Annotated in this window: 48 protein-coding genes and 1 other RNA gene; 19 read left to right on the top strand and 30 right to left on the bottom strand. The window is 63.2% G+C overall.

Annotated features, from left to right (window positions below; translation table 11 throughout):
- Positions 1 to 164 precede the first annotated feature (164 nt).
- Both O7A70_RS30950 and miaA read right to left on the bottom strand, forming a co-directional pair.
- Entirely contained in the window at positions 165 to 959 is a 795-nt protein-coding gene (locus O7A70_RS30950; protein WP_027141716.1) for a GGDEF domain-containing protein, read from the bottom strand.
- Positions 960 to 1,064: 105 nt separating this feature from the next.
- Complete coding sequence (gene miaA / locus O7A70_RS30945; protein WP_337143730.1) at positions 1,065 to 2,054, bottom strand: tRNA (adenosine(37)-N6)-dimethylallyltransferase MiaA; 990 nt, start codon at positions 2,052 to 2,054, stop codon at positions 1,065 to 1,067.
- On the opposite strand from miaA, the gene serB reads away from it, so the two are divergent.
- Entirely contained in the window at positions 2,044 to 2,931 is an 888-nt protein-coding gene (gene serB, locus O7A70_RS30940; RefSeq protein WP_337143729.1) for a phosphoserine phosphatase SerB, read from the top strand. The two genes, miaA and serB, sit on opposite strands and share 11 nt — an antisense overlap.
- Entirely contained in the window at positions 2,928 to 3,500 is a 573-nt protein-coding gene (locus O7A70_RS30935; RefSeq protein WP_337143728.1) for a GNAT family N-acetyltransferase, read from the top strand. The genes serB and O7A70_RS30935 overlap by 4 nt, the downstream gene beginning before the upstream one ends.
- A 44-nt stretch (positions 3,501 to 3,544) precedes the next feature.
- Here O7A70_RS30935 and O7A70_RS30930 read toward each other — a convergent pair whose 3' ends face one another.
- Positions 3,545 to 5,062: a DegQ family serine endoprotease gene (locus O7A70_RS30930; protein ID WP_337104916.1), complete on the bottom strand. Its 1,518-nt coding sequence runs from the start codon at positions 5,060 to 5,062 to the stop codon at positions 3,545 to 3,547.
- Here O7A70_RS30930 and O7A70_RS30925 point away from each other — a divergent pair.
- Positions 5,052 to 5,177 carry a hypothetical protein gene (locus O7A70_RS30925; protein WP_281405555.1) on the top strand — a complete coding sequence of 42 codons (126 nt, stop codon included), beginning with the start codon at positions 5,052 to 5,054 and terminating at the stop codon, positions 5,175 to 5,177. The two genes, O7A70_RS30930 and O7A70_RS30925, sit on opposite strands and share 11 nt — an antisense overlap.
- A 30-nt stretch (positions 5,178 to 5,207) precedes the next feature.
- Here O7A70_RS30925 and O7A70_RS30920 read toward each other — a convergent pair whose 3' ends face one another.
- The 5 genes from O7A70_RS30920 to O7A70_RS30900 all read right to left on the bottom strand — a co-directional run bounded on the left by O7A70_RS30920 (position 5,208) and on the right by O7A70_RS30900 (position 9,187).
- A complete protein-coding gene (locus O7A70_RS30920; RefSeq protein ID WP_027141711.1) occupies positions 5,208 to 5,396 on the bottom strand; it encodes a DUF2065 domain-containing protein in 189 nt (62 codons plus the stop codon).
- Positions 5,397 to 5,402: 6 nt separating this feature from the next.
- On the bottom strand, positions 5,403 to 6,371 hold the full coding sequence (gene hflC / locus O7A70_RS30915) for a protease modulator HflC (RefSeq protein WP_337105194.1): 969 nt from the start codon (positions 6,369 to 6,371) through the stop codon (positions 5,403 to 5,405).
- Positions 6,372 to 6,373: 2 nt separating this feature from the next.
- Positions 6,374 to 7,489, bottom strand: coding sequence for an FtsH protease activity modulator HflK (gene hflK / locus O7A70_RS30910; protein WP_337143727.1), 1,116 nt, complete (start codon positions 7,487 to 7,489; stop codon positions 6,374 to 6,376).
- A gap of 166 nt (positions 7,490 to 7,655) precedes the next feature.
- Positions 7,656 to 8,174: a dihydrofolate reductase gene (locus O7A70_RS30905; RefSeq protein ID WP_337143726.1), complete on the bottom strand. Its 519-nt coding sequence runs from the start codon at positions 8,172 to 8,174 to the stop codon at positions 7,656 to 7,658.
- Positions 8,174 to 9,187 (bottom strand): DUF4424 domain-containing protein, encoded by a 1,014-nt coding sequence (locus O7A70_RS30900; RefSeq protein ID WP_337143725.1) that lies wholly within the window; start codon positions 9,185 to 9,187, stop codon positions 8,174 to 8,176. Before O7A70_RS30900 ends, O7A70_RS30905 begins: the two co-directional genes overlap by 1 nt.
- Positions 9,188 to 9,367: 180 nt before the next feature.
- Here O7A70_RS30900 and cobF point away from each other — a divergent pair, with 180 nt between their 5' ends.
- Entirely contained in the window at positions 9,368 to 10,129 is a 762-nt protein-coding gene (gene cobF / locus O7A70_RS30895; RefSeq protein ID WP_337143724.1) for a precorrin-6A synthase (deacetylating), read from the top strand.
- Between the two features lie 99 nt (positions 10,130 to 10,228).
- Here cobF and O7A70_RS30890 read toward each other — a convergent pair whose 3' ends face one another.
- The 6 genes from O7A70_RS30890 to O7A70_RS30865 all read right to left on the bottom strand — a co-directional run bounded on the left by O7A70_RS30890 (position 10,229) and on the right by O7A70_RS30865 (position 14,799).
- Positions 10,229 to 10,570: a winged helix-turn-helix domain-containing protein gene (locus tag O7A70_RS30890; protein ID WP_127279684.1), complete on the bottom strand. Its 342-nt coding sequence runs from the start codon at positions 10,568 to 10,570 to the stop codon at positions 10,229 to 10,231.
- Between the two features lie 74 nt (positions 10,571 to 10,644).
- Positions 10,645 to 11,757 (bottom strand): molybdenum ABC transporter ATP-binding protein, encoded by a 1,113-nt coding sequence (modC, locus tag O7A70_RS30885; protein ID WP_337143723.1) that lies wholly within the window; start codon positions 11,755 to 11,757, stop codon positions 10,645 to 10,647.
- A complete protein-coding gene (gene modB / locus O7A70_RS30880; protein WP_337143722.1) occupies positions 11,754 to 12,458 on the bottom strand; it encodes a molybdate ABC transporter permease subunit in 705 nt (234 codons plus the stop codon). The genes modC and modB overlap by 4 nt, the downstream gene beginning before the upstream one ends.
- Before the next feature lie 26 nt (positions 12,459 to 12,484).
- Positions 12,485 to 13,279, bottom strand: a complete 795-nt coding sequence (gene modA / locus O7A70_RS30875) for a molybdate ABC transporter substrate-binding protein (RefSeq protein ID WP_337143721.1) — start codon at positions 13,277 to 13,279, stop codon at positions 12,485 to 12,487.
- A gap of 241 nt (positions 13,280 to 13,520) precedes the next feature.
- Positions 13,521 to 14,315, bottom strand: coding sequence for a thymidylate synthase (locus O7A70_RS30870; protein WP_337143720.1), 795 nt, complete (start codon positions 14,313 to 14,315; stop codon positions 13,521 to 13,523).
- 172 nt (positions 14,316 to 14,487) lie between these two features.
- A complete protein-coding gene (locus O7A70_RS30865) occupies positions 14,488 to 14,799 on the bottom strand; it encodes a DUF2853 family protein (RefSeq protein WP_140502480.1) in 312 nt (103 codons plus the stop codon).
- Between the two features lie 167 nt (positions 14,800 to 14,966).
- On the opposite strand from O7A70_RS30865, the gene ssrA reads away from it, so the two are divergent.
- Positions 14,967 to 15,327, top strand: a transfer-messenger RNA (tmRNA) gene (gene ssrA, locus O7A70_RS30860).
- Between the two features lie 54 nt (positions 15,328 to 15,381).
- Here ssrA and O7A70_RS30855 read toward each other — a convergent pair.
- Positions 15,382 to 16,332 (bottom strand): tyrosine-type recombinase/integrase, encoded by a 951-nt coding sequence (locus tag O7A70_RS30855; protein ID WP_337143719.1) that lies wholly within the window; start codon positions 16,330 to 16,332, stop codon positions 15,382 to 15,384.
- 479 nt (positions 16,333 to 16,811) lie between these two features.
- The gene (locus O7A70_RS30850) at positions 16,812 to 17,390 is read right to left on the bottom strand and encodes a MerR family transcriptional regulator (protein WP_337143718.1); all 579 of its coding nucleotides are present in this window, start codon (positions 17,388 to 17,390) and stop codon (positions 16,812 to 16,814) included.
- 190 nt (positions 17,391 to 17,580) lie between these two features.
- Here O7A70_RS30850 and O7A70_RS30845 point away from each other — a divergent pair, with 190 nt between their 5' ends.
- Positions 17,581 to 17,778: a DUF2158 domain-containing protein gene (locus O7A70_RS30845; RefSeq protein WP_337143717.1), complete on the top strand. Its 198-nt coding sequence runs from the start codon at positions 17,581 to 17,583 to the stop codon at positions 17,776 to 17,778.
- On the opposite strand, the gene O7A70_RS30840 is transcribed toward O7A70_RS30845, so the two are convergent.
- The 8 genes from O7A70_RS30840 to O7A70_RS30805 form a co-directional block, all read right to left on the bottom strand.
- Complete coding sequence (locus tag O7A70_RS30840; RefSeq protein WP_337143716.1) at positions 17,775 to 18,278, bottom strand: hypothetical protein; 504 nt, start codon at positions 18,276 to 18,278, stop codon at positions 17,775 to 17,777. The two genes, O7A70_RS30845 and O7A70_RS30840, sit on opposite strands and share 4 nt — an antisense overlap.
- A gap of 447 nt (positions 18,279 to 18,725) precedes the next feature.
- Positions 18,726 to 19,787 (bottom strand): phage portal protein, encoded by a 1,062-nt coding sequence (locus O7A70_RS30835; protein ID WP_337143715.1) that lies wholly within the window; start codon positions 19,785 to 19,787, stop codon positions 18,726 to 18,728.
- Complete coding sequence (locus O7A70_RS30830) at positions 19,787 to 20,341, bottom strand: hypothetical protein (RefSeq protein WP_337143714.1); 555 nt, start codon at positions 20,339 to 20,341, stop codon at positions 19,787 to 19,789. Before O7A70_RS30830 ends, O7A70_RS30835 begins: the two co-directional genes overlap by 1 nt.
- Positions 20,341 to 20,862, bottom strand: coding sequence for an HK97 family phage prohead protease (locus tag O7A70_RS30825; RefSeq protein WP_337143713.1), 522 nt, complete (start codon positions 20,860 to 20,862; stop codon positions 20,341 to 20,343). The genes O7A70_RS30830 and O7A70_RS30825 overlap by 1 nt, the downstream gene beginning before the upstream one ends.
- The gene (locus O7A70_RS30820; protein ID WP_337143712.1) at positions 20,863 to 22,122 is read right to left on the bottom strand and encodes a phage major capsid protein; all 1,260 of its coding nucleotides are present in this window, start codon (positions 22,120 to 22,122) and stop codon (positions 20,863 to 20,865) included.
- The gene (locus O7A70_RS30815) at positions 22,116 to 22,424 is read right to left on the bottom strand and encodes an HNH endonuclease (protein ID WP_337143711.1); all 309 of its coding nucleotides are present in this window, start codon (positions 22,422 to 22,424) and stop codon (positions 22,116 to 22,118) included. Before O7A70_RS30815 ends, O7A70_RS30820 begins: the two co-directional genes overlap by 7 nt.
- Positions 22,415 to 23,962 carry a terminase large subunit domain-containing protein gene (locus O7A70_RS30810; RefSeq protein ID WP_337143710.1) on the bottom strand — a complete coding sequence of 516 codons (1,548 nt, stop codon included), beginning with the start codon at positions 23,960 to 23,962 and terminating at the stop codon, positions 22,415 to 22,417. Before O7A70_RS30810 ends, O7A70_RS30815 begins: the two co-directional genes overlap by 10 nt.
- Positions 23,963 to 24,018: 56 nt before the next feature.
- Positions 24,019 to 24,387 (bottom strand): hypothetical protein, encoded by a 369-nt coding sequence (locus O7A70_RS30805; RefSeq protein WP_337143709.1) that lies wholly within the window; start codon positions 24,385 to 24,387, stop codon positions 24,019 to 24,021.
- A 1,095-nt stretch (positions 24,388 to 25,482) separates the two neighbouring features.
- Between O7A70_RS30805 and O7A70_RS30800 the strand changes: the two genes are divergently transcribed.
- Positions 25,483 to 25,746 carry a hypothetical protein gene (locus O7A70_RS30800; RefSeq protein ID WP_337143708.1) on the top strand — a complete coding sequence of 88 codons (264 nt, stop codon included), beginning with the start codon at positions 25,483 to 25,485 and terminating at the stop codon, positions 25,744 to 25,746.
- 91 nt (positions 25,747 to 25,837) lie between these two features.
- Positions 25,838 to 26,275: a VOC family protein gene (locus O7A70_RS30795; RefSeq protein WP_337143707.1), complete on the top strand. Its 438-nt coding sequence runs from the start codon at positions 25,838 to 25,840 to the stop codon at positions 26,273 to 26,275.
- Positions 26,276 to 26,415: 140 nt separating this feature from the next.
- On the opposite strand, the gene O7A70_RS30790 is transcribed toward O7A70_RS30795, so the two are convergent.
- Entirely contained in the window at positions 26,416 to 27,621 is a 1,206-nt protein-coding gene (locus O7A70_RS30790; protein WP_337143706.1) for a multidrug effflux MFS transporter, read from the bottom strand.
- A 185-nt stretch (positions 27,622 to 27,806) separates the two neighbouring features.
- Between O7A70_RS30790 and O7A70_RS30785 the strand changes: the two genes are divergently transcribed.
- The 4 genes from O7A70_RS30785 to O7A70_RS30770 all read left to right on the top strand — a co-directional run bounded on the left by O7A70_RS30785 (position 27,807) and on the right by O7A70_RS30770 (position 29,645).
- Positions 27,807 to 28,496: a TetR/AcrR family transcriptional regulator gene (locus O7A70_RS30785; protein ID WP_337143705.1), complete on the top strand. Its 690-nt coding sequence runs from the start codon at positions 27,807 to 27,809 to the stop codon at positions 28,494 to 28,496.
- A 146-nt stretch (positions 28,497 to 28,642) separates the two neighbouring features.
- Entirely contained in the window at positions 28,643 to 29,179 is a 537-nt protein-coding gene (locus tag O7A70_RS30780; RefSeq protein WP_337143704.1) for an SspB family protein, read from the top strand.
- Positions 29,180 to 29,190: 11 nt separating this feature from the next.
- Positions 29,191 to 29,424, top strand: coding sequence for a DUF4169 family protein (locus tag O7A70_RS30775; RefSeq protein WP_337143703.1), 234 nt, complete (start codon positions 29,191 to 29,193; stop codon positions 29,422 to 29,424).
- Positions 29,421 to 29,645 carry a ribbon-helix-helix domain-containing protein gene (locus O7A70_RS30770; RefSeq protein WP_337143702.1) on the top strand — a complete coding sequence of 75 codons (225 nt, stop codon included), beginning with the start codon at positions 29,421 to 29,423 and terminating at the stop codon, positions 29,643 to 29,645. Before O7A70_RS30775 ends, O7A70_RS30770 begins: the two co-directional genes overlap by 4 nt.
- Position 29,646: 1 nt before the next feature.
- On the opposite strand, the gene O7A70_RS30765 is transcribed toward O7A70_RS30770, so the two are convergent.
- Complete coding sequence (locus tag O7A70_RS30765; protein WP_337143701.1) at positions 29,647 to 31,443, bottom strand: chloride channel protein; 1,797 nt, start codon at positions 31,441 to 31,443, stop codon at positions 29,647 to 29,649.
- Positions 31,444 to 31,606: 163 nt separating this feature from the next.
- On the opposite strand from O7A70_RS30765, the gene O7A70_RS30760 reads away from it, so the two are divergent.
- From O7A70_RS30760 to O7A70_RS30750, 3 genes are all read left to right on the top strand, one after another.
- Complete coding sequence (locus tag O7A70_RS30760; RefSeq protein WP_337104933.1) at positions 31,607 to 32,038, top strand: MarR family winged helix-turn-helix transcriptional regulator; 432 nt, start codon at positions 31,607 to 31,609, stop codon at positions 32,036 to 32,038.
- A gap of 103 nt (positions 32,039 to 32,141) precedes the next feature.
- Positions 32,142 to 32,456: a hypothetical protein gene (locus O7A70_RS30755; RefSeq protein WP_337143700.1), complete on the top strand. Its 315-nt coding sequence runs from the start codon at positions 32,142 to 32,144 to the stop codon at positions 32,454 to 32,456.
- Between the two features lie 24 nt (positions 32,457 to 32,480).
- Positions 32,481 to 33,362, top strand: coding sequence for a sigma-70 family RNA polymerase sigma factor (locus O7A70_RS30750; protein ID WP_337143699.1), 882 nt, complete (start codon positions 32,481 to 32,483; stop codon positions 33,360 to 33,362).
- Between the two features lie 45 nt (positions 33,363 to 33,407).
- On the opposite strand, the gene O7A70_RS30745 is transcribed toward O7A70_RS30750, so the two are convergent.
- Positions 33,408 to 37,421, bottom strand: a complete 4,014-nt coding sequence (locus tag O7A70_RS30745; RefSeq protein ID WP_337143698.1) for an AsmA family protein — start codon at positions 37,419 to 37,421, stop codon at positions 33,408 to 33,410.
- Between the two features lie 133 nt (positions 37,422 to 37,554).
- Here O7A70_RS30745 and O7A70_RS30740 point away from each other — a divergent pair, with 133 nt between their 5' ends.
- Positions 37,555 to 38,541, top strand: coding sequence for a Dyp-type peroxidase (locus tag O7A70_RS30740; protein WP_337143697.1), 987 nt, complete (start codon positions 37,555 to 37,557; stop codon positions 38,539 to 38,541).
- A gap of 32 nt (positions 38,542 to 38,573) precedes the next feature.
- On the opposite strand, the gene O7A70_RS30735 is transcribed toward O7A70_RS30740, so the two are convergent.
- Positions 38,574 to 39,092: a hypothetical protein gene (locus O7A70_RS30735; protein WP_337143696.1), complete on the bottom strand. Its 519-nt coding sequence runs from the start codon at positions 39,090 to 39,092 to the stop codon at positions 38,574 to 38,576.
- A gap of 135 nt (positions 39,093 to 39,227) precedes the next feature.
- Positions 39,228 to 39,824: a TetR/AcrR family transcriptional regulator gene (locus O7A70_RS30730; RefSeq protein WP_337143695.1), complete on the bottom strand. Its 597-nt coding sequence runs from the start codon at positions 39,822 to 39,824 to the stop codon at positions 39,228 to 39,230.
- Positions 39,825 to 39,938: 114 nt separating this feature from the next.
- On the opposite strand from O7A70_RS30730, the gene O7A70_RS30725 reads away from it, so the two are divergent.
- The 3 genes from O7A70_RS30725 to O7A70_RS30715 all read left to right on the top strand — a co-directional run bounded on the left by O7A70_RS30725 (position 39,939) and on the right by O7A70_RS30715 (position 41,020).
- The gene (locus O7A70_RS30725; RefSeq protein ID WP_337143694.1) at positions 39,939 to 40,448 is read left to right on the top strand and encodes a DinB family protein; all 510 of its coding nucleotides are present in this window, start codon (positions 39,939 to 39,941) and stop codon (positions 40,446 to 40,448) included.
- A 76-nt stretch (positions 40,449 to 40,524) separates the two neighbouring features.
- Entirely contained in the window at positions 40,525 to 40,806 is a 282-nt protein-coding gene (locus O7A70_RS30720; RefSeq protein WP_337143693.1) for a hypothetical protein, read from the top strand.
- Complete coding sequence (locus O7A70_RS30715; RefSeq protein WP_337143692.1) at positions 40,790 to 41,020, top strand: RNA-binding protein; 231 nt, start codon at positions 40,790 to 40,792, stop codon at positions 41,018 to 41,020. Before O7A70_RS30720 ends, O7A70_RS30715 begins: the two co-directional genes overlap by 17 nt.
- A 2-nt stretch (positions 41,021 to 41,022) precedes the next feature.
- On the opposite strand, the gene O7A70_RS30710 is transcribed toward O7A70_RS30715, so the two are convergent.
- Entirely contained in the window at positions 41,023 to 41,286 is a 264-nt protein-coding gene (locus O7A70_RS30710) for a hypothetical protein (RefSeq protein WP_337143691.1), read from the bottom strand.
- Positions 41,287 to 41,538: the final 252 nt, after the last annotated feature.

Here is a 41,538-nt window from a genome sequence, read left to right as displayed (position 1 = left end):
GCGCTCACATATCCGCGCGCAAAAGGCCGGACATATGAGCGCAAGCGATCCGATCAAATCATCTTCAGCCAAAACCTTGCAAGCAGGGGGCCGTCCACATATGAGCACCGGAAGCGCAGAAAACGGCAGCAGCCGACCGGCCTCACGAATTCAGTGACGGGATTTTAGGCGCAGACGCGATTGCGGCCTTGCCTCTTGGCTTCGTAGAGCTGGCGGTCGGCGCGGCGGTAGAATTCCTCGGCGGTTTCCTTGCGGTCCCAGACGGCGAGGCCGACGCTGGTCGTGATCTTGAGCCGGACATTGTTGCCGGAGAGGATCGACATGTTGGCGATCGCCTTGCGGATGCGCTCGGCGAATTTGGCCAGAAGGTCCGCCTCCATGTTGGGCGTGACCACGGCGAATTCCTCACCGCCCAGGCGCGCCACCACATCGTGGAAACGTGTCATGTCCTTGAGGCATCTGGCGACAGCCTTGAGCACCTCGTCGCCGACGTCGTGGCCGTGGGTATCGTTGACTTGCTTGAAATGGTCGAGATCGAGGATCATCAGCCCGACCGGCTTTTCGATGCGCCGGAACTCCTCGAGATATTCCTTCAGCGCGTCGTCGAAATAGCGGCGATTCTGCATGCCCGTCAGACCGTCCGTCAGGGCGGCATGCTCGAACGTCTCGGAGCGGGCACTGAGCGAAACCGTCATGGCGCGCAGCTTGCCTTCTTCCGTCGCCTGTTTGCGGATCAGCGGGTAGATGAAGAAGATGCCGAAAAACAGCGCGGTCGCGAGCAGAACGCCTGTCGCGAACAACAGCTTGTTGAGGTAGATGACCTTGTCCAGGCCCGAAGGCGTATGGAGCTCGGTGGCGAAGGATTGCAAGAGCCCATAGGCGTGCAGCGTCACCAGGCCAGCAGCGAGGATCACGAAAATAAAGACGAAAAAAGCGGATTCCGCCTTATGGAAACGCATCTGCTCCCCGATGGAAAAGTGCCCACCGACCTTATGGCACCGACCGCCTTACGGAGCGTTAATTCCGGCAACTTCGGCGGGAACCTTGCCCTCAAGATCAACTTTTTAAGTTGCATTAGCAGCAAGTGTTTGGATCGTGGTTTCGAGATCGTCACCGGGGCGCAGTCTCTGCCATTCCGGCCCCAGTTGATGGCGAAACCAGGTCGCCTGCCGCTTGGCATATTGCCTTGTCGCGATCTTGGCGCGCTCGATCGCCTCGGGAAAGCTCGATTGCCCTGCCATCGCAGCCTGCAGTTCGCGAACGCCGATCGCCTTCATCGCCGGCAGGTCTGGGTCCAGATGAAGGGCCGCAAGCTGCTTGACTTCCTCCAGCGCGCCCTTGTCCAGCATCCGGTCGAAACGTCTTTCGATGCGGTCGACCAATGCCGCCCGATCCGGCTCGATGACCAGGAAATGCGCGCTCTGCCTGTCGATCAGCGGCCGGCCGCGCTCGGCCTGCCATTCCAGGATCGATCGGCCGGACGCGTCGAGCACCTCGAGCGCCCGCACGATGCGCTGGCTGTCGGTTGGCTTCAGCTGCATGGCGGCCCTCGAATCCTCACGCAACAACAGGGCGTGCAGCTTGACCGCGCCTTGCTCCTTCAACTCATAGCGCCAGCGATCGCGGATCCGCTGCGGAATGTCGGGCATTTCCGAAATACCCTCGGTCAGCGCGCGAAAATAAAGGCCGGTGCCGCCGACGAAGATTGGCCGCCGCGAGAGTGTTCCGTCAGGCCGTTCGAAGAACGTGCCGTCGTCGATCAGTTTCATCACGTCGCGCAGCCAGGCGCCGGTCGAGTAGGCGGAGCCGGGATCGACATGCCCATAGAGAAAATGCGGCGCTCTTGCGAGCTCGGCCGCCTCCGGCCGGGCGGTCAGGACGTCGAGAACCGAATAGCCCTGCATGGAATCGGTGTTGACGATGACGCCACCTGTGCGTTCGGCCAGTTCGAGCGCCAGCGCCGACTTGCCGCTGGCGGTTGGCCCGGCTATCAGGATCGCGTTCTTCACGCGGCCTTCGCCCGCATCCGCGCCGGAATTCACGATGCCGCTCATTGCCACGCTTGTTTCCCATCCCGCTGACCGCGCTCTGTCGCCGTCGCTTGCGAATATGGCCTCACGGTCGGTGGGCGCAAGCACTGTCGTCTGGCTGGCCGAAGGCATTGCCTGTGATCTTGACCTGCCGCCAGAGGCGCAGGCTGATGAAACGACTGCAAGGCTTCGTGCCGCATTGGCCGTTGAGCCCATCGATGTGATCGTCCAGCAGGCTGAAACACGCCGCAAGAAAATCCTTATCGCCGATATGGATTCGACCATGATCGACCAGGAGTGCATCGACGAACTGGCCGACGAGATCGGCGTCAAGGATCACGTGGCGGCCATCACCGCGCGGTCGATGAATGGCGAGATCGCCTTCGAGCCGGCGCTGCGCGAGCGCGTGGCGCTGCTCAAGGGTCTCGATGCCGCCGTTGTCGAGCATATCGTCGCCAATCGGCTGACGCTGGCCTCGGGCGGCCGCGCGCTGGTCCAGACCATGCGCGCCAACGGCGCCTGGACTGCACTTGTCTCGGGCGGTTTCGAGGTCTTCACCACGCGCATCGCTGCGATGCTGGGCTTTCAGGAAAACCGCGCCAACAGTCTGCTCGACCAGGATGGACGCTTCACCGGGCTGGTCGGCGAGCCGATCCTCGGCCGCGCCGCCAAGGCCGAGGCGCTGCTCGAAATCTGTGCGCGCCTTGGCTTGACGCCGGCGGATGCCATCGCCGTCGGCGACGGCGCCAACGATCTCGACATGATCCGCCTGGCCGGCACCGGTGTCGCGCTCCATGCCAAGCCTAGTGTCGCGGCGCAGGCAAAAGTCCGGATCGACCATGCCGACCTGACCGCGCTGCTCTATCTGCAGGGCTACCGGCAGGAAGAATTCGTGCAATGAAATCAATCCGTACCAAACGACTGATCCTGCGCAATTGGGAGGATCGCGACCGCCAACTGTTCCATCGCATCAATTCCGATGAACGCGTGATGGAGTTCTTCCCGTTTCGCCGCGACCGTGCCGCCGCCGACGCCAAGATGGATGAGTTCCGCGCCGCCATCGATCGCGACGGCATTGGCTTCGCGGCCGCTGAGATCGTTGCCACGGGCGAATGCATCGGCTTTGTCGGCATAACCGGAACCGATCACCTGCCGTTCCTGCCGGCCAGCATGATCGAGATCGGTTGGCGGCTGGCGCCCGAATTCTGGGGCAAGGGCTATGTCACCGAGGCCGCCGAGGCATGGCTGGCCTACGGTTTCGAGACATTGGTCCTCGACGAAATCGTTTCCTTCGCCGTCGCCGACAACCGCCGCTCGACTGCCGTCATGGAACGTCTCGGCATGACAGCCGATCCCTCCGCCGATTTCGATCATCCCGGCATTCCCGACAGCCATCCCGCGCTCAAGCGAAATGTGTTCTACCGGCTGTCTCGCCAAGACTGGCAGGCAGGAAAAAGGGCGGCTCTCTAACCGCCCTTTCCGTCAAAATCAGGTTTTGCAGGTCCTGCCGGACGTCAATCCATCCGAATCGTCACGAACCTGAGCTCACCGGTCTTCGAAGCCAGCATCAGCAGCGCGTTCTTGCGCCCCTGCTCCTTCAGCGCGCCAATCCGGTCCATGACGTCCTTGGGCGTGGCAACCGACTCCTGCGCGATCTCGGTGATCACTTCGCCCGGCTGGATACCGCGTTCGGCGGCGGCAGAGTCCTTTGCCACATCGGTGATGACGACGCCGGAGACATCGCCGGCGATGCTGAACTTCTTGCGCGTCTCGTCATTGAGTTCGCCGACCGTCATGCCAAGCACCGCGGCGGTCGAGACAGCCGGAGCCTTGTCGCCGCCCTTGTTCTGGTCGGTGTTGCCATTCTCGCCGCTGGCGAGCTTCTCGCCATCCTCGAGCCGGCCGAGCGTCACCTTCACCGTCTGCTCGACGCCCTTGCGCACGATCAGCACATCGACGGCCTTGCCCACGGGGCTTTCGGCGACGACGCGCGGCAGGTCACGCATTTCATGGATGTCCTTGCCGTCGAACTTGATGACGACGTCGCCGGCCTGGATGGTGCCGTTGTCGACTGGTCCGCCCTTGATGACGCCGGCCACCAGCGCGCCCTTGGCGGTCGCCATGCCCAGGCTTTCCGCGATGTCGTCCGTCACCGGCTGGATACGCACGCCGAGCCAGCCGCGCCGCGTCTCGCCATATTGGCGCAACTGCTCGACGACGCCCGATGCGAGCTGCGAGGGAATGGAGAAGCCGATGCCGATCGAGCCGCCGGACGGCGAAATGATCGCGGTGTTCATGCCGATGACCTCGCCGGCGCTGTTGAACAGCGGCCCGCCCGAATTGCCGCGGTTGATCGCCGCATCGGTCTGGATGAAATCGTCATAGGGGCCCGAATTGATGTCTCGGTTGCGTGCCGAGACGATGCCGACGGTGACGGTGCCGCCGAGGCCGAACGGATTGCCGACCGCCATCACCCAGTCGCCGACGCGCATCTTTGTGGAATCGCCGAATTTCACCGCCGTCAGCTTGTGACCTTTCGGATCGACCTTCAGCACCGCAACGTCGGTCTTGGTGTCGGTGCCGACCAGCGTCGCCTTCAAGGTCACGCCATCGGAAAAATTGACCTCGATGTCGTCGGCATCGGCGATCACGTGGTTGTTGGTGACGACGATGCCTTGCTCGGCGTCGATGACGAAACCCGAACCGAGCGATTGCACCTTCTGGGACCCATTGTCCTTGTCGCCACCGCGGTTCTTGAAGAAGTCGTCGAAGAAATCCTGGAAGGGCGAGCCTTCGGGCAGCTGCGGCATCGGCACGGCGCCCGGCCCTTCGGTGCCCTTCACCGTCTGCGAGGTCGAGATGTTGACCACCGCGCCGAGCACGCCTTGCGCCAGGTCGGCGACCGAGGCAGGCCCGTCGGCGGCGAATGTCGGCGTCACGAAGGACGGGATGGCGGCAGTGCCCAGGACAAGCGCTGCCGTACCGGCGACCAACGTCCGTCGAGCGGCGCGCAAAAGGGTGTTGGATGTCATCGAGAAGCCTCCCGGCATTTCTGAAAGAGAAAAGCGCTTCGACGAAAACGCCGTGTCGCGCCATGATGGCAAGAAATACGGCACGTTTGCGGCTATGGCTATCGGCGGAGTGTAAATCGAGTGTTATTCCGCAAACCGGACGCCTTTACCCGCCCCGCACCAGCCAGACGATGCCGACACCGATGGCGATGGCGGCCAGCCCGCCAATCCGCAATGCATTCTCCGGCATCGACAGCACTTCGCCCGCGAGCTTCCTCGCAAAGCGGGGGAAGCCGCCATAGACCAGGCCCTCTATGACAAGGACCAGGCCTATCGCCGCGAAGAAATCCTGCACCGGCCGTTACTGGCCGGTGCTGGGCTGTGTCGTCGGCGCGGCAGGTGCCGCCGCCGGCGCGGCGGGTGCCGGCGATGTCGGCTTCGCCGGCCCTTCCTTGCCGTCGGGATCGCGGAAGTAGCGGAAGAACTCCGAGCTTGGCGACAGCACCATGGTGGTCCCGGTGCTGTCCAGCGCGGTGCCATAGGCATTCATCGACCGGTAGAAGTCGAAGAAGGCCGGATCACGCTGATAGGCTCCCGCGAAGGTGGCGCTGCGCTGGGCTTCGCCCTCGCCGCGCAGGATTTCGGACTCCTTCCGCGCTTCGGCGACGATCTCGACCACTTCACGATCGGCGCGTGCCGTAATGCGCTGTGCCGCTTCGTTGCCGCGTGCCCTCAGCCGCGCGGCCTCCGCCAGGCGTTCCGCCTTCATGCGGTCGTAGGTCTGCTGTGAAACTTCGGCGGTCAGATCGGTGCGGCGGATGCGGACGTCCTCGATCTGCAAGCCGAGCGAAGTGGCGTCGGGCCTGAGCTGATCGCGAACTTCGCGCATCATCACGGCACGCTCTTCGGAGAGCGCGGCCTCGAAATCGCGCAGGCCGTAGACGCGGCGCAAGGCAGCGTCGAGACGCGTCCTGAGCCGCGCTTCGGCCAGTTCGATCTGACCCGACACTGCCGCACGGAAGACGCGCGGATCCGAGATGCGGTAGGCGATGAAGGCATCGACCTCATAGAACTTGCCGCCCGACACCTGGACGCGAATGTTGTCGAGATCGAAGCGCAGCACCCTGTTCTCGATCAGCTGCACCGTGTCGGCGTCGAAGAACGAGAACGGCGCCTTGAAGTAGATGCCTGGCTCGCTCTTGACGTCAACGATCTCGCCGAAGCGGAGCACCAGCGCCTGTTGGCGCGCATTGACCACGAAGACCGAGGAATAGATCAGGAACAGGATGACCGCCGCTACGACGACGAAGATGGGAAGACGGTTGGCCATCATCACTGGGTACCTCCCGTGTTCGCGGCGGGGGCAGCCGGCGCTGGCGGTTTCGGCTGCAACGCGGGCAGCGGCAGATAGGGCAGGACACCTTGTCCGTTGCCCTGCTCGACGATGACCTTGCTCGAGTCCTTCAGAACCCTCTCCATGGTTTCCAGATAAAGGCGTTTGCGCGTGACATCGGGGGCCTTGGCATATTCGTCGTAGACCGAGATGAAGCGCTGGGCCTCACCTTCGGCTTCCTGCACCACACGGTTCTTGTAGGCGGCCGCGTCTTCGCGGACCTGGGCTGCCTCGCCGCGTGCCTGGCCGAGCTTCTGATTGGAATACTGATTGGCCTGCTCGACGAACTTGTCCTCGTCCTGCTCGGCACGCTGCACCTCGTCGAACGCATCTGCCACCTCGCGTGGCGGTGCTGCATCCTCGATGGAGACGGCGTTGACGTTGAGACCGGCCTTGTAGCCGTCCAGTGTCGTCTGGATGATCTCGCGCACCGAGGCGGCAATGCCCTGGCGGTCGTCGCGGAAAATGTCCTGTGCCGGCCGGCGGCCGACGGCTTCGCGCATGGCGCTCTCGGCAACCTGCCGCAGCATGCCGTCCGGGTCGGAAACGTCGAACAGGTAAGCGCGGGGGTCGGAGACCTGGTAGGCCACCGAAAACTGTACATTGACGATGTTCTGGTCGCCCGAGAGCATCAGGCCGTTGCCGCTGGTGTTGCCACCGCCAATGTCGACGAGCTGCTCTGAAATCTTGGCCGTCTCGACGGTTTCAAGCGGCCACCAATGGAAGTGCAGGCCAGGCTGGGAAAGCTCGGCCTTCGGCTTGCCGAAGCGCAGTTCGACCGCGACCTCGTCGGGCTGCACGGTATAGACCGCCTGGAAGGCCCACAGAACGACCAGCACCGCGGCGATCAGCCCGAACACGGCCGGACTGGCGCCACCGCCGCCGGGCAGCGCGCGCCTCAGCCGATCCTGGCCACGGCGAATGATGTCTTCGAGATCGGGAGGCGACCCCTGCGGGCCGCTCGGCCCCTTGGGTCCCTGCCCCCAGGGTCCCTGATTGTTGCCGCCGCCGCCCCACGGGCCGCCGCCTCCGCCACCTTTGTCGTTCCAGGGCATGAATGTCCTTTCGCTTGGAATTCCCTCAAGCGCCGCGGGTACGGCGCAAATCCAGTGTCGTTCTTCTATAGGGACGCCACGGCACGCTTTCAACGCGATGCCCGTCGACTTCATCCGTTTTGGGCCGGTAGCGACCCTTTGTCGTCCTTAAATACCGTTTTTGTCTTCAAACCATCCCGCGGCGGCGCTCGTAAACCGTATAGCGCGTCGCATGGCTGTCCTTTTCTCCTGACGGAACCTCCTGCGAACTGACCACGTGCCATGTATCTGGGTCGATCGGCGGGAAATACGCGTCGCCGTCGACGGCGGCCAGCACATGGGTAACGTGCAGGCGGTCCGCCAGTGGCAGCGCCTGGGCATAGATCTCGCCGCCGCCGATGATGCAGACCTCGTCGACGCCTGTCATGCAGCGTCCGCGCACCGTTGCCAGCTGGATCGCGGCTTCCAGCGTATGCGCCACCTCGACGCCCTCGGCGCGCCACGCCTTGTCGCGGGTGACGACGATGTTCAGCCTGCCCGGCAGCGGCCGGCCGATGCCTTCATAGGTCTTGCGGCCCATGATGATGGGCTTGCCCATCGTGTCGGCCTTGAAGCGCTTGAGGTCGGTGGAGAGCCGCCAGGGCAACCCACCATCCCGCCCGATCACGCCGTTCGCGGCAATGGCGACGTAGATCGCGACATGCATCAATTTGCGTCCCCGCCATTGCTGTCCGATGGTTCGAGCAGGAGGATATCGATATCGTGCTCGGGATAGAAATCGTGCGCCGTCATCTCGAAACTCGTCGGCCCGACCTTTTTGACGTTGTCGCCGCAGAAGGAGACCAGGGCTTTCGGGTTGCCCTTGTCGACGGTCAGCTTGAACTTGCCGATGGTGCCCGCCGCCCAGTTGCCGCCGGTGGTCAGGATATAGGCGATGCGGCTTTCGTAGAATTTGGGATAACCGTCCGCATTGTCCTTCGCCGCCTTGCGCACCGCATTCTCGAATGTGTCGTCCATGCAGTAGCGGGTCTTGTAGGCTGCGTATGAACCCTGGAACTGGCCCTCATTGAAAAAACTGACAGACGACGTGCCGCCGACGCTCGGCTTGTAGCGGTGCGAGACGTGAACGTCCTTGTTGGCTGGGAAGGCCGAGCGCCACCAATAGGTCGAGCGCAATTGCCAGAACGGCGAATAGCCGGGTTTTTGGCCACTGTCGGCCTCCGCATCCTCGATGATGATGCCGCGGTTGACCCAGTCGTCGGCCACCGCTTGCGGCAGCTTCGCCAGCGCCGCCTTGGCGGCATCGCCGAACGGATTGAAGGGCACGTTTTGCGCCTGCAAATCGGCGCTGATGTCGATGCCGAGCGCGAGCACCTTCTGCTCGAGTTGCGGCTTTGCCGGCGCGCCGTCGATCGTCACCTCGAAGCCGAGGAAGTTGTCGCTTTGATTTTCAGGGATCGCCGGCATCTCTTCGGGATCGCCCGAAATGTCGGGCATCGGGAAGGCCACGATCGCGTCGACATCCTTGTTGGTGTTGTTGTGGAAGACGTAATCCACCGTCACCTTTTCGGGCGAGATGAAAAGATCCTCACTTTGCATCGCCACGGCATCGTTGCGCGACAGGATCAGGCCGCCGGTGCCAAGCTCGGCAACCGAATCATTGGCCAATGCAGGCGCCGCCGACAGGGCCAGTACGGTGGTCAAAACATATCGCAGCATGAAAGCCCCTTCGCCGAGAATGCCCGCGGGACCCTAGCCCTTTCAATGCCGCGTTTCAAAGCCCTTCCGCGTCAGTGGACACGCACGCGGCCTGGACAACCATGCGGTCTGGACAACCATGCGGTCTGGACACGCATGCGGTCTGGACTAACAGGTTACGATCGGGCAGGAGTTCGCCGCATGCGCAAGCTTCTCGTCATCGGCATCGGCGCCGGCAATCCCGACCACATGACGGTTCAGGCCATATTGGGCCTGAACCGGGCGGACGTCCTGTTTATTCCCGACAAGGGCGCCGACAAGACAGACCTTGCCGACCTGCGGCGCGGGATCTGCGACCGCTTCGTCACCAACCCGACCTCACGCCGGGTCGAGTTCGACGTGCCGGTGCGCGCCGAACCAACGTCTTCCTATCGCTCGACGGTCGACGAATGGCATGAAGCCATCGCCGCCATCTACGAGGGGCTGATCCGCGACGAGATCGCCGGGGACGGTTGCGGCGCCTTCCTGATCTGGGGTGACCCCTCGCTCTACGACAGCGCCCTGCGCATCCTGGAGCGCGTGCGTGTGAGGGGCAGTGTCGCCTTCGAGCTGGAAGTCATCCCTGGCATATCAGCCATCCAGGCGCTGGCCGCCAGCCACAAAACGGCGCTGAACCGCATCGGCGATCCCGTGCTGATCACCACCGGCCGCCGCCTGGCCGAGGAAGGCATGCCGGACAATGCCGGCAGCGCCGTCGTCATGCTCGACGGCAAATGCGCCTTCAACACGCTGGCCGACCAGGACCTTTTCATTCAATGGGGCGCCTATCTCGGCACGCCGGACGAGATCATCATGTCCGGCCGCCTCAGCGATGTCGGCGCCGAAATCGAGAAGCGCCGCGACGAAGCCCGCCGGGAAAAAGGCTGGATCATGGACACGTATTTGCTGCGGAAGCAGGAGTAATAGTGAGTAGTGAGTAGTGAGTAGTGAAGCCAACCAACTACTGACTACTGACTACTGACTACTGACTGCTGACTGCTGACTACTGACTACTACTGTTCCCTACCCCGCTTCAATCTCGGCCTGCAGCGCATCCATATGCGTCGCCGCCGCGGCGGACGCCGCGCGCTCGATGGCGCGAAAGCGGCTGACCACCGCCAGACCGACCGTAGTCAGCTGCGCCCCGCCGCCCTTGCGGCCTCCGGTCTGCGCCGAAACCAGCGGCTTGCCGAACACCCGGTTCATGTCCTCGACCAGATCCCAGGCGTGCTTGTAGGACATCTCCATACCGCGCGCGGCGGCCGAGATCGAACCGAACGTGGCGATGTGCTCCAGAAGCTCGATTTTGCCAGGGCCTATCCGTCCGTCCGGATCGAGATTTATCCGCAAGCTCAGCGACGGCATTTTTGCTCCTCCGCGATCGCTTCAGCCTCGGCGACCGTTATTCCAAAACAATATAGCGGCGATCACCACCCCTGTCAGCCGTCGACCTCGAGCGGCAAACCGGCGCCGGTGTTCGCCCGGTCGAAGCTCACGGTCTTGACCACCGCGAAGACCTTGTCGCCAAGCCGCAGCTTCAGCGCCTGCCGCGACTGTTCCGTGATGCGAGCCAGCACGGTTGCGCCATCGCAGTCGATGCCGATCTCGACCGTCGGTCCCTCGCCCGGGCTGATCGCGACGATCGTGCCCGGCAGGATGTTGAGCGCGCTGAGGCCGGTCGGTTTCTCCGTGGCGATCATCACGTCGCGAGCGCGAATGCGGATGCGCACGGGAGCCCCGGGCTTCATCTCAAGGCGCGGCACGCGGATCTCGCCGGCGGCCGAACCGAGCACGGTCATGCCGAAAGTCTCGTCGTGACGCAGCACCTTCGTATCCAGCACGGCGCCACCCTCGCCGCGCTCTTCGGCTGGCAACAGGTCGAGCCTTTGCATGACTGCCTCGGTCGGCCCGCTGGCGATGACCTTGCCCTGCGCCAGCATCACCACATCGCTGGCCAGCCGCGCCACCTCGGCAACCGAATGGCTGACATAGACGATCGGGATTTTCGTTTCGTCGCGCAGTCGCTCGATATAGGGCAGGATCTCGGCCTTTCGGGCTTCGTCGAGCGAGGCCAGCGGCTCATCCATGAGCAGCAGTCTCGGGCTGGCAAGCAGCGCCCTGCCGATCGCCACGCGTTGTTTCTCGCCGCCCGAGAGTTTTGCCGGCCGTCGCCCAAGCAGCGGGCCGATGCCCAGCAATTCTACAACGGCATCCATGTCCGCGTAGCGTTCCGCCGCCGGCGTGAACCAACGGCCGTAGCGCAGATTGCTCAGTACGCTCATATGCGGAAACAGGCGCGCGTCCTGGAATACCATGCCGATGCGGCGCTTGTGCCTTGGCACGAAAATGCCGGCACCGGTATCGACCAGCACCCGGCCGTCGACCACGATGCGCCCCTTGTCGGGCCGGATCAGCCCGGCAATCATGTTGATCAGCGTCGTCTTGCCCGAACCGGATGGCCCGAACAGCGCCGTCAGCCGTCCGGCGCTCCCGAAGTGGGCGTCGATGGCGAAATCGCCAAGCCGATGTCCAATGTCGACAAGGACGCTCATTCGATGTCCATCCGCCGGCCGACGCGCCGCGCCAACACTTCCGAGGCGACCAGTGCCGCCATCGAAATGATGATGGAAATCAGCGTCAGCCGCAGCGCCCCTTCGTCGCCGCCCGGCACCTGGGTAAAGGTGTAGATTGCCGTCGGCAGCGTCTGCGTCTCGTTGGGGATGTTGGAGACAAAAGTGATCGTAGCGCCGAACTCGCCCATCGCCTTGGCGAAGGACAGGATGGCGCCGGCGATCAGCCCGGGCAGGATCAGCGGCAGCGTGATGGTGCCGAACACCCACACAGGGTTGGCGCCGAGCGTGCCCGCCGCCGCCTCCATCTTGCGGTCCACCGCCTCGATCGACAGTCGAATCGCGCGCACCATCAGGGGAAAGCCCATGACGCCGCAGGCAAGGGCGGCACCCGTCCAGCGAAACGAGAAGACGATGCCGAAATGTTCGGCGAGGAATGCACCGGCCGGCCCGCGCCTGCCGAAAGTCAAAAGCAAGAGATAACCGGTCACCACGGGGGGCAGGATCAGCGGCAGATGCACCAGCCCGTTGAGCAGTGCCTTGCCCCAGAATTTCCCCCGGGCAAGCAGCAGCGCGATCGCTATGCCCGGCGGCAGACTGGCCAGCATCGCAGCCGTCGCCACCTTGATGGACAGCCGGACCGCATTCCATTCGTCGGGAGTGAGGTCCAGCAGCCAGGTCATATTGCGGTATCGGGGCCTTTTCGAACTCAGTTGCTCGGCGCGAGCACGGTAAAACCCTGTTCCCTGAAGAGTGCGCCGGCCTTGGCGGATTGCAGGCACTTCAGGAAGGCCGGTGTATCCTTGTCCTTCGAATCGGCGGTCTGGGCAACCGGATAGATGATCGGCGGGTGTGAATCTTCTGGGAAGGTGCCGATCACCTTGACGCCCTTTTCGGCGTGCGCGTCGGTGGCATAGACGATACCGAGGGCCGCTTCGCCGGTCGAAACCAGCTTCAGGGCCGCACGGACATTCTCGGCCTGCGCCACCTTGCCCTCGACCGAGGGCCAGACGCCGAGCGATTCGAGTGCCGCCTTGCCGTATTTGCCGGCCGGCACGGCCTTGAAGTCGCCCATGGCGAGCTTGCCGTCGCCGACCAGCTTGGCGAGATCGAAGCCCTTCTCGATCTTGGCTTCGACAGTCGAATCCTTCGGCGCCACCAGCACGATCCTGTTGCCGAGCAACTTCACTTCCGTATCGGACTTGGTCAGCTTCTTGTCGGAGAGATATTTCATCCAGTCGAGATCGGCCGAGATGAAGACGTCGGCCGGTGCCCCGCCCTCGATCTGCTTGGCCAGCGCCGAACTCGCGGCATAGGAGACGGTCGCGGCCTCGCCGACATCGGCTTCGCAGGCCTTGTTCACCGCGTCGAGCGCGTCCTTGAGGCTGGCCGCCGCGAACACCACCACCTTGCCTTCCGCGTGCGCTGCGGGCATTGCCGCCATCAACGCCGCCGCAAAACCGCTAATGGCGATCGTCCTCAACCCGAAACCCTTGCGCGTCATCGAAAACTCTCCCTGGATTTGAAATCCGGTCGGCTCAAGCCTGCAGACCGATATATCCGCATGGATATAACAAGGGAAGGCCTGGCATTGCCGGAATGCACCTGTTCGAGGGTTGTTCTGCTAAGACCTTCGATCACCAACGAAGCCGTCGCCGACCTCAAGCTCGAAAAAAGCGTAAGGAGGCCTATGCCGTGGTCAAGGCTTCGGACGTGATGGTCGGCATCGACTGAAAAGCCGGGGCTCAGACCGCTATCGGCGCCTTGATCGAGGCATCGGCGACATAGTTTTCCAGCCGGAAATCCTCGAAGCGGAAGGCGAACAGGTCCTTCACGTCCGGATTGATCCACATCGTCGGCAGCACCCTCGGCGTGCGCTGCAACTGTTCGCGCGCCTGCTCGAAATGGTTGGAGTAGAGATGCGCGTCGCCGAGCGTGTGGACGAAATCGCCTGGCTTCAGCCCGGTCACCTGCGCCACCATCAGCGTCAGCAGCGCATAGGACGCGATGTTGAACGGCACGCCGAGGAAGATGTCGGCGGAGCGCTGGTAGAGCTGGCAGGAAAGCCGGCCCTCGGACACGTAGAACTGGAACAGGCAGTGGCAAGGCGGCAACGCCATGGCTTCCACCTCGGCGGGATTCCAGGCCGAGACGATCAGTCGCCGCGATTGAGGATTGCGGCGGATCTCCTTGAGAAGATTGGCGATCTGGTCGATCGAACCGCCGTGGCCGTCCGGCCAGGACCGCCACTGCTTGCCGTAGACCGGACCAAGGTCGCCATTCTCGTCGGCCCATTCGTCCCAGATCGAAACGCCGTGGTCCGTCAGGTACTTGATGTTGGTGTCGCCGGCCAGGAACCACAGCAGTTCATGGATGATCGACTTCAGGTGCAGCTTCTTGGTGGTGGTGACCGGAAAGCCGCGCGCCAGATCGAAGCGCATCTGGTAGCCGAAGACGGAGCGCGTGCCGGTGCCGGTACGGTCGCCGCGATCGGCGCCGTTGTCCAGCACGTGCTGCAAGAGGTCGAGATACTGGCGCATCGGTTCCGGGCTCGATTCGAGATTTGCCGATCATAGCGCATGTGGGCGCTGACGCCACGCTTGTCTGAAGTTTCCCTATCCAGGGGAGAAACTGTTTCAGCGCTCGCTCTGGCGAACCGGAAACGCGGAAAGTCGCCGGCCGGCCGCCAGAAGGGAGTGACCCAAAAAGGTCCTAGAGGGAGCTGAGCTTGCCCAGATCCTTGGCCACCAGATAGTAAAAGGTCACGCGGTTCTTGGTGTTGTCGGCGTGCATCGCCTTGCAGGTCTTCTCGATCGCAGCGTCGGCTTTCGCCCCGTCGCTGACGCCGAGCTTCTTGGCCACCCAGCTCTCCTTGACCCGCGCCAATTCCTTCGGGTCCGTGCAGGACACCAGGGAGGAGTCGCGGTTCCTCAGCGCAATGCCCAGATGCTTGACGATCTTTTCGACCGCATCGGCGTTTGCCGCGGCGTCATATTTCTTCACATCCGCAAGATAATCGGCCATCAAAATTCCCCTCGTCGGCGCCACGGATCCGATCGATGAGGGCTGTGGCGCGCTTGGCAACTTGTGCGCTAGGTCGGTAACTCCTCACCGCTCGCAAAGCTTCGGTTGAGACCACGCCCAAGTCAACCCGTGGCGCGCAAATTGACACAGGGACAAACCACCATTGCGGCCTTTCATTTCCACGCGGCGCCCCCTATATTCGTTTTGTCGGCTTGACCGACTATGGCGATAAATGGGCGATGAAATAAGCCGTTCGGACCCGGGGGCGGTACCCGGCGCCTCCACCAAAAGCCGCTGTCGACGACAGAGCGGTTTTTGCTGGGGGCGAAATAGGATCGACGAAGGTGTAAAGATCGTACTTTTGCCCGGCATTGTACCACCGTTATCGGGCTAAACTTATAGTTGCCAACGACAACTATGCGGAAGCGCGTCTCGCTGCTTAATGCAGTGCGATAGCTTCAAATCAAGCCCTAGGGGTTCGCACTTCTAGGCGGGGTTCGGAGGTACCTGGCAACAGAAACCTCCACTTCCTTTCCTTCCCGCTAAGTACCTGTTCTGCCGTCATTTTATGTTTCCAGTTTTTCAGCGTTTTACAGTTTTGTCCTGTTTCCGTTCTTTCATGCTGAGCAATATCGCCTGCCCGCCTGCCTTCCGGTCGGCATAGCGTGAGTACCGCTCGACCATCGGAATGCTCATTCCCACTGCATCGCTGATCTGCATAGAAGTGTAGCCGTCCTGCCTAAGCCGTATGACGGCGTTCGCTCTGAGGCCGTGCCAGACGGCACCGGCGAGTTGCGGGTGATCCTCCCGCACTTTGTCGAGCTTCTTCCATAAACCGTTCGTCGTGAAAGGCTTGCCTGTTTCCTGCAGGAGGAAAGGGCCAGGCCTCTTCTCCCAAGTCGACATTTCAACTTCTAGCTCTGAGAAGATAGGGCACCATGGGCGTGCGCCGGTCTTTTTCTGCCGGAGGTTGAAACCGCCGTCATCGATATCCGTCCAGCCGAGGCGGACAAGGTCGCTGATGCGCTGCCCAGTATAGCGGCCGAGCACGTAGGCCCTCCGCAACATGCCGGTAAGATTATCGCTCGCGAAGGCGAGTTGCTCGGGTGTCCAAGGCTTGTGCCCCTCGCCCTGCTCGAAATGGGTAACGCCTTGTGTCGGGTCTCGGCTAAGAAATTCACGCGGCCCACATGCCCATCGGCACATAGCTCGGAGAGCGTCGAGCACGTTGTTGGCCGTTCCAGGCTTGGTGGCGCCCAGCGTCTCAATCAGCGCTTGAACGTGAGAGGGCCGGAGGCTTTCTGCTTGCAGGTTGCCCCAAGCCTCCCGGACTACGCGAAGGGACTGCCTGTATTTCTCCTTTGTGCTGTCGGCAAGTTTGCGGGGAAGGCCCGGCCATGCCGCCTCATATGCATCGATAAGAGCGCTGATTGTGTCTGTAGCGACCGGCCCGACTATGCCTTGCGCCTGTCGGACAGCCACCCAGAACTCGGGCGAGTGTGGGTCATTGGGCAATTTGATGCGCTCGCCCACATGGTCGGTGCCCCTGCCCGCCTGATAATAAAAGTATTCGCGGCCTCGCGAGACGACACGATGGACGCTCCTCGGCAATGAGACCGTTGCCCTATGCCGCTTTCGAGACATTGCTCAACCCCGCCATAAAAGGATCTGTAGATGCGCCTGAATGGGCCAGCGGTTCTAATGAGGCTTGGACTTGCGCCCAGCACCAGCGGACTGAGCCGCCTAGGTGAACAGGTTTCGGCAGGACGCCTCTCTTTACATAGTCATCGACCGTCGACTCGCTGATGTCGAGTTCGGCGGCCAGTGTCGCCTTGCTGACAAACGAGGGCGGCCGATCTCCGAGAATTGTTCGAGCCATTAGCGGAGCCCTTGAGAATTGAAGCCGACTTGCCGTCCTTGACCGCCCCAAAAGGTACCTCTGCCGGCGGAGGATAGCTTTTCGATATTGGCCGGTCGGCGCGGCCTCAAGAAGGAAGTGGCAGAGGTGAAAGTCATTTCGTTATCTTGACCAGAACGAGTGGGCCGTCTGCCCGCCCCGCCAGGACTTCCCCGAGGTGCTGCAGATCAACGGCCACAATCGCGCCGCGACGCTCGTAAGGAATATGGCGGACAGCAGTTACGAGATCATCCACGAATGACAACTCGCCGTCGGCCCACTTCACCAACCAGGATTCGGTACCCGTCGGACGAACGATGAGAGCTGCAAGCGGCTCCCCTCGCTGGCGCTCAATGAGCGCCTTCAATTCGTCCGGGGACTTGGCTTCCAGACCATCTAAATTCGCGTCGGGTTTTATGATCCCGATGGCGCCCTCGCGATTGAGCGCGTACCATTCGATACGGAGTGCCGCCGATGATGCAATTTGCGAGCTGCGCGTCGGGCCGACTCCCTGCTCCTGCATCACGCGCATGAAAAGAAGTCGGGCGAGACTGTGGGCATCATAGAGGGTCCAGCCTTCGGCCCTTTCCAGGAAGCCGTGCCGGCGCCAGTCGCGTTGTGTTGCTGTAGGAACGCCGGTGATGGCCTCGGCCTCGCCCGCTGTGAAGGTGGTGAATTGGTTTTTGAACTTCATAACCGTGATAACTATCACGATCGATGAAGCGTGTAAACCCTCACGCTTTTAGTGCAGCGTCGGCCGCGCCGTGTCGTCCCCGTCGCCGTCGCTCGGAAACCCGCTCCTTGTCTTCCCGAAGGCCTTCTGCTTGACGGCATCGCAGCCTTCTCCCACATTGCCGCGTGGCAACATGAAAGGGATTCGAAACATGGCGGACGAGATCGGGGTTGGCAGCGTTGTTCGTTTAAAGTCGGGCGGGCCGCACATGACTGTGTCAGCTGTCGACAAGCCGTATGGCGTGGATGCTCTCAGCGCATGGTGTGACTGGTTCATCGCAGACAAGTCGCCATGGAAAAAAGAAGACGGCGTTTTCCCGCTGACCTCCCTGAAGCTGATCGAGCCCTAGGCAAAACGCCTACGGGCCTGCCGATGCCGTGCCGCACAAGTCAGGCTGCAATATTTGCGTCGGGCTATGCCTTTGAACGCTTCGCCGCAAAAGTCGCACCACTTGGCCACGGCGCCGGCACTACGGCACGCTTCCGAGCAAAAGAGCGCGCCGCCGTACTTCCATGCCGCAACGGGCGCGCCGCAATGCCGGCATGGTGATCTTTGGGCCTTTGCCTCCAGGCGGGCGTTCTTCCTGCCCTCGAAGAATTCCGCGCTCTGGCACGCCTTCGAGCAATAGACCGCCCTGGAGAGCTTCCCCACGGGAACAGGCGCACCGCAGCGGCGGCATGGCGGTCGATCCTTCTTGGCCTCAAGCCGGGCGATCTTCTCCATCTGGTGATATTCAGCGCGGCTGCATTCAATGCAGCAATAGACTCGCTTCGCCGCGTGCGGTTTCGCCCTGTCGATCGTGCCGCCACAAGCCGGGCAATAGTCAAGAAAGTCGAGCGGCGAGAGCATAGGCGGACTCCTCCGATGCTTCCTTGCGGCGATTCCAGCGCGCGTGATGGGCGCTGGCGCATAGCTGCCCGCAAAACTTGGTATGCTCGGCCGGGAGCGGCCCATGGCAGTTTGTGCAACGTGTCCGCTCGATAAGAGCGCCAGCGCCGTTCTGGGTCCATTCGGGTTGGCCTTCGGCCCACGACGGACGGCGAGCGCCGATGAGGCGCAAGGCGTCGGCTACGATGTCAGCGGCGGTAACGTCGGCCTCGGGCCATTTCCAGGATTCGAGACATAGGCGGGAGCGGAGGCCGTGACGGCAGGACGCTTCAAAGGCGAAACTCGTCGGGTCGCCGGTTTTCAAGATGCCGGCTACGGTTTCGACAAGGTGCCTCCGGCGGTCGCGGTTAAGCAGCCTCGGCCGAGACACGGGCTTTTCGGCTGGCCTCCATGGAACGCGGGCGAGCATCAAGCATCTCCATTGCTCCAGTCGAGCTTCCCAAGCGCGCCGGCAATCGCGCCGGGATCGAGCCCGGCTTCCTTGGCTTGCGCCAGACCCTGAATAAGTGTCGTGAAAGCGCGCGCCGAGCCGCCGGCATCGAAGGCCTGCAACGGCGTCATCACGTCGATCGAGACGGTAGAGCCGAGCTTGTCGGAGGCTTCCTCGGCAAGCAGCTCGGCGAGCGGCTGCAAGGTCCATTGCGCCAAATGGCGTTGCGCCTCTCGGACAAGCGGTCCTTGTGCGGCGGAGTCGAACAGAGCTGGGAGAACGCCGAATGCGCCGGCAATGGCGTTCCGGGCAGCAGCGAGCGTTTCCGCCGTCATCGAGTTTGCCAAGTCGGGCGATAGGCTCGAAGGCCTCCAATCCACCGCAGGAGCGGGTCCACCGGCAGCCGACACGATGACCGATTCGCGAAGCAGGACACGGCCGCGCTGGCCTCGGAACGATCGGGCGAGCGAGGTGTTGTCCACCTCGGGCTGTTCCGGCATCGGAACCACCTGGGAGCCGAGCGGCGCATTCTCGAAGACTTCCGCGAGCGAGCTTTCAACCGCCTGCAACAGACCTGCCGTGAGGCTTGCCCGCCGCAAGGGAGCCGTGCCGAGCCAAGGCGCGGCGGGATCGGCGCCGATGCGGAGATGAAGCACCTCGCCGGCAAGCAGTGTCTCGGTCGTGCCGCCGCCGGCCTCGGATATGGAAACGCGGTAGGCAACCGGCCGGCCGCCTCTCGTTCGAAGATCCCAGTCAGAGCAGGGAACAAGCCCGGCATCGGTGATCTTGAAAAGGCTTTCGCCACGTAGCGCCAGCGAGCGGCCGAGCAGCGCCAGCGAGCGGCGGTTCAATAGGTCCGTGCCCTTCACGGCCGCCAGGCCGAAGCCATTTTCCCAAAGCGAGATGCAGCTTTGCGATGTGGCGGTAAGTTCGCCAATGCCACGACGGCCAGAGATATAGCTTTCGCGCGCCGCAATAATCTCGGCGGTAAAGCCGGATGCGCTGGAGCGCCGCTCGATCTTGCGTTTGAACGGCCACATTATGACGCCCTCCGATAGGAGCGCAGAAGGTCGCCCGCGCCTGAATTGGACATTGCCTCGGCCGCCCATGAAGCCGAGCGGCTTTTCTCGACGGTGACGGAGCCGGCGGTGACACGCTCGGCGGTGATGCCGGGAGTGCTGGTTTTCATGGTGGCGGCCATGAATTCGGCGAGGCGCCGGAAGGCCTCGTCCACGATTTCAGGCGCAACGGCAGGCGAGTCGGCAGAGCCTACGGAACCGGTAAAACGGTACGTGCCGCCCGGCAGGCAATAGCCGCCCAGCGGTGAGGGAGAGAGCGTGGCGGCTTCCCAGTCGTCGGCCTGCCAGATTTCAACCGTGTCGATGGTTGCTGGCGTCAGCGGCGGCACCCACTCGCCGCAGCCCTCTACGATCCAGGTCACGGCCCGTTCCGTCCAGCGGAACGCCACATAAGCCTCGATGCGCTGCCACAGCATCTCCGGTGCAAGCGCCTCGGCCGCGGCTGTCAGGCCGGTAGGGGCCAGGGGATAGCTCGACGGCGCACCTTCGGTCTGCTTGATGGTGGTCGCGGTCATCAAGCCCTCCACCGCGCCAGGACGCGTTTCAGACCGGCGTCCGGCGCCTCTCGGGTCGGGCGATTTCGCGCATGGACTTCGGTTCCGCCATAGGCGGGCCAGGACTGCACAACGCTGATTTCGTGAAGGACAATGTTGGAGAGTTGGCGACGGTCGCCCTGCCAGCGTTCGCCATCCTTGCCGATGGTGAAGCCGAAGGAAGCGCCGCCGATGTCGCCACGCTCGGCGAGCGCCAGGATATCGCGCCCGGCGCTGGTGTCAGGAACATCGAGTTCGAAGGCAAGGCCTCGGCTATCCTCGGAGAGCCGGAGCGTTCCGCTTCGCGTCCTTGCTAGAACGGCGCGCTGGTCGTGGTCGGCAAGGGCGAGGATATCCCGCCCCTGCCGCAGTGTATCGGTGAAAGCGCCGGGCAAGATGATTTCCGTGAAATCAGCAATGCGCGTGTCCTGGCCGAAGACGGCGGCATAACCCGCCAACTTCCGGCCAATTGCCCGCAATTCAATTCCTGCCCGGCGCTCCATTTACTGGATGTCCGTCAGCAGTTCGAGCTGTGCAGGACGGGCAACCGTCACGTCAGCGGTGACCAATCCGGTCAAGCGAAGGCCGCCAGATGCCGCGTCGGAGTACGGATCGCGGATCAGGTCAATGGCGCCCCAAGTGCCGACGAAGATCGGAGCCACACCGCCGGCAGAGGTCATGAGGATGGCGACCACCTCGTCGGGCGAGTTGCCCGTTGTCGGAAGCGCATTGGCGCTGATAGCGATGTTGCCGGCCGGAATGTTGGCGAGCAGCCGATCCCATTCCGAAACGGCGGTGTTGGTGATCAGCGCGCCGTCGAGCTTGCCCCACAGTGCCGGCGTGATCAGGAGTTTCGCCTGGCCGGGTGAGGTCACCGCGTAATTACCCATGAACCGGATAACGGCGTTGCGGAAAGCCGACCAGGAAGCCGCCGCGTTGACGGCGGTCGCGGTGATCCCGTAGGTGCTGTAGCCGGTGACGACGCCCAAAGGCTCGCCGCCGGAGCCTGCTCCTTGAAACACTGCGGAATCGAGCTTCATCTGGATGGCGCCGTTCATGTCGCGGCGAACGGCCTGTTCCAGCGCATCGCCCGACTGTTTCAGCGCTTTGCGCGTGATTTTCATTTGGATGCCGAGGGTGTTGCTCGGCGCCAACTGCTTATCGGTCGTGGCGAAGACGGTAGGACCGGCAACAGCGCCGGTTTCCGTCGCTGCCCAGCCTGCCGCAACGCTCGATGTCACAACTGGCCATTCTGCAAGGCCGGCGTCGATGTTGATCATTTCGGCGCCCATGCGGCCGGCCACGCTATCCGGGAACAGGCGGTCGATGATCGGACGAGTCTGTAGCGGGTTCGGGGTGCCGCTGGCGATGGTCTCGCCGGAGCGGAGTTCCAACGCCTGCCACGGCACGGGAACGCCTCGATAGCCGCCCTTGGCTCGGATTTCCTGCACCACTTCGGCGGTAGGACCGGACAGGGCCTTGCCCTCATCGAGCAGCAGTGCAACCTGGCGCATTTCGAAACGGCCGATCATGGCGGCGTATTCTTTGTCGCCACGGGTTTCGAGGTCTGCGCCGGCTTCGCGCCGTTCGGTATCTTCGGCGACGAGCGCCGCGCGATATCTGGTCTCGTTGCCACGATACTCGGTGTCGAGTTCGCCCATCTTGCGGGCTTCATCTTCGGTCGGCTTGTCCTTGCCGACCAGCTCGGCCAGCGACTGGCGAATTTCGCTCTGCCGGCGCTGAATGGTTACGGATGTTAGCATGTCAAAAAAGTTCCTTGTCTTAGGAGGGATTTCCACGCATCGCGCGCGGGGTTCGGTTGAATGCCGCGTTCGGCATTGGTTTGTTTGCTGTGGCAGGGCGGGCAGAGACATTTCAGGTTGCCCAGGTCGAAAGCGAGTTCCGGCGCCTGCCGCACCGGGGTTTCGTGGTGAACTTCCAGCCGTCCGCGACCGCCGCAGGACGTGCATTTGAATCCGTCGCGGCGCTTGGCTGCGAGTCGCAGCGCCTGCCATTGCTGCGAGCGGTAGACGGAATAGCCGGCGCGGCCGTGCTTCATGCCCATGTCGCGGCCCTCGCTTGTTTCGCGGGACGGGCAGCGCGGCGGGCGCCTTCGGAGATGGCAAGCACCGCTGCGGCGGCGGCATCGATGCGGCCGAGTGATCGGGCCTTGGCGAGCTTGTGGTTGCCGGCAGGATCGACGAGCGTGATGGCGTCGGCGAAGGCCGAGCGCAGCAAGAGGCTCGGGAGCGTCTTCACTTGGCCGTCGAACAGAGCGCGGCGGAAACGCTCGATGTCTTCCGAGCCGTCCTTCCAGCCGAAGCCGCGCCAGATGAACGGGACGCGAAGATTTGCCTTCGCCATGGCCTCGACAAACTCGGCATGGCGGAACCGATCGCCGACGATGCAGGAGATCGCCGCGCCGCCTGCCCGCTTCACCACTTCGGCAAGCCAGGGACCAGGCGGGACGGTGTTGTCTCCCATGGTGATCAGTTCGCCGCGCTCCTGCATCTCGACATAGCGGCCGGAGACGCCATCCGACGCGCCGCGATCGGCAAGGGAAGGAACGGCCGGGAATGTGCCCACCGCCTCCAGTCGGCCAGTTTCAGGCCAGTAGAGCGCCGCCGCCGACATGGAACGGGAGCCGCCGAGATCCACGCCAAGGATGCAGGGACCGGAGCGCGCCGGCAGTTCGCCGACTTCGGATGCCAACCACTCGTCGACAGTGACCAGGACGGAACGGTCCTCTGATGCCACGCGCTCGTTGCGGTTCAAATTGCGGAAGGAAGATAGCGCCGAGCCGCCTCGCGCGATTGCTCGCCGGGCTTGCGCCTGCAACCACTCGACGGAGGCGCCGATGCCCTCGACGGCGCCGGGATTGGCGACCAGCAGGCTTTCCGCATCATCGGCAGGAAGGCCGAACGCCGGGCGGTGTTCCTGCACATAGGTTCCGGGAGGCGGTTCATCGAGCCAGCGGCTGAAGGTGTTGGCGTCGTCGGGTGCGCTCGTCGAGATGATCAGCGCCTTGCCGTTGCGCTTGCCCAGGCCGGAGAGGATGGCGTTTTCGAGCAGATCGCCCTTTTCCCGTTCCCAGGCCGCGCGCTCGTCGAGGATTGCCAGCGTAGGAGCGCCGCCCAGGATGGAACGACCATCGGCTGCAATGCATCGAGCGAGACCGCCGCCATTGCCTTCGTATTCCACCTCAAGGCGGGAGCCGCGCCGGATGGTGAATAGTTCGCGCTTGGCCTTCGGCAGGCTTTCGATGAAACCGACGAGGAAGTTGAAAGCGGTCTTGGCCTGGTCGCGGTTGCGCGCGGCAAAGAGGATTTCGCGTTTCGGCTGCGAATCCCACTCGCCCATGACGGCGCCGAGCGCCAGCGAGCTGGAGGTGGCCGTTTTCGAATTCCCGCGCCCGATGGATAGCACCGCCACCATGTTCTCGGGGTCGAGAGCGCCCCGAATGAATTTCTTCTGAAAATCAGCGAGGCGAAGCGGTTTTCCCGCCTTCGGCCCCTCGGGAATTTTGAGGCTTTCGACAAAGGCAATCGCGATATCGGCCGCAGCTTTTTCCTCGGATTTTTTCCGGGAATGAGAAAGAAACATTCCGGAGCCGGTCTGGGCTCGTGAGCGTTTTTTGGGCATTGGAACCGGAGCCGCCTTCATGGGCTCGGGTCCGTGGTCACGGCGCATTCGCACGTCCACCACGCGGTCGCCGGGTCTACGTCGACATGGAAGATTTGCCAGAAGCGGCCTTCGATCTCGATGATGCCCGTTTCATCGGGCTCTACTGCCAGCGAGGAGGCTAGGAGTTCGATGCTGGCGTGATCGCGAGGAATGCCAGCCAGGCCGGCCGTGGCAGGATCGTAGCTGCCTCGGATGCCTTCGCAGGCGTTGGCGGTCCAACTGAAAACCGGCTGGTTGTAATCGTCGTATCCGGTGATGGCGTTCTGCCAATAGGTGGCGCTGCGCAGCGTGCCGGTGAGCGCTGCCGATACGTCGTCTTTCAGGTCATCGAGGAATGATGCCATCCACTGCCGCCGCCTAGTTAGGATTAATATCCTACTATCGAAAGCAAACCAATAAGTCAATGCTTATAGGAACGCAGTCCTATGTAGTGCTCAACCTTCAACGTCGCTGGGCTGTATCGGCGCCCTTTTTTTCGCTCCTGCTTTCTCGCTTTCCTTGTGTCCTCTCGGTCCCTGCCAATCGGTTCAGCCTGGGTGACGGCACACCTCGCCCCCCTTGCGGGAAGCGAAGTGTTGTCTTAGCTGCTCTGCCAATTCGGACGAGCCCAGGCTTAGACACACCGGAATTTCCAGATTTCCCCTTGGGTGACTTTCGATCAATCGGGGAGCGAATGCGGTTAGCGGTACATCCTACTGGAGCCTCATCTAGCGGCACCCACATCGAGCCATTCCGGCGACTTCGAGGCGGGCTCCTGCATCACTTAAGTGGCGTGGCAGGGTCATTGGTGTGTGTGTTCATCACGTGCAGCGCCGGAGGTCCGCGCGTCGGGCCGGCTGCCGGTTCGTGGTGGTCTGGCCTTCGCGTTCCCCCGGTAGATCTGGCTAACCCCGGAGCACGAGTCCCGACAGACGGGCTGGGCTATGTGGTGTGGGCAGTTCGCCCTAGTTCAAAGCGCCTCCCGGAAATGACCGATTAGTCCTGCCTCGGAGAGAGCAAGCCGATGACGGTTCAATTCGCCTGGGGATTGGCAGATGAGGGTTTCGACAGGTTCGCCGCGACGGTGGACATTGATGGTCCAGCCCCCGGCCTTGGTGCATGCGATGATGAAGTGCGATCGGGTGCCGACTATCTCGGTGAGGCTCGCCGGCCGCTCAAACGGCTTTGCGCCTCGGCGAAGATCACGTGGCCCGTTCATGCCGCAGCCCTGCGCATCTCGTTCGCGAGGCGGCAAGCGTAGCAAGCCTGCTTAAGCGAAAGGTCGAACTCTCGACGTAGAGCGGGGATGATCGGGCGAGGCGCGTCTACTTGGTCGACAAGCCAGCGGCCGGCCTGAAAAGTGGCGGAATCCGTTTTACAATTGGCCCCGTTGTTCTGGCCATGTTCCTGCTTTTCCGGGCATTCGCTGGAAAACGCATCCGCTTGAGAAACAAGCAGAAATGGCGTTTTCCGTGGAAACCTCCACTTCTCCCCCCTTCAATTTGCGTCACGCACAACGGCTCCCGCCGACGAAACTTCGCGTCTTCACCTACGAGGAAGAGCGCAGGCAAACGCTCGACGAGGCCGAGCGCACCTGCCAATCAGTGGCCGGCGTCTGTGCCGAACTTGGCTACGAATTGGTGACCTTGCCGCTTGCGCCAGTCGAGGAGCGCGTGCGCTTCCTCCTCGACGCTGCTGGATTGTCGCTGGCATCGCGAGCATAAAGCGGCCGGACCACCGGCCCGGCCTTTCATGCGTGTTGTTGGAACCCGGCGAAGCCTTGTAGATTGAACCGACATCTTGGAGATCGAAAACATGGCGCTCAAGCGGATGGACAATGTAGGAATCGTCGTCGAAGACCTCGGAGTGACGATCGATTTCTTTCGCGAACTCGGCCTCGAGCTCGAAGGGCGGGCGACGATCGAAGGAGAATGGGCCGGGCGTGTCACCGGACTGGGCGATCAGCACGTCGAGATTGCCATGATGCGCACGCCAGATGGCCACAGCCGGCTGGAGCTTTCCCGCTTTCTCACGCCGCCTGTCGTCGCGGATCACCGGAACGCCCCGGTCAATGCCCTGGGCTACCTCCGCGTCATGTTCACCGTGGACGACATCGACGACACGCTTGAACGGCTCCGCGCGCGCGGCGCGCAGCTCGTGGGTGAAGTGGTCCGGTACAAGAATGTGTATCGGCTCTGCTACATCCGTGGGCCCGAAGGGCTTCTCATCGGACTCGCCCAGGAACTCAGCTGAGCGCCAGAGAGCAGTCGTGAACCCCAGGCAAACGCCGGTTTTGCGCCGGGATAAACGACTGCAGCTTGTGTCGTCCGCAATGCCTCCGGCACAAAAAAGGCCGGGATCGACCCGGCCTTTCCTGTTTCATCGAGGGTTGCCTATTCCGCCGGCGCTTCGACGGCTTCCCGCGAGCGGCCAAGCGTGACCTTCGCCAGCGCGAACGATATCACCGCGCAGAGCGTGATGCCGGCGACCATCGGAAACGGCGTGCCGTCGAAGAACACGCCGGCAACGCCCATGGCAAGCGCGCCGATGGCAAAGTGCAGCGTGCCCATCAGTGCCGACGCCGTGCCGGCGATCTCGCCATGCTCTTCCATCGCCAGCACCGATGTGGTCGGGATAACCAGGCCGAGGAAGCCGTAGCCGACGAACAGCAGGGCCGCCATCACATCGAGCCGGTCGACGCCCGTCGCCATGATGGCGAACAGCAAAACCATCGTCGTGGCGTAGCCGGTCACCGCCACCCACACCACGCGCTTCAGCCCGAAACGTTCGGAAAGCAGGCCGGTCAGTTGCGACATGCCGATGAAGGCAACCGCATTGATCGAGAAGAACACGCTGTAGACCGAAGGCGACAGCCCATAATGGTCGATCAGGATGAAGGACGAGCTCGAGAGGTAGACGAAGAAGCTCGCAATGCCGAAGCCGGCGATCGCCACCAGGCCGAGGAAATTACGGTCGCCCATCAGGAAGCGGTAGCCGGCGAGCGCGGTTCCGAAGGAGGACCCGACCCGTTCTTCCGCCGGCCGCGTCTCTTTCAGCGAGGTGGCCAGGAGAATGGTGGCGAGCACGGCCGCGCCGGTCACCGTCCAGAATACGGCGCGCCAGCCGAAATTCTCGATGATCTGGCTGCCGGTCAGCGGCGCCAGGATCGGCGACACCGAAAACACCAGCATCAGCAGCGACATCAGCTTGGCGGCCTCATTGCCGGTGTGCAGGTCGCGCACGATGGCGCGCGGAATGGCCATGCCGGCGCTGGCGCCAAGACCTTGCAGGAAGCGGAAGGCGATCAACCACTCGATGGTCGGCGCCATTGCCGATCCGATGCCGCCGACCATGAACAGCGCCAGGCCGCCATAGAGCGGCAGCTTGCGGCCGACCATGTCGGAGATCGGCCCAACGACGATCTGGCCGAAGCCCATCGACAGGAAGAAGATCAAAAGGCTCATCTGCACGGCGGCGGTGCCGGCATGCAGATCGGTGCCGATCGACGGCAGCGCGGGCAGATACATGTCGATGGCGAACGGGCCGATGGCGGACAACAGGCCGAGCACGACCGCGATGCGGAGGAATTTGGGACTCATGATATTGGCTTCTTTCGAATCTGGTTATCGCCGCCAGGCGACGTCTACCCCAGGACGTTCCATCCCGTGGGATTCCGACTCCTGGAGCGAATTTATTCGTCCCTCTGGAGTGAAATCCCCTTATGTCGTGTCCACAAATTTAGACAGCCTTGTCTAAATCGTCAATCACCTCTATATAGATTTTCATGAGACCGGGCGTTTCTCCTGACACTTTCCCGCCACGCGGCCACGAGGCCAAGCGCCTGTCGATCGTCGACGCCGCCGCCGGCGTGTTCTGCCGAGAAGGCTTCGCCGGTGCCAACATCGACCTGATCGCGATTGAGGCGGGCGTGTCACGCCAGACCGTCTACAACCACCATGGCGATAAGGAGAAGCTGTTCATCGCCGTCGTGCGCGATCTGACCGAGCGCTGCAACGCCGGCATCTTCGCCACCATTGCCACCTTCCCCGATCAGCCCGGGGATCTCGAAGCGGACCTGATCGGTTTTGCCGTGCGCCTGAACCAGAATTGCATCTGCAACCGCGACGGAAAATTCCTGCGCAAGCTGATCCAGACCGAAGGCGAGCGCTATCCCGAGCTCTTTGCCGAGTGGCGTGAACAGGGCCCGGGCCGGACATGGCCGGCAATCGCCGCCCGCTTCGCACGCCTCGCCTATGGCGGCCACCTCACGATCGACGATCCCGACGTCGCGGCACGCCAGTTCCTCGGCCTCGTCAATGCCGAATTGCAGACCACCTTCATGCTTGGCGGCACGCCGCGCGCGGACGAGGTGGTGCAATCGGCAACGAACGGCGTGCGCACCTTCCTGCGCGCTTTCGGCAAGCGCCCTTCCCCGGCCGGCGCGAAAAAGCACACTGCGCTGGCTAACGCATAACATTTGCGGTTGCGGCGAAGCCGCCTTGCCGTTCAAATCGGTGGCAATAGTCTCGCTTCGGCGCGGCGGCGGTCTATATCAGGTTTACGCCGCGCCCAAGCTTGATTACAGCTATGCGGACGATTCAACGGAACCCGACCCAACTCATGGCCGACGACCACATCCGCTACGACATTCTGGCCCAGGAGGCGTTGCGCGGCGTCATGCGCAAGGTCCTGGCCGAGGTCGCGCGCACCGGCCTTCCCGGCAACCATCATTTCTTCATCACCTTCCTGACCGGCGCGCCCGGCGTGCGCGTCTCGTCGCGCCTGCGCGAGCGCTATCCCGAGCAGATGACCATCGTCATCCAGTTCCAGTATTGGGACCTGAAGGTGACCGACACCGGCTTCGAGGTCGGTCTCTCTTTCTCCGACGTGCCGGAGAAACTCGAGATCCCGTTCTCGGCCGTGCGCGGCTTCTACGATCCCTCGGTCAATTTCGAACTAGAATTCGACGTCAAGACCGAGGCGCAGCCCGACGAGGAACCGGCAGCACCGGCCCCCGAGCCGCTGACCATCGTCTCCGAGAAGAAGCCGAAGGCCGAGAAGAAGGCCGCCGCCGAAGCGGAGAAGAAGCCCGCGGCCGCCGATGCCGGCACCAAGGGCGCAGAAGTGGTCTCGCTCGACGCCTTCCGCAAAAAATAAGCTCGCGGTCCATGGCCGACATCGTCAACCTTCGTCAGCTCCGCAAACAGAAGGCGCGGGCCGACAAGGAACAAACGGCCAGTCAGAATCGCGCCTTGCACGGCCGCACCAAGGCCGAAAAGCAACGCGACCGCCTGATCGCCGACAAGAGCGAAAGGTTCGTTGCTGGTCATCATCGCGAAAAGCCCGGCGAACCGGACGATCCCGGCCAAGCTGACGATTCCAACCAATCTGACGGTCAATGAGCGCCGTCGAAAAGCGCTCGGTGACCATTCGCGGCCATCGCACCAGCTATTCCCTCGAAAAGCCCTTCTATGACGATCTCGTCGCCATCGCGGCGGCGAGAAAGCTGACGCTCGCCGCCCTTGTCGCCGAAATTGACGAGACCCGGCCGCGCGATGCCAACCTGTCCTCGGCGCTGAGGCTCTATGTCCTGGAGTGGGCGAAGCGCGGGACGAACGCCTGAACTAGGCACTTTCGGCCGCGTCCGCCTTTTTCCCGCGTCCGAAGCCGAGCAAGGTCGAGCGCTCACGCTCCTCGGCCTGCTTGCGCGAGCGCACGCGCATCAGATCCTTCCAGCCGACATAGCCGACCAGCCTTCCATCCTCACGCGCCACGACCGGCAGATGCGAGACGTTGGCCATCAGCAGCTTGTCCGACAGGCCTTCCAGATATTCGTCGGGATAGGCCAGCGTCACCTTGCTTCCGGCCAGCAACTCCCCCAACATCGTCGTCCGGTGCTTGCCGGCACGGCGCCAGCGCAGGATCGCCGGCGGATCGATGAGGCCGAGCACCTGCCTGTTTTCATCGACCACGGGAAAACTCGGATGCCGGGTTTCCGGCGCGGTCAGGAAGGCGGCCGCGCCATGCAGCGTCATCGTCGCCGGCACGCTCTCGACTTCCGATGTCATCACCTCGCGCACCCTGGTGAGCGCGAATGGATCGACGCGATATTCGCGCACGAGGTGGTGCCCTCGCCTGGCGATCTTCTCGGTCAGGATCGAACGCTTCATCAGGAGCACGGTAACGGCATGCGCCGCCGCACAGGCCGCGATCAGTGGCACCAGCACATGCGTGTTGCCGGTCAGCTCGACGGCGAAGAAAGTGGCTGTCAGCGGCGCACGCATAGTGCCGCCCATGGTGGCGGCCATGGCCAGCAGCGCCCAGAAGCCCGGGTCCGCCGCCGGCAGGATCCCGGCAAGCACCGCGCCCATTGCGCCACCCATGATCAACAGCGGCGCCAGCACGCCGCCCGAGGTTCCCGAACCGAGCGCCACCGACCAGATCACGGCCTTGACCACCAGCAGCAGGAGCGCCGCGGTCGCGATCGTGCGGCCGTCCAGCATGTCGGCGATGTTGTCATACCCCACGCCGAGCGCCCGTGGGTCGATCAATCCGCCTATGCCGACCACCAGGCCGCCGAGCATCGGCCACCACATCCAGTGGATGGGCAGCTTCTGGAAGCCGTCCTCGCACGCATAGACCATCTGCGTCAGCAGTCCGGACAACAGACCGGCGCAGATGCCGACCAGCACCCAGCCGCCAAGGCCGAGGAAGGAGACCGCCATGCCGCCCTGGAACGGAAAGATCGGCCCCGGCATATGCAGCATCGTGCGCTCCACCTCCGCCACGATGGCCGCCACCGCCACGGGAATGAAGCTGCGCGGCGTCCATTCGAACAAAAGCAGTTCCACCGCCAGCATGATGGCCGCGATCGGCGTGCCGAACACGGTGGTCATGCCGGCCGCCGCTCCCGCCACCAGCAGCGTCTTGCGCTCATTGTCTGAGACCGGCAGCATCTGCGCGATCAGCGAGCCGATGGCGCCGCCGGTCATGATGATCGGTCCCTCGGCGCCGAACGGCCCGCCGGAGCCGATCGAGATCGCCGACGACAGCGGCTTTAGGATTGCCACCTTCGCGTCCAGTCTGGAGCGCCCGAGCAGGATCGCCTCGATCGCCTCGGGAATGCCGTGGCCGCGGATCTTCTCGCTGCCATAGCGCGCCATCAGGCCGATGATCAGCGCGCCGATGACCGGAACGATGACGGCGGCAAGCCCGAGCGGCGTATCCTGCAGCTTCAGCTCGGCAAGCGAGAACTGACCGAAATAGGCGATGTTGGTGGCCAGCCGGATCAGCTTCAGAAGCACGATGCCGGCAAACAGCCCGGCGGTCGCCACCACTACCGCTATCGCGGCGACGAGCAGCACTCTGGCATCCGTGGTGAAATCCCTGAGATGACCGGGATTAGTGTGGTGGGTCTTCATGGTGGCTTTGCTTCCTGGCGGCGGCCGTGTCTGATTTTTGCGGCACGGTCGAAGTGGCCAGCCGGTGTCGGTCGGCTATGTATCGTAACACGATATATCTGTTCAAGCTCATTCCGCCGAAATTTCGTTTGAGCTTTCACCGGAAAACGAAGACATCTCCGATATGACGCAGCCGCCCAAGACACCACGCCCCGCCATCAGGCAATCCGACTACGAGCGGCTGTCCGAATTCCGCTACCTGATCCGCCGCTTCCTCGAATTCAGCCAGGTGCAGGCCGAGGAGGCTGGCCTGACCCCGCGCCAGCACCAGGCGCTGCTGGCGATCAAGGGATATCCGGGCGGCGGGCCGGTGACGGTGGGCGACCTGGCGGAACGCCTGCGCATCCGCCACCACAGTGCCGTCGAACTGGTCAACCGCCTCGGCGAGGCAGGACTGGTCGCACGAGATCAGGACAAGGACGATCATCGCCGCGTACTGCTGCGGCTGACCGAGCGCGCCGACGATTGCCTGGCCGAGTTGTCTGCCGCGCATCTCGACGAGCTCTCGCGCATAGAACCCATGCTGCGGCGCCTGCTCGATGGGGGCCAAGACTGACGCCCGGCGTCCGTGCGGGCCGATACCGAACTATTTTTTCGAATCCGAATCCTTTGGCCGGGCCGCGGCGTCTTGGACAGGTGACAGCCAAGGAGCCGACGCGATGAAACACCATTTGATACGCTACAAGACGAAGCCGGACCGGGCCGACGAGAACGAGCGCCTGGTCAAGGCCGTGTTCGAGGAACTGCGCGGCAAATCGCCGGAAGGCGTTCGCTACATGACCTGGCGCTCCGGCGACGGCACTTTCGTCCATCTCGTCGAGATCGAAACCGACGAGCATGCCGACATCATCCCCGGGCTTGCCGCTTTCGAAGCCTTCCAAAATGGCATCAGGGATCGCTGCATCGAACCGCCGCATCGTGACGTGATGACAGTGGTGGGCCATTATCGGATGCTGGACGAGCAGCCTGAATAGAACCACGTCAAGAACGGCCGGTGCATGAACAGTCAAGGCGAAGTCCGCGAGCCTTTCGACCGCTTGTTTGGCGAATTGCGCCCCAAGCTGCACCGCTATTGCGCCCGCATGACAGGCTCGGTCGTCGATGGCGAGGACGTCTTGCAGGAGGCGCTCGCCAAGGCATTCGAGGCCTTGCCCAATACCGGCCCGATCGCCAATCCCGAAGGCTGGCTGTTCCGCATCGCCCACAATGCGGCGCTCGATTTCCTGCGCCGCCGCGCCCGCGAGAGGGCCTTCTCCGACGAGGAGCCGGACATGCTAGCCGACCCGGCAAATTCCATCGCCGACCGGCAGGCCGCGGCAGCCGGATTGCACAGTTTCATGCGCCTTCCCGTCGCGCAACGAAGCAGCGTCATCATGATGGACGTCCTGGGCTATTCGCTGCAGGAGATCAGCATCATGCTCGACACCAGCATCCCCGCGATCAAGGCCGCGCTGCACCGTGGCCGAGGCCGGTTGCGTGAGATCGCCGACGAACAGGACGATCGTCCTGTTCCCAGGCTGAGTGCATCGGAGCGCCTGTTGCTCGACGCCTATGTCGATCGCTTCAACGCCCGCGATTTCGACGCCGTGCGGGATATGCTGGCCGACGAAGTGCGGCTGGAACTGGTGGCCAGGGCAAGGCTGAACGGCCGCAAGGAGGTGGCAACCTATTTCGGCAATTATTCCCGTGTGCAGGATTGGCATTTCGTGCCTGGTTTTGTCGAAGACCGTCCGGCGATCCTCGTGCGCGATCCCAACGACCCTGCGGCAGCGCCGACATACTTCATCCTGCTGGGTTGGCAGGGCGACAAGCTTGCCACCATCCGCGACTTCCGCCACGCCAGATACGTCGCTGACGGCGCCGAAACGTTTCTTCTTTGAGACGATTGCCCGACGGCGAGCAACCGGAAAGCCCAGTCCTACCGCCTACTGCAGCGACTTCAGCAGATTGTCGACCGTGAACGGATTGGCTTTCGGCTTGGCCGGAGGCGGATTGTCGTTGGCGGGCACCCGCTCGGCCTTGGGCGCCTGTTCCGCCGCCTTGCGCTCGGCTTCGAGCCTGGCTTTTTCCTGGGAGGCAATGCGCAGCGCCTCCTCCGCCTTCTGGCGCTCCTGCTCGGCCTGCGCCCTGGCCGCCTCGTCCGCTGCCTGCTGTTCCGCCGCCGCCTTCGCATCGGCATCGGCCTTGGCTTTCGCGTCTGCGTCCGCCTTGGCTTTTGCTTCCGCGTCGGCCTTCGCCTTGGCATCCGCTTCAGCCTGGGCCTGAGCGTCGGCTTCCGCTTTCGCCTTGGCGTCGGCTTCTGCTTTCAGGCGCGCCGCTTCCTCCTGCTGGCGCAATTCTTCCGCGGCCTTGTCGCGGGCATCCTGAAGTGCCGCGTAGTAGCGCACCTCGCGCCGCAGCCGCTGTTTCTCAAGCAGCGCGGCCTGCATCGCCTCGACGCGTTGCTGTTCTTTTTCCAGCGCGCGCTGGGTCAGGAACTGCGCCAGCGGCTCACTGTCGAACTGCCGTTTCACGGCACCGAACGGCCCCTCGGCGATGAAATTCACGACCGGCTCGGAGCCGACCAGCGCTTCGTCGCCGGGCCGATAGGTGATCGCGCCCTTGGCCGAAACCGTGCTGGCGTTAAGGTCGGCCGAAATGTCGGCCGACAAGGTCGCCGCCGGATTTTCAAGGCTGATCGGCGGCGCCCTGAGCGTGCCGCCGGCGATCGTGAAGGCGACCTCGGCGTCCTTTGCGGCGAAGCTGCCGTCGGCGGCGATGTCAGGCGCGAAGCCAGCGGTCTTGGCCGCGTCGATATCGCGGCCGATCGCATCCGCCTTGGCGAGGAATGCGCCGAACGCATCGGGATTGACACCGGCGATCTGCAAGCCCTTCAGCGTCGCCGTGCCGGATCCCGACAGAGCGGCGATCATCGCGTCGACCGACTTGCCGCTGGTCGACAGCGTCGTCGAGAAATCGCCGCTGCCGCCGATGCCCGCATTCGGCAACACATCAGCCAGGTCGGCACCCGCCAGTTTCATCTGTCCGGTGAAAAGCCCGGTGCCCTCATTGCTCTTCAACTCGAACAGGCCGGAGAGCGCCCCGCCGAGGAATTTGGCCTTGAGATCGGCCACCCGAATGCCTTCCTGGTCGAGCTTGAGCGAGAAGGCCGCGTCATAGGCGGTGGCCAACGGGCCGGCGGCCAGCGAAGCCGTGGTCAGGTCGAGATCGGCGGTGAACGGCAGGCTGGACTTCTGGCTGAACGGGGCGGACGGCCATGCACCGGCCTTCTCACTCTTGTCGGCCTCACTCTTGTCGGCATTGTCACTCTTGCCGGCGCCGTTCTTGTCCGCGAGAAAAGCGGAATCGCCAAACAGTGCCACCGCCATCGGATCGAGGTCGAGTTCGTCGAGCGCCAGCGCGCCAGCCAGATGCGGCACGCCATCCTTGCCGTCGATCCCCTGCTTGACATCGAGGTTGATGTCGCCGGACACAGCCGCCTCGTTGATGGCGCCGCTGAGCCCGGAGAGCACCAGCAGGCCATTGCCGTAATCGGCCTGCGCGGCCAGCGATGTCGACATGCCGGCGCCCATGCCGGGCAGGCCAATGCCCGTCGTCATCAGCCAAGGTTCGATGTCGGAGGCGTCGAGATTGACCTTGCCCTTGGCCGTCGGACCTTGCGGCGTGTCCGCGACCGTTCCCTCGAAGCCGGCCTTGAAGTCGTTGCCGGCAAGGCTGAAGCTCGTCGCCAGGCCGCCGCCAAACGTGCCCTTGGCCTGGATATCGGTGCTTGCTTCGCCCAGCATGCCGAGCGGCAGCGCCGGCAGGCCATAGAGCGCCAGCAAGGCGGTTGCGTCTGGGTTCCTGGCATTGAAAGTCAGTGTCACCGGCGCGTCGGCTAGCTTGTCCACCGCGCCCCTTCCCGACAGCGACGCCGAAAACGCCGATCCGCCGGCCTTGCCCTGCCCGCTGACCGCCAGGCCCGTGGTGCCATCGCCATTGTCGGCCGCACTGGCCACGAGGTCGATGCGCGCATCCTGGAACAGGTCGGGATAAGCGGCGGCACGGCCCGCGAGCCCCTTCAGCACGGCACTGTCAGGATAATGCTGCGCGGCGACATCGATCAGCGGCTTCAGGTCGACCGCGACCACCGAGGCGTCGAGCTTGCCGGTCGGGCTCGCCGGAAAATCCTTGATCCGGCCCGTGGCGCTGATCGAGGAACCGGCCAGTCCGCCGACCGAAAGCCTGTCGATTTCGAGCAGCCCGTCGCGCAGCCTGAGCGCGGTATCGACCGTGTCGGCGGTCAAGCCACCGGCGCTGACCGGGCCGGCCTTGATCTGGAAATCGAGATCGCTGCTGGCAAAACGGTTGGCGCCCTTGTCGCTGACGAAGATCGAGGCGAAGGCCGCCAGCCCGTCGACATCGAGGTCACCGCCCTCGAGCCGCATCAGCACCGAGGGCTTTGCGTCGTCAGGCTGGCTGGAATCGATGCGGCCGGAAAACTTCGCCTTGCCCAGGATCAATTCGAGATCGCTGAAGGATTGATGGTTTTCCGAGAGATCGACCTTGGCCTTGAACCCGGCGGCAGGCAGACGGCGGATCGCTTCGTCGACATCCTTCGACAGCCAGGCGGCGAAACCCGAAGGTTGCGCCACGGCCAGCAGCAACGAGCCGGTGAAGCCGAAATGGCCCTGCACGTTGAGCATGACCTTGCCATCGGCTTCCAGCTTGGTGCGGCCCGGCAAGGTCGCGGCCAGCGATTTCACCGACCAGCCGTCACCGACCGGCTCGGCGGAAAGATGAACGTCGCGCACCGTGGTGTCGCCGGCCACCACCGCCGGCAGCTTGACCTCGACCGTGCCGGGAATGGTCGGCTTCGGCAGATCGAGCAGCGCCTGTTCGAGCCCGGCGATACGCTGGTCCAGCGTCAGGCCCGCGCCGGCCGGCGCACCCACCGCCTCGTCGAACTGCACCTGCGCGCCATTGGCTTCGATGGCGAAGCTCGGTTTCTGGCCGAGATCGACCGAGGCCTTGCCGTCGGCGGTGTAGGGATTCTCGAGCGGACCGGTCTCGAAACGGAATTCATCGACGCCAAGCTTCTGGTGGTCGAGTGAGAACTTGCCGTTCAGCCGGAATCCCGGATCGGGCTTGCCGGCGCTGACCTTGACCGTCTCGCCATCCGTGCCGCGCAGCTCGGCTGAATTCTTGCCAGCACCATCCTTGTCGGCACCCGAAATCTTGAACTGGCCGGAATAGACGGCGGCGCCGTTGACGATGCCGGCATTGCCGTCGGTCTCGATGACCAGCGGATAGGCATCGGGGTCCGCCTTCACCCGTAACCGCATCTGCCCGGAGGGTTCGGCCTTGCCGGTCGACGCCGCGACCGTCGTCCGCAACCCGTCCAGCCGCAACGTGCCGTCCATGCGCCAAGGGCCGGCCAGCGACTTGGCCGAAATGGTCGAGTTGATCTCGGAAAAGATGTGGCTGCGGCCGCCTGCGGCATGGCGCAGTTCGACCTGCCCTTCCGTCACCGTCAGCTTCTCGATCGAGATCTGGCCGGGGTCGAAGGGCGAGGACGGGCGCATCGCCCAGTCGACGGTACCATTGGCCGCGATGTCTATGGTCGCCTTCGGCCGCACCAGCCGCATGTCGAAGATCAGCACCTCGCCGCGCAGGAATGGCGCCAGCTCCGCATCCATCGAAAACGTCTCGACGGTCATGGCCGGCTGGCCGTTCGGGCCACCGGCGACGGCAACATTCGAGAAGGTCACCGAGGGGAACGGCAACAGCCTTGCCGTGGCATCGCCCTGCACGGTGACCTTGCGGCCGAGGATGGCGCTTGCCTCGCGCTCGAACTCGGCGCGGTAGCCGGTCCAGTCGACGAAGTACGGCACCACCAGCGCCGCAAGCAGCACCAGCACGAACAGGCCACCGAAGATCACGAACAGGCGTGCGAGCATCCGCTCCGAACAGGTTGATTGAAATTCTGCCGCACTCTACCCGCATCCGCGTGTCGATAAAGAGGCAATTCATCCTGTGTTGCGTCACGTCGGACGATCTGAAACAAATTCTGGAAAAAGCGGAGATTCTCGGATGTCGGGCAAGAACTGGGATCGCGTGCCGATCGATGCACAGAGTATCGATGCCCCGCTATCGCAGTCGGCGATTTTCCTTGTCGTCACCGTCGCCGGCGAACAGCCGGCCTTGGCCAGGGTTTGCTCCGTGCTCGGCGAGCTCGACGACCTGGTCAAGACTGTCGGATTCCGCGATCTTGGCGGGCGCCTGTCGTGCATCGCCGGCATCGGCAGCGATCTCTGGGACCGGCTCAGCCCCGGCCGGCGGCCGCTGGAGCTGAAGCCGTTCGCACCGATCAAGGGCGCGGTCCATTCGGCGCCAACGACATCGGGCGACGTGCTCTTTCACATCCGCGCCGAGCGGCCCGACATGTGCTTCGAATTCGAACGTATCCTGCTCGACAGGCTTGGTCCCGGCGTGACCGTCGTCGACGAAGTGACGGGCTTTCGTTATTTCGATGCCCGCGACCTGCTCGGTTTTGTCGACGGCACCGCCAACCCGGCCGGCCTCGATCTGCCCGCCTCGGCGCGGGTCGGTGACGAGGATGCCGACTTCGCCGGTGGCAGCTATGTCGTGGTCCAGAAATATCTGCACGATATGCAGGCCTGGGCGCGCATTCCGACTTCCGAGCAGGAGGCGATCATCGGCCGCACCAAGATCGACAACATCGAAATCGACGATGACGACGCGCCCCGCAAATCGCACAAGTCGCTGGCCACCATCGAGGATGCCGACGGCAACGAATACGACATATTGCGCGACAACATGCCGTTCGGCAGGCCCGGGCAGAACGAGTTCGGAACCTACTTCATCGGCTACAGCAGGTATCTCTGGGTCACCGAGAAAATGCTGCAACGCATGTATGTCGGCGAGCCGCCGGGCGCCTACGACCGGCTGCTCGACGTCTCGACGCCGCACACCGGCACGACCTTCTTCGCCCCGACCCGCCCCATGCTGCAGACGCTTGTGCAGGACGCCCAGGAGCAGCTTCGCCCTGCGCAGTAGAGCAGCGGCTGGCGGCCTCTATCCGCAGCCCCTCAACGTGCGTCGCGTTTCGCCTGCGCCACCTTGGCCGCCTTGCGCTGCCGGCCGAGTTCCGCCGGTCGAACAAGACTTGGAACCTTCTGGTTGGTCACCGCCCGCATGCCCTTGTGCGCCGTGCGCGAATTGTGCGCGGGACCGTCCGGGGCTTTCTGCTTCAAGGCCAGCGCCTTGCGCGCGTTGTCGACCAGCGAAATGCGGGCCGCCAGTTGCCGGCGCCGTTCGGCCTCGCCGTTCAACCGCCGCATCGCCATGGCCAGCACAGCGAGCTTCACTTGTGAACCGCCATCGGCCTTTGATGGTGCGGCCCCTTTCGGCGCTCCCTTGCCGCGGATTTCGCGCCGACGCCGATGCGCTTCGGTCTGCGCCTTGTCACGCCGCTCCCGCAACAGCTTGACCAGGCCGGAAAGGTCGGAGTCGGAAAGCTCCTGCACCGCCGGATGGTGCGACTTCTCCACCATCTCGTGTTCGTCGGTGCTCAGCGCGCGCGCTTCTTCCTTGCGTGAAATAGCCATGACAGTCCTCCTCAGCCGGCACGCCTTGTTGGCTCCAAGCCTATTGAGCGCCTATTGAGCGCTGAGTCTCTGCCCCAAAACTGCAGCGGTCAAGAAGCCTTCCGATGCGCCCGCACGACGCCGATGCCGCGCCGATCAACTCGCGGTTCGGCGGCGCAGGTATCCGCAGACCAAGTCTATGAGCTCCGCTCGCAATGCCGGCGAATCAAGTTCGCCATGTCGCGCCGCGGCATGCACGACCCCTTCGACCGCGCCCGACAGCACGCGCCCGGCAATGTCATCGCGCTCGGGATCGGGCTTGCCTGAGGCGGATGCAATCACGGCCTGGTAGCGGCGCAGATATTCCGCTTCGAACTGATCCTGCGTCGAGCGGGCGGCAAGTGGCACTTCGTCGAGCAGGACGCGGTGTAGCTGCTGATCGACACTGTGAGCAGCGACGACCCCGTCGATCAGCTTCGCCACGCGCTGCTCGAGCATGCCCGCTCCGTCGCGCTCATCTGAACTGGATATGGCGGCGAGCACAGCATCGAGATGGCGTTTGCGGATCTCCTCCGCCAGCGCCAGCTTGTTGGGGAAATACTGATAGAGCGAGCCGACGCTGACACCGGCGGCCGAAGCCGTCTCATTGGTGGTGAAATGCGCCCAGCCGCGCCGCGCCAGAACGCGAGCCGCGGCCTCGACGATGGTATCCACTGTCGCGCGGGAACGCCGCTGCCGTGGTGCTTTGCGCACACTTTTATGCCGTAAGGGAACGCGAGTAGCCATGCTCAGGCTTTTTCACCAAAATGCGAATGTCCGCTCACATTTATTCAAGAAGCGCGACAAGCAAGTCAATGAGAGGCAATTATGAGCAGCAAGACACTGCTTCTATCCCTGTTCGGCTACAAATCCTGGGCCGATGATGAACTCCTCGCTCTTTTGGCCGAGGTCGAAAACGACGTGACCGACGAGCAACTCGTCGCGATCCTTGAAACCGTCAATCACGCGCATGTCGTCGACAGGATCTTTATGTCGAACATCCAGAAGAGGACGCACGGCTATCGGGACACGGGCACCAGCAGCACGCCGAAGCTCGCCGAATTGTCCGAGGCGATCACCGAAACCGACCGCTGGTACCTCCGCTATGTCGAACAGGTGGAACCGGAAGAACTGGCGGAGACGATCAACTTCAGCTTTACTGACGGCGCCTCGGGACAAATGTCGCGCGAAGAGATGCTCGCGCACGTCATAACCCACGGTGGCTATCATCGTGGCGAGGTTGGCCGCATGGTGACCCAGCTATCGAAGCCGTCTTCCCCTGACACGTTCACGGGCTATCTCCACCAAGCCGAGCCCGCACGCCGCGCATCAATGTGAGCAGGGGTATCCGGGCGTGGAGATGCCGGCCCCGTGCCGGCTCTCTAGCTAGTGCTGCGACGGGTAGTGGGTCAGTTTGAAATTTGCCATCCCTCATATCCCGTTTGATGGCGTAGGCGAAAGCGCCTATATGCTTAGCGCAAAGCAAAGGGTCGCCGTCATGCCGGGCAAGTATCAGTCTGAAGAGATTTGGCGTAGGGCGATTGCCGCGCAAAGGAGCTATCTGCGCGTCCTGGAATCTTCCGAGAATCGCCCCTACGCCGCAAAGTCTATCGCTAAGACCCTAAACCGCATTCAGCGGATTACGACCAATGGGCTTGCGGATTGGCAGGAGAGCGACAATGCCAACCGGACCTGAAGGCCAAAAGCGCCCCGCCGATGTAATCGGCAATGCCGTCCGCGTCATGCGCATTGCGACTGGCGAGGAAGACGATACCGTCATTGATGACGGCAAAGATCCTGCCGCCAAGGCTCTAGGGGCTAAGGGCGGGAAGAAGCGCGCCGCCAACATGTCACCGGAGCGGCGCGCTGAGATCGCTAAGAAGGCGGCGGAAACCCGCTGGAAGAAATAGCCCTATTTGTTGGGCGGCGGCGGATAGGGCAACGGCAGCGAGAACTGGACCATTCGTCTACCGTAGTGTTGCGCCACTTTGTCCCGAAGCTCACGCATGTTTACGCACGTCTTCGACATGCCGATCACCTCGTAGCACCTCGATACGAGCGCGCGAACACCGATGTTTTCAGTCAACTGACGACGCCACCTTACGCCCGGAGGGTGCTTATTGTTTTTCAGATATTCTGCGACATCATCGTCCAGCGTGTCGTAGATCAAGGGCACGTGCGGCTCTACCGGACCATTCTGTGACTTGTATCTGTTTCCCCAAAAACTCAATCATCGTTAGCGACGCCTTCCTATAAGCATCGTGACGATTCTGAACATACTTGGGTTTCGCGGCGGCGATATGGGATGATGGGTGGACGGCCCCTTGCGGCATCGAATGTGCCAAACTGGTCGTGTTGAAACCCAGCGGAGGAGACCGTCCGTCATGCAAGCTATCAGATTTGGTATCGATTTGGCCAAGAATGTGTT

Source organism: Mesorhizobium sp. Cs1299R1N1 (genome assembly GCF_037179655.1).
GTDB lineage: Bacteria > Pseudomonadota > Alphaproteobacteria > Rhizobiales > Rhizobiaceae > Mesorhizobium > Mesorhizobium salmacidum.
The sequence above is the reverse complement of the archived record's forward strand: the minus strand, read 5'-3'. Positions and strand labels throughout refer to the sequence as shown.

Coding starts and splice junctions, on each gene's coding strand:
- O7A70_RS30950 (WP_027141716.1), bottom strand. CDS start 959: ATGCGTTTCCATAAGGCGGAATCCGCTTTTTTCGTCTTTATTTTCGTG.
- serB (WP_337143729.1), top strand. CDS start 2,044: ATGCCGCTCATTGCCACGCTTGTTTCCCATCCCGCTGACCGCGCTCTG.
- miaA (WP_337143730.1), bottom strand. CDS start 2,054: ATGAGCGGCATCGTGAATTCCGGCGCGGATGCGGGCGAAGGCCGCGTG.
- O7A70_RS30935 (WP_337143728.1), top strand. CDS start 2,928: ATGAAATCAATCCGTACCAAACGACTGATCCTGCGCAATTGGGAGGAT.
- O7A70_RS30930 (WP_337104916.1), bottom strand. CDS start 5,062: ATGACATCCAACACCCTTTTGCGCGCCGCTCGACGGACGTTGGTCGCC.
- hflC (WP_337105194.1), bottom strand. CDS start 6,371: ATGGCCAACCGTCTTCCCATCTTCGTCGTCGTAGCGGCGGTCATCCTG.
- hflK (WP_337143727.1), bottom strand. CDS start 7,489: ATGCCCTGGAACGACAAAGGTGGCGGAGGCGGCGGCCCGTGGGGCGGC.
- O7A70_RS30905 (WP_337143726.1), bottom strand. CDS start 8,174: ATGCATGTCGCGATCTACGTCGCCATTGCCGCGAACGGCGTGATCGGG.
- O7A70_RS30900 (WP_337143725.1), bottom strand. CDS start 9,187: ATGCTGCGATATGTTTTGACCACCGTACTGGCCCTGTCGGCGGCGCCT.
- cobF (WP_337143724.1), top strand. CDS start 9,368: ATGCGCAAGCTTCTCGTCATCGGCATCGGCGCCGGCAATCCCGACCAC.
- O7A70_RS30890 (WP_127279684.1), bottom strand. CDS start 10,570: ATGCCGTCGCTGAGCTTGCGGATAAATCTCGATCCGGACGGACGGATA.
- modC (WP_337143723.1), bottom strand. CDS start 11,757: ATGAGCGTCCTTGTCGACATTGGACATCGGCTTGGCGATTTCGCCATC.
- modB (WP_337143722.1), bottom strand. CDS start 12,458: ATGACCTGGCTGCTGGACCTCACTCCCGACGAATGGAATGCGGTCCGG.
- modA (WP_337143721.1), bottom strand. CDS start 13,279: ATGACGCGCAAGGGTTTCGGGTTGAGGACGATCGCCATTAGCGGTTTT.
- O7A70_RS30870 (WP_337143720.1), bottom strand. CDS start 14,315: ATGCGCCAGTATCTCGACCTCTTGCAGCACGTGCTGGACAACGGCGCC.
- O7A70_RS30865 (WP_140502480.1), bottom strand. CDS start 14,799: ATGGCCGATTATCTTGCGGATGTGAAGAAATATGACGCCGCGGCAAAC.
- O7A70_RS30850 (WP_337143718.1), bottom strand. CDS start 17,390: ATGAAGTTCAAAAACCAATTCACCACCTTCACAGCGGGCGAGGCCGAG.
- O7A70_RS30845 (WP_337143717.1), top strand. CDS start 17,581: ATGGCGGACGAGATCGGGGTTGGCAGCGTTGTTCGTTTAAAGTCGGGC.
- O7A70_RS30840 (WP_337143716.1), bottom strand. CDS start 18,278: ATGCTCTCGCCGCTCGACTTTCTTGACTATTGCCCGGCTTGTGGCGGC.
- O7A70_RS30835 (WP_337143715.1), bottom strand. CDS start 19,787: ATGTGGCCGTTCAAACGCAAGATCGAGCGGCGCTCCAGCGCATCCGGC.
- O7A70_RS30830 (WP_337143714.1), bottom strand. CDS start 20,341: ATGACCGCGACCACCATCAAGCAGACCGAAGGTGCGCCGTCGAGCTAT.
- O7A70_RS30825 (WP_337143713.1), bottom strand. CDS start 20,862: ATGGAGCGCCGGGCAGGAATTGAATTGCGGGCAATTGGCCGGAAGTTG.
- O7A70_RS30820 (WP_337143712.1), bottom strand. CDS start 22,122: ATGCTAACATCCGTAACCATTCAGCGCCGGCAGAGCGAAATTCGCCAG.
- O7A70_RS30815 (WP_337143711.1), bottom strand. CDS start 22,424: ATGGGCATGAAGCACGGCCGCGCCGGCTATTCCGTCTACCGCTCGCAG.
- O7A70_RS30810 (WP_337143710.1), bottom strand. CDS start 23,962: ATGTTTCTTTCTCATTCCCGGAAAAAATCCGAGGAAAAAGCTGCGGCC.
- O7A70_RS30805 (WP_337143709.1), bottom strand. CDS start 24,387: ATGGCATCATTCCTCGATGACCTGAAAGACGACGTATCGGCAGCGCTC.
- O7A70_RS30800 (WP_337143708.1), top strand. CDS start 25,483: ATGGCGTTTTCCGTGGAAACCTCCACTTCTCCCCCCTTCAATTTGCGT.
- O7A70_RS30795 (WP_337143707.1), top strand. CDS start 25,838: ATGGCGCTCAAGCGGATGGACAATGTAGGAATCGTCGTCGAAGACCTC.
- O7A70_RS30790 (WP_337143706.1), bottom strand. CDS start 27,621: ATGAGTCCCAAATTCCTCCGCATCGCGGTCGTGCTCGGCCTGTTGTCC.
- O7A70_RS30785 (WP_337143705.1), top strand. CDS start 27,807: ATGAGACCGGGCGTTTCTCCTGACACTTTCCCGCCACGCGGCCACGAG.
- O7A70_RS30780 (WP_337143704.1), top strand. CDS start 28,643: ATGGCCGACGACCACATCCGCTACGACATTCTGGCCCAGGAGGCGTTG.
- O7A70_RS30775 (WP_337143703.1), top strand. CDS start 29,191: ATGGCCGACATCGTCAACCTTCGTCAGCTCCGCAAACAGAAGGCGCGG.
- O7A70_RS30770 (WP_337143702.1), top strand. CDS start 29,421: ATGAGCGCCGTCGAAAAGCGCTCGGTGACCATTCGCGGCCATCGCACC.
- O7A70_RS30765 (WP_337143701.1), bottom strand. CDS start 31,443: ATGAAGACCCACCACACTAATCCCGGTCATCTCAGGGATTTCACCACG.
- O7A70_RS30760 (WP_337104933.1), top strand. CDS start 31,607: ATGACGCAGCCGCCCAAGACACCACGCCCCGCCATCAGGCAATCCGAC.
- O7A70_RS30755 (WP_337143700.1), top strand. CDS start 32,142: ATGAAACACCATTTGATACGCTACAAGACGAAGCCGGACCGGGCCGAC.
- O7A70_RS30750 (WP_337143699.1), top strand. CDS start 32,481: ATGAACAGTCAAGGCGAAGTCCGCGAGCCTTTCGACCGCTTGTTTGGC.
- O7A70_RS30745 (WP_337143698.1), bottom strand. CDS start 37,421: ATGCTCGCACGCCTGTTCGTGATCTTCGGTGGCCTGTTCGTGCTGGTG.
- O7A70_RS30740 (WP_337143697.1), top strand. CDS start 37,555: ATGTCGGGCAAGAACTGGGATCGCGTGCCGATCGATGCACAGAGTATC.
- O7A70_RS30735 (WP_337143696.1), bottom strand. CDS start 39,092: ATGGCTATTTCACGCAAGGAAGAAGCGCGCGCGCTGAGCACCGACGAA.
- O7A70_RS30725 (WP_337143694.1), top strand. CDS start 39,939: ATGAGCAGCAAGACACTGCTTCTATCCCTGTTCGGCTACAAATCCTGG.
- O7A70_RS30715 (WP_337143692.1), top strand. CDS start 40,790: ATGCCAACCGGACCTGAAGGCCAAAAGCGCCCCGCCGATGTAATCGGC.